Source organism: Streptomyces sp. TRM49041 (genome assembly GCF_008271805.1).
GTDB lineage: Bacteria > Actinomycetota > Actinomycetes > Streptomycetales > Streptomycetaceae > Streptomyces.
Genome location: NZ_VSRY01000016.1, coordinates 1 through 56743 on the forward strand (window position 1 = coordinate 1; position 56743 = coordinate 56743).

50 protein-coding genes (1 of these 50 cut by a window edge) are annotated in these 56743 nt (G+C 71.6%); 22 read left to right on the forward strand and 28 right to left on the reverse strand.

Annotated features, from left to right (window positions below):
* Positions 1–124: 124 nt before the first annotated feature.
* Complete coding sequence (locus tag FVS66_RS01175; RefSeq protein ID WP_149179064.1) at positions 125–1207, reverse strand: NDP-sugar synthase; 1083 nt, start codon at positions 1205–1207, stop codon at positions 125–127.
* A 155-nt stretch (positions 1208–1362) separates the two neighbouring features.
* Positions 1363–2994, reverse strand: coding sequence for an N-acetylmuramoyl-L-alanine amidase (locus FVS66_RS01180; RefSeq protein WP_262386728.1), 1632 nt, complete (start codon positions 2992–2994; stop codon positions 1363–1365).
* A gap of 128 nt (positions 2995–3122) precedes the next feature.
* Here FVS66_RS01180 and FVS66_RS01185 point away from each other — a divergent pair, with 128 nt between their 5' ends.
* The 4 genes from FVS66_RS01185 to FVS66_RS01200 all read left to right on the forward strand — a co-directional run bounded on the left by FVS66_RS01185 (position 3123) and on the right by FVS66_RS01200 (position 9208).
* Positions 3123–3887, forward strand: a complete 765-nt coding sequence (locus FVS66_RS01185; RefSeq protein WP_149179065.1) for a TIGR03089 family protein — start codon at positions 3123–3125, stop codon at positions 3885–3887.
* Between the two features lie 178 nt (positions 3888–4065).
* On the forward strand, positions 4066–5247 hold the full coding sequence (locus FVS66_RS01190) for an LCP family protein (protein ID WP_149179066.1): 1182 nt from the start codon (positions 4066–4068) through the stop codon (positions 5245–5247).
* Positions 5248–5516: 269 nt separating this feature from the next.
* Complete coding sequence (locus FVS66_RS01195) at positions 5517–7337, forward strand: LCP family protein (protein ID WP_149179067.1); 1821 nt, start codon at positions 5517–5519, stop codon at positions 7335–7337.
* A gap of 29 nt (positions 7338–7366) precedes the next feature.
* Positions 7367–9208, forward strand: coding sequence for an LCP family protein (locus FVS66_RS01200; RefSeq protein WP_149179068.1), 1842 nt, complete (start codon positions 7367–7369; stop codon positions 9206–9208).
* A gap of 88 nt (positions 9209–9296) precedes the next feature.
* Here the strand turns inward: FVS66_RS01200 and FVS66_RS01205 are convergent, their stop codons facing one another.
* Complete coding sequence (locus FVS66_RS01205) at positions 9297–10307, reverse strand: glycosyltransferase family 2 protein (protein WP_149179069.1); 1011 nt, start codon at positions 10305–10307, stop codon at positions 9297–9299.
* A 323-nt stretch (positions 10308–10630) separates the two neighbouring features.
* On the opposite strand from FVS66_RS01205, the gene FVS66_RS01210 reads away from it, so the two are divergent.
* Positions 10631–12016 (forward strand): LCP family protein, encoded by a 1386-nt coding sequence (locus FVS66_RS01210; RefSeq protein WP_149179070.1) that lies wholly within the window; start codon positions 10631–10633, stop codon positions 12014–12016.
* A gap of 112 nt (positions 12017–12128) precedes the next feature.
* Here the strand turns inward: FVS66_RS01210 and FVS66_RS01220 are convergent, their stop codons facing one another.
* Positions 12129–12662: an acyl-CoA thioesterase gene (locus FVS66_RS01220; protein WP_262386729.1), complete on the reverse strand. Its 534-nt coding sequence runs from the start codon at positions 12660–12662 to the stop codon at positions 12129–12131.
* 119 nt (positions 12663–12781) lie between these two features.
* Here FVS66_RS01220 and FVS66_RS01225 point away from each other — a divergent pair, with 119 nt between their 5' ends.
* Positions 12782–14080 (forward strand): LCP family protein, encoded by a 1299-nt coding sequence (locus FVS66_RS01225; protein ID WP_187645328.1) that lies wholly within the window; start codon positions 12782–12784, stop codon positions 14078–14080.
* 47 nt (positions 14081–14127) lie between these two features.
* Here FVS66_RS01225 and FVS66_RS01230 read toward each other — a convergent pair whose 3' ends face one another.
* From FVS66_RS01230 to FVS66_RS01245, 4 genes are all read right to left on the reverse strand, one after another.
* Positions 14128–14775 carry a hypothetical protein gene (locus tag FVS66_RS01230; RefSeq protein ID WP_149179072.1) on the reverse strand — a complete coding sequence of 216 codons (648 nt, stop codon included), beginning with the start codon at positions 14773–14775 and terminating at the stop codon, positions 14128–14130.
* 152 nt (positions 14776–14927) lie between these two features.
* Positions 14928–15776, reverse strand: coding sequence for a helix-turn-helix transcriptional regulator (locus FVS66_RS01235; RefSeq protein ID WP_149179073.1), 849 nt, complete (start codon positions 15774–15776; stop codon positions 14928–14930).
* A 14-nt stretch (positions 15777–15790) separates the two neighbouring features.
* Entirely contained in the window at positions 15791–16306 is a 516-nt protein-coding gene (locus FVS66_RS01240) for a DUF6879 family protein (protein ID WP_149179074.1), read from the reverse strand.
* Positions 16278–16532: a hypothetical protein gene (locus tag FVS66_RS01245; protein ID WP_149179075.1), complete on the reverse strand. Its 255-nt coding sequence runs from the start codon at positions 16530–16532 to the stop codon at positions 16278–16280. Before FVS66_RS01245 ends, FVS66_RS01240 begins: the two co-directional genes overlap by 29 nt.
* A 369-nt stretch (positions 16533–16901) precedes the next feature.
* Here FVS66_RS01245 and FVS66_RS01250 point away from each other — a divergent pair, with 369 nt between their 5' ends.
* Together FVS66_RS01250 and FVS66_RS01255 are read left to right on the forward strand one after the other, a co-directional pair.
* On the forward strand, positions 16902–17402 hold the full coding sequence (locus FVS66_RS01250) for a hypothetical protein (RefSeq protein WP_149179076.1): 501 nt from the start codon (positions 16902–16904) through the stop codon (positions 17400–17402).
* 86 nt (positions 17403–17488) lie between these two features.
* The gene (locus FVS66_RS01255) at positions 17489–18157 is read left to right on the forward strand and encodes a class I SAM-dependent methyltransferase (protein ID WP_149179077.1); all 669 of its coding nucleotides are present in this window, start codon (positions 17489–17491) and stop codon (positions 18155–18157) included.
* Between the two features lie 86 nt (positions 18158–18243).
* On the opposite strand, the gene FVS66_RS01260 is transcribed toward FVS66_RS01255, so the two are convergent.
* Positions 18244–18534: a winged helix-turn-helix domain-containing protein gene (locus tag FVS66_RS01260; protein WP_149179078.1), complete on the reverse strand. Its 291-nt coding sequence runs from the start codon at positions 18532–18534 to the stop codon at positions 18244–18246.
* Positions 18535–18651: 117 nt separating this feature from the next.
* Between FVS66_RS01260 and FVS66_RS01265 the strand changes: the two genes are divergently transcribed.
* Entirely contained in the window at positions 18652–18942 is a 291-nt protein-coding gene (locus FVS66_RS01265) for a hypothetical protein (protein ID WP_187645329.1), read from the forward strand.
* Here the strand turns inward: FVS66_RS01265 and fxsT are convergent.
* Positions 18911–21313, reverse strand: coding sequence for an FxSxx-COOH system tetratricopeptide repeat protein (fxsT, locus tag FVS66_RS01270; protein ID WP_262386741.1), 2403 nt, complete (start codon positions 21311–21313; stop codon positions 18911–18913). The two genes, FVS66_RS01265 and fxsT, sit on opposite strands and share 32 nt — an antisense overlap.
* A gap of 351 nt (positions 21314–21664) precedes the next feature.
* Between fxsT and FVS66_RS35630 the strand changes: the two genes are divergently transcribed.
* Together FVS66_RS35630 and FVS66_RS01275 are read left to right on the forward strand one after the other, a co-directional pair.
* Positions 21665–21790, forward strand: a complete 126-nt coding sequence (locus FVS66_RS35630) for a hypothetical protein (RefSeq protein WP_262386730.1) — start codon at positions 21665–21667, stop codon at positions 21788–21790.
* 608 nt (positions 21791–22398) lie between these two features.
* Positions 22399–23331, forward strand: a complete 933-nt coding sequence (locus FVS66_RS01275) for a site-specific integrase (protein WP_262386731.1) — start codon at positions 22399–22401, stop codon at positions 23329–23331.
* Positions 23332–23366: 35 nt separating this feature from the next.
* On the opposite strand, the gene FVS66_RS01280 is transcribed toward FVS66_RS01275, so the two are convergent.
* Positions 23367–24515 (reverse strand): acyl-CoA dehydrogenase family protein, encoded by a 1149-nt coding sequence (locus FVS66_RS01280; RefSeq protein ID WP_262386732.1) that lies wholly within the window; start codon positions 24513–24515, stop codon positions 23367–23369.
* Positions 24516–24734: 219 nt separating this feature from the next.
* Between FVS66_RS01280 and FVS66_RS01285 the strand changes: the two genes are divergently transcribed.
* Entirely contained in the window at positions 24735–26078 is a 1344-nt protein-coding gene (locus tag FVS66_RS01285; protein WP_149179079.1) for a UDP-glucose/GDP-mannose dehydrogenase family protein, read from the forward strand.
* A 74-nt stretch (positions 26079–26152) separates the two neighbouring features.
* On the opposite strand, the gene FVS66_RS01290 is transcribed toward FVS66_RS01285, so the two are convergent.
* From FVS66_RS01290 to FVS66_RS01300, 3 genes are read right to left on the reverse strand one after another with little or no spacing between them, the layout of a single operon-like run.
* Positions 26153–27361, reverse strand: coding sequence for a dipeptidase (locus tag FVS66_RS01290; protein WP_149179080.1), 1209 nt, complete (start codon positions 27359–27361; stop codon positions 26153–26155).
* Entirely contained in the window at positions 27358–27855 is a 498-nt protein-coding gene (gene purE, locus FVS66_RS01295) for a 5-(carboxyamino)imidazole ribonucleotide mutase (RefSeq protein WP_149179121.1), read from the reverse strand. The genes FVS66_RS01290 and purE overlap by 4 nt, the downstream gene beginning before the upstream one ends.
* A gap of 28 nt (positions 27856–27883) precedes the next feature.
* Positions 27884–29074 (reverse strand): 5-(carboxyamino)imidazole ribonucleotide synthase, encoded by a 1191-nt coding sequence (locus FVS66_RS01300; protein WP_149179081.1) that lies wholly within the window; start codon positions 29072–29074, stop codon positions 27884–27886.
* 160 nt (positions 29075–29234) lie between these two features.
* Here FVS66_RS01300 and FVS66_RS01305 point away from each other — a divergent pair, with 160 nt between their 5' ends.
* Positions 29235–29768, forward strand: coding sequence for a GtrA family protein (locus FVS66_RS01305; protein WP_149179082.1), 534 nt, complete (start codon positions 29235–29237; stop codon positions 29766–29768).
* 45 nt (positions 29769–29813) lie between these two features.
* Here the strand turns inward: FVS66_RS01305 and FVS66_RS01310 are convergent, their stop codons facing one another.
* Complete coding sequence (locus FVS66_RS01310) at positions 29814–31085, reverse strand: ATP-binding protein (RefSeq protein WP_149179083.1); 1272 nt, start codon at positions 31083–31085, stop codon at positions 29814–29816.
* A 12-nt stretch (positions 31086–31097) separates the two neighbouring features.
* Positions 31098–31775 carry a response regulator transcription factor gene (locus tag FVS66_RS01315; protein WP_187645330.1) on the reverse strand — a complete coding sequence of 226 codons (678 nt, stop codon included), beginning with the start codon at positions 31773–31775 and terminating at the stop codon, positions 31098–31100.
* A 336-nt stretch (positions 31776–32111) separates the two neighbouring features.
* On the opposite strand from FVS66_RS01315, the gene FVS66_RS01320 reads away from it, so the two are divergent.
* A complete protein-coding gene (locus FVS66_RS01320) occupies positions 32112–33620 on the forward strand; it encodes a peptide MFS transporter (RefSeq protein ID WP_149179085.1) in 1509 nt (502 codons plus the stop codon).
* A gap of 77 nt (positions 33621–33697) precedes the next feature.
* On the opposite strand, the gene FVS66_RS01325 is transcribed toward FVS66_RS01320, so the two are convergent.
* The 4 genes from FVS66_RS01325 to FVS66_RS01340 form a co-directional block, all read right to left on the reverse strand.
* A complete protein-coding gene (locus FVS66_RS01325; protein WP_149179086.1) occupies positions 33698–35128 on the reverse strand; it encodes a hypothetical protein in 1431 nt (476 codons plus the stop codon).
* A 14-nt stretch (positions 35129–35142) separates the two neighbouring features.
* Entirely contained in the window at positions 35143–36090 is a 948-nt protein-coding gene (locus FVS66_RS01330; protein ID WP_262386733.1) for a hypothetical protein, read from the reverse strand.
* A gap of 248 nt (positions 36091–36338) precedes the next feature.
* A complete protein-coding gene (locus tag FVS66_RS01335) occupies positions 36339–37265 on the reverse strand; it encodes a hypothetical protein (RefSeq protein ID WP_149179088.1) in 927 nt (308 codons plus the stop codon).
* A gap of 4 nt (positions 37266–37269) precedes the next feature.
* The gene (locus tag FVS66_RS01340) at positions 37270–37920 is read right to left on the reverse strand and encodes a peptidase (RefSeq protein WP_149179089.1); all 651 of its coding nucleotides are present in this window, start codon (positions 37918–37920) and stop codon (positions 37270–37272) included.
* 191 nt (positions 37921–38111) lie between these two features.
* Between FVS66_RS01340 and FVS66_RS01345 the strand changes: the two genes are divergently transcribed.
* Positions 38112–39248, forward strand: a complete 1137-nt coding sequence (locus tag FVS66_RS01345) for an LCP family protein (protein ID WP_149179090.1) — start codon at positions 38112–38114, stop codon at positions 39246–39248.
* Positions 39249–39310: 62 nt separating this feature from the next.
* Positions 39311–40033 (forward strand): CDP-alcohol phosphatidyltransferase family protein, encoded by a 723-nt coding sequence (locus FVS66_RS01350; RefSeq protein ID WP_149179091.1) that lies wholly within the window; start codon positions 39311–39313, stop codon positions 40031–40033.
* Here FVS66_RS01350 and FVS66_RS01355 read toward each other — a convergent pair.
* Positions 40011–40481, reverse strand: coding sequence for an adenylyltransferase/cytidyltransferase family protein (locus tag FVS66_RS01355; RefSeq protein WP_149179092.1), 471 nt, complete (start codon positions 40479–40481; stop codon positions 40011–40013). The genes FVS66_RS01350 and FVS66_RS01355 overlap by 23 nt on opposite strands.
* Before the next feature lie 130 nt (positions 40482–40611).
* Between FVS66_RS01355 and FVS66_RS01360 the strand changes: the two genes are divergently transcribed.
* From FVS66_RS01360 to FVS66_RS01370, 3 genes are read left to right on the forward strand one after another with little or no spacing between them, the layout of a single operon-like run.
* Positions 40612–41898 (forward strand): glycosyltransferase family 4 protein, encoded by a 1287-nt coding sequence (locus tag FVS66_RS01360; protein ID WP_262386734.1) that lies wholly within the window; start codon positions 40612–40614, stop codon positions 41896–41898.
* Complete coding sequence (locus tag FVS66_RS01365; RefSeq protein ID WP_187645331.1) at positions 41895–43754, forward strand: lipopolysaccharide biosynthesis protein; 1860 nt, start codon at positions 41895–41897, stop codon at positions 43752–43754. The genes FVS66_RS01360 and FVS66_RS01365 overlap by 4 nt, the downstream gene beginning before the upstream one ends.
* 17 nt (positions 43755–43771) lie before the next feature.
* Entirely contained in the window at positions 43772–45010 is a 1239-nt protein-coding gene (locus FVS66_RS01370; protein WP_149179124.1) for a hypothetical protein, read from the forward strand.
* A gap of 7 nt (positions 45011–45017) precedes the next feature.
* Here FVS66_RS01370 and FVS66_RS01375 read toward each other — a convergent pair whose 3' ends face one another.
* Positions 45018–46523, reverse strand: a complete 1506-nt coding sequence (locus tag FVS66_RS01375; RefSeq protein ID WP_262386742.1) for a hypothetical protein — start codon at positions 46521–46523, stop codon at positions 45018–45020.
* Between the two features lie 235 nt (positions 46524–46758).
* On the opposite strand from FVS66_RS01375, the gene FVS66_RS01380 reads away from it, so the two are divergent.
* Positions 46759–47298 carry a WcaF family extracellular polysaccharide biosynthesis acetyltransferase gene (locus FVS66_RS01380; RefSeq protein WP_149179093.1) on the forward strand — a complete coding sequence of 180 codons (540 nt, stop codon included), beginning with the start codon at positions 46759–46761 and terminating at the stop codon, positions 47296–47298.
* Positions 47299–47321: 23 nt separating this feature from the next.
* Positions 47322–48452 carry a glycosyltransferase gene (locus tag FVS66_RS01385; RefSeq protein ID WP_149179126.1) on the forward strand — a complete coding sequence of 377 codons (1131 nt, stop codon included), beginning with the start codon at positions 47322–47324 and terminating at the stop codon, positions 48450–48452.
* Here FVS66_RS01385 and FVS66_RS01390 read toward each other — a convergent pair.
* From FVS66_RS01390 to gmd, 3 genes are all read right to left on the reverse strand, one after another.
* Positions 48431–49132 carry a hypothetical protein gene (locus FVS66_RS01390; RefSeq protein WP_149179094.1) on the reverse strand — a complete coding sequence of 234 codons (702 nt, stop codon included), beginning with the start codon at positions 49130–49132 and terminating at the stop codon, positions 48431–48433. The two genes, FVS66_RS01385 and FVS66_RS01390, sit on opposite strands and share 22 nt — an antisense overlap.
* Before the next feature lie 70 nt (positions 49133–49202).
* Positions 49203–51929 (reverse strand): DNRLRE domain-containing protein, encoded by a 2727-nt coding sequence (locus tag FVS66_RS01395; protein ID WP_149179095.1) that lies wholly within the window; start codon positions 51927–51929, stop codon positions 49203–49205.
* A 217-nt stretch (positions 51930–52146) separates the two neighbouring features.
* Positions 52147–53160 (reverse strand): GDP-mannose 4,6-dehydratase, encoded by a 1014-nt coding sequence (gene gmd / locus FVS66_RS01400; protein ID WP_149179096.1) that lies wholly within the window; start codon positions 53158–53160, stop codon positions 52147–52149.
* A 119-nt stretch (positions 53161–53279) separates the two neighbouring features.
* Here gmd and FVS66_RS01405 point away from each other — a divergent pair, with 119 nt between their 5' ends.
* Positions 53280–54311 carry a GDP-L-fucose synthase family protein gene (locus FVS66_RS01405; protein WP_399224634.1) on the forward strand — a complete coding sequence of 344 codons (1032 nt, stop codon included), beginning with the start codon at positions 53280–53282 and terminating at the stop codon, positions 54309–54311.
* Between the two features lie 16 nt (positions 54312–54327).
* Here the strand turns inward: FVS66_RS01405 and FVS66_RS01410 are convergent, their stop codons facing one another.
* From FVS66_RS01410 to FVS66_RS01420, 3 genes are all read right to left on the reverse strand, one after another.
* The gene (locus tag FVS66_RS01410) at positions 54328–55833 is read right to left on the reverse strand and encodes a sugar transferase (protein ID WP_262386735.1); all 1506 of its coding nucleotides are present in this window, start codon (positions 55831–55833) and stop codon (positions 54328–54330) included.
* A 180-nt stretch (positions 55834–56013) separates the two neighbouring features.
* The gene (locus tag FVS66_RS01415; protein WP_149179098.1) at positions 56014–56541 is read right to left on the reverse strand and encodes an ATP-binding protein; all 528 of its coding nucleotides are present in this window, start codon (positions 56539–56541) and stop codon (positions 56014–56016) included.
* Positions 56542–56716: 175 nt separating this feature from the next.
* A protein-coding gene (locus FVS66_RS01420; protein ID WP_149179099.1) for an STAS domain-containing protein crosses the window boundary here: on the reverse strand, positions 56717–56743 show its end. It continues 342 nt past the right edge of the window; only the last 27 of its 369 coding nucleotides appear in the window; its start codon lies beyond the right edge, outside the window; its stop codon occupies positions 56717–56719.

Here is a 56743-nt window from a genome sequence, read left to right on the forward strand (position 1 = left end):
CGGGGCGGACGGCCGTGGCGCCCGGCGCCCCGGCTCCCGGCGCGTGCCCCGGCCGCGGTCAGGCTCCGGCACCGGAACCGGCACCGGTGCCCGCGCCGGTACGGGCCCCGCCGCGCGCCTTCGGCTACTGGTCGGACGAGAAGCGGACGGAGCCGTCCGGGAGGCGGGTCTCGCACCAGACGCGGACGCCGGAGCGGAGTTCGTTGTCCGTGCCCACGTCGGCGCCGTCGCCTATCACCGCGCCGTGCAGGATCGTGCGGGCGCCGATGCGGGCGCCCTCGCCGATGAGGGAGTCGGTCACCACCGCGCCCGGTTCCACGACGGCGCCCGCCATGACGTTGCTGCCGTCGATCCGGGCGCCCTCGCCGACCACCGCGCCCGCGCCGATGACCGTGCCGCCCGTGAGCTTGGCGTCCGGGGCGACCGTCGCGCCGTCGATGACGAGGCGGTCGCCGCAGCGGCCGGGGACCGCCGGGGACGGGGCGCGGCCGAGGACGAGGTCGGCGGAGCCGCGTACGAACGCCTGCGGGGTGCCGAGGTCGAGCCAGTACGTGGAGTCGACCATGCCCTGGAGGTGGGCGCCGTCGGCCAGGAGGCCCGGGAACGTCTCGCGTTCGACCGAGACGGGCCGGCCGGCCGGGATGGTGTCGATGACGGACCGGCGGAAGACATACGCGCCGGCGTTGATCTGGTCCGTGACGATCTCCTCGGGCGTCTGCGGCTTCTCCAGGAATGCCGTGACGCGCCCGGTGGAGTCCGTCGGTACGAGGCCGAACGCTCTCGGGTCCTCGACGCGGGTCAGGTGGAGTGAGACGTCGGCGCCCGAGGTCTCGTGGGTCTCCACCAGGGCGCGGATGTCGAGGCCGGTGAGGATGTCCCCGTTGAAGATGAGGACCGGCTCGTCCGGCCCCGACCGCAGCCGCGAGGCGACGTTGCGTATCGCGCCGCCGGTGCCGAGCGGCTCCACCTCGGTGACGTACTCGAGGTGGAGGCCGAGTGACGAACCGTCGCCGAAGTACGGCTCGAACACCTCGGCCAGGTACGAGGTCGCCAGCACGATGTGCTCGACGCCGGCCGCGCGGGCCCGGGCGAGCTGGTGCGTGAGGAACGGGACACCCGCCGCGGGCACCATCGGCTTCGGTGTGTTCACCGTCGTCGGTCGCAGCCTGGTTCCCTTGCCACCGACCAGGAGGATCGCTTCTGTCACCTGTCGTCTCTGCTTCCTGCTGGGGCCGGTCGTTGGGGGTGGGGCCGATCCGGCGCGCTGATCTCGGTCGGAGATCGGTCATATGATCGGCACGACCAGGCAGTGTAGGCAGATCCTAGGCAGACCTGGGCAGACGGTTCGACACAGCGTTTCGGTCAGGGTCTGCCCTGGTATTCCGCCGCCGCGGTACGGGCCGTGCCGAGCTTCGAGTAGAGCTTGGTTCCCGGGCATTCGGTGGCGTAGCCGTCACGGTGCCCGGAAATGACGTTGAGGCTGACCTTCGTGCCTTTCTTGTACAGGTTTCCGCCACCCGATGTCAGGGTGCTCCTGCCGCGCGGGTCCTTTCCGTACAGACCGAGTTTCCACGCCGTCAGTTTCGCCACCGCTGTGACGGTTGCGGCGGGCGGGGTGTCCGAGCCGAACGAACCGAGCACCGCGATACCTGTGGTGCTGGTGTTGAAGCCGAGCGTGTGGGCGCCCTGCACCGGTTTGGCGACGCCGCCGGCCCGGCCTTCGTAGATGTTTCCGCATTTGTCGATGGCGAAGTTGTAGCCGAGGTCCCGCCACCCCATGCTCTCGACGTGGTAGCGGTAAATACTGCGGAGCAGTGAGGGGGCCTGGGCGCAGGTGTAGTTGTTGCCGGTGGCGCTGTGGTGGACGAAGGCCGCCTGGACGGAATCGGTGTAGAGGAAGTCCGGTTCGCGCAGCTTCTCGTCGGCGCCCCAGCCCTTGCGGGTGACGATGCGCGGCTGCGGCCCGATGTACTGCGCAGCGGCGACCGGCACGGTGGCCTCGGTCTCGGCCTTGGACAGTTCGGGGATCTCGGTGGCGCCCAGCCCTGCGATGTCGGCGTTGACGGCCGACGCGGCCGACTCCTCGGCGGTGAGGCCGGATACGGCGCTCTGGTCCGCGCCGGCGGGTGGGGCTGCTTGGCCCTGCCCTTGCCCGACGCTGCCGGCCGGGGTGTCGATGCCGACCGAGGTGTTGATACCGACCGACGTGTCGACACCGATCGACGTGTCGACGCGGCCGACCGACGTGTCGACACCGATCGACGTCTCGATGCCGCCGACCGAGGTGTCGATGCCGACCGAGGTGTCGACGCCGACCGAGGTGTCGCTCGTCGCCGGTTCGCCGCTGTCGGCCGGGGCATCGCTATCGGCCGGGGCATCGCTGTCGGCCGGGTCGTCGCCGGGATCGACCAGCTCGACACGCAGGCCCGGCGGCACCGCCGGGGCGCCGGCGCTGCGCGACACGCCCGCCTCCGGCCGTACCCGGACCTCGATGCCGTCCGAATCGCCCACCCACAGGGGCGCGGTCGCGCCGCGCACCCCGTCCGCCCGGGCCTCCGCCGTGCCGGGGTCGGCGGCGTGGTCGAGGTGGTGGGCCTCCAGGTCCTGCCACTGCGACCAGACGCCGGTCCCGGTGGCGCGCGTACGCACCTGGACCGTGCCGTGCAGTTCGGAGCGCGGGTCGTCCCACACGACGCCGACGAGCGAGAACGGTTCGACATCCCGGCGCGGCAGCCCATGGGGGGCCCGGCCGTCGGGGGCCGCGCTCCGCTCTGTGGTGAGCAGGGGCGCGAGCGGCAGGGACTGCGTCGATCCGGCCACCGACACATCGTCCGCCGCGGGCGCGGAGGAGACCGCGGCGGACCGAGGCGAGATCTGCGCCGCGGACAGCGGCCCGGGCAGCGGCATCGCGAGAGCGGAGGCGGAGGCGGTGGACGCGGCCGCTGTGGCGACCGCGATCGCTACGCCGATCAAGGGAATACGAATGTAACTCATAGCTAGATACTGGACATTTCACCCCAGTTGCGCTTGTCGGGTTTCCTGACGGCCGATCGCTCCGTACGGAGGAGGGCGTCACCCGCTCGGCCCTGTCGCGGCCGCCCGGCCCGCGTACCCTTGCCCGCGTGAACGCCAGCGACCTCACCCCTGCCGACCTGCTGCGATCCGCGCTCGCCGCGGACCCGGCCCGCCCCTTGGTCACGTACTACGACGACGCCACCGGTGAGCGCGTCGAACTGTCGGTGGCCACCTTCGCCAACTGGGTGGCCAAGACGGCGAACCTGCTCCAGGACGGGCTCTCCGCCGAGCCCGGTGAGCGGGTCTCGCTGCTGCTGCCCGCGCACTGGCAGACCGCCGTCTGGCTGCTCGCCTGCGCGTCCGTGGGAGTGGTGGCCGACCTCGACGGCGACCCGGCCGACGCGGATCACGTGGTGGCCGGGCCCGAACGGCTCGACGACGGCCTGACCTGCGGCGGCAGCCGCCTCGCCCTGTCGCTCGCCCCGCTGGGCCGCCGCTTCCCCACGCCGCCGGCGGGCTACGACGACTACGCGGTCGAGGTGCCGAGCCAGGGCGACCGGTTCGTACCGTACGTCCCGGTCGACCCGGACGAGCCCGCGCTCGCCCTGCGCGACGCGGCCGGCGCCCGTAAGGAGCTGACCGGCGCCGAGCTCGTCGAGCGCGCCCGCGCGGACGCGGCGCGGCGGGGGCTCGAGCCGGGGGCGCGGCTGCTGTCGGGGCTGGCCTGGGACACATGGGAGGGCGTGTCGGCCGGGCTGTACGCGCCGCTTGCCGCGGGCGCGTCCGTCGTCCTCTGCCGCCACCTCGACCGGCTGTCGCCGGAGGCGCTCGCCCAGCGGATCGACAGCGAACGCGTCACCGACCGCGTCTGACGGCCACCCGTCCGGCGGACCGCCTGCCGAGTCCGCCGGGTTCCGGAGTCCTTCCCGGTACATCATCGGCGGTGCGCACCACTGTGCACACAACCCTGTGCGGGGCCCGGCCGTCTCACCGTGCGACGGCCGCCCCGGGACCTGGGTGCCGCCGACGCCATGAAGGACGGACTCTGACGTGACGGACACCGCCGGCACTCCCCCGGACCCGGACGCCTCGGCCCGACACCGGCCGACGTGGCTGCGCTGGGCGGCGCTCGGCTCGTCGGTCGTCGTGCTGCTCGCGGCGGGCACCGGCTGGTGGCTGTACCGGAAGCTCGACGGCAACATCACCACCGACAGGAACGCGGTGGCCGAACTCAAGCGGTACGAGCGGGAGCGCCCCGCCCCCGTCCCGCGCGGCGGCAAGAACATCCTGCTCATCGGCTCCGACACCCGGGCCGGCAACGGGAACACGAAGTACGGCCAGGACAAGGGCAGCCAGCGGTCCGACACCACGATCCTGCTGCATCTGTCGGCGCGTGGGCACGGCGTGACGGCCATGTCGATCCCGCGCGACCTGATGGTGGACATCCCGGACTGCCGTACGGGCGGCGGCAGGCGCGCCACTCCCGGCGCCGCCCCGTTCAATGGGGCGTTCGAGCTGGGCGGAACGGCCTGCACGATCCGTACGGTCGAGAAGCTGACCGGAATCCGCGTGGACCATCACATGGTGATCGACTTCCGGGGCTTCAAGGACATGGTGGACGCCGTCGGCGGCGTACGGGTCTGCGTCCGGGAGCCGATCGACGACCCGGACGCGCAGCTGAAGCTGGAGGCCGGAGCGCAGACGCTCGACGGCGAGCAGGCCCTCGGCTACGTACGGGCCCGCAAGTCGCTGGGCGACGGCAGCGACACCGAACGCATGAACCGCCAGCAGCAGTTCCTCGGCGCGCTGGTCACCAAGGTGCAGAGCAACGGCGTCCTGCTCAACCCGGCGCGGCTCTACCCGGTCCTGGACGCGGCCACCAAGTCGCTCACCACGGACCCGGGGATGGACTCGCTGAAGGACCTGTACGACCTGGCGCGGCGGCTGCGCAGCGTACCGCCCGAGGAGGTGCGGTTCCTGACCGTGCCGAGGAAGCCGTACCGCGCGGACCCGAACCGCGACGAGCTGGTGCAGCCGGACGCCGGCCGGCTCTTCAGACGACTGCGGGCCGACGCCCCGGTGGCCGTCGTCCCCACCACCGAGCGGGACGGCCCTTCCCCGGAGGCTCCAGAGGCTCCAGAGGCGCCGGAGGCTTCGCCGAACGGCCCGGGGAGCCCGTCCGCCGTGCCGACCTTCAGCGGGACCAACGCCGCGGTGAGCACCTGCCCGTAGGGACGCATCCAGGGGAGGGCGTAGTGATGTGAAGAGGGAGGTGTGAGGAAACAGGGTGACAGAGGTGGCGGTGTATGAAGATTGAGCGGATTGTCCCTTTGTAAGGGGCGTGGAATTTGTCACGCACGTCGCCCCGCGCTGAACTGGGCGGATAGTGTGACGCGATCCGGTACGACCGACCGCACAGGTCGCGCACCCAAGGATCGAGAAACCGAGCGCCTGCAAGGGGGAGGCGCCTCGCGTGGCACCGACGGAGGACTCAGGTAACCGTGGACGCGCACAGCCGTGGAGGGGCGGAGAACATCGACCCCGCCGACCAGTGGGTACTGAACCCGCAGACCGGTAACTACGAACTGCGACTGGACCATTCCGCAGGGCAGTCACCCGTCTCCGCGCAACGTGCCGCGACCGCCCCGAAGCCACCGCCCCAGGCGAGTCGCGCCTCGCGGACCTCCTCCGCGTCCCCGGCCGCGTCCGCCCCGACGGCGGCGGAGTCGGAGTCGGCCGCGGGGCACCGGCGCCGTACGACCGAGGTCCCCGAGCAGCGCAGGCGCCGGCCCGCGGAGCCCGCGCAGGGCGGCGGCCGCCGGGGTGCGGCGCAGGGCCCGACGAGCCGGCGCCGTCAGAAGCCGAAGAAGTCCCGCAAGAAGAAGATTCTCCTGTGGACGGGCGGCGTGATGGCCTTTCTGCTGGTGGGCACCGGCACCTTCGTCTATTACCTCTACGAACGGCTCGAGGGGAACATCAACACGATCGACGTCGGGGGTGCGGGCGGCAGTTCGGGCTTCAAGAAGGACCAGGCGATCAACCTGCTGGTGATCGGCACGGACAAGCGGACCGGTGACGGCAATTCCGGCTATGGCGACAAGAACAGCCCCGGCCACGCCGACACCACGATCCTCTTCCATGTCTCCAAGGACCGGACGAACGCCACGGCGCTGTCCATCCCCCGGGACCTGATCACCGACATCCCGGACTGCGAGACGAAGCTGGAGGACGGCAGCACCAAGACGATCCCCGGCCAGCGGGGGGTGCGGTTCAACACCAGCCTCGGACAGATGGACCGGAATCCGGGCTGCACCATGGCCACGGTCAAGGAGCTCACCGGTGTCCCGATCGACCACTTCATGATGGTCGACTTCAACGCCGTGAAGACGCTGTCGTCCGCCGTCGGCGGTGTCGAGGTGTGTGTCGAGAAGCCGGTCGACGACAAGAAGTCCGGCCTGAAACTGCCCGAGGGCACGAGCGTCATCGAGGGCGAGCAGGCGCTGGCTTTCGTCCGGACCCGGCAGGCGTTCGGGCAGAAGAGCGACCTGTCCCGCATCCAGACGCAGCAGTTGTTCATGAGCTCGATGATCCGCAAGATGAAGTCGAGCGACACACTCACCAGCCCGTCCAAGCTTTACGCCCTCGCCGACGCGGCCACCAAGGCCCTCACCGTCGACAGGGGCATAGGGAAAGTCGACCTACTCCGTGACCTCGCCGCGGAGATCGCCAAGGTCGACCCCAAGAACGTCACCTTCACGACGCTGCCGGTGCTCGACAACCCGGCCGAGACGGTGAAGGCGACCGTCGTCCTCAACGAGGTGAAGGCCGAGCCGCTCTTCTCGATCATCCAGAACGACATCTCGCTCACCGAGGTGCAGCAGAAGGAGAGGGACGCCAAGAACGCCCAGCAGGCGGCCCAGGCCGCACTCCTCAAGGGCCCCCGCGCCGAGCCCTCCGCGGTTCGGGTGGACGTGTACAACGGCAGCGGCGTACGCGGCGGTGCCCAGTCGACGATCAACTGGCTGCAGAACGACATGGGCGTGCTGAAGTCGACGAACAAGGCGAACGCCCCGGCGGACATAGCGAAGACGACGCTGGAGTACGCGCCGAACCAGGCCGATCAGGCCCGCAAGCTCGCGGACATGATGGGACTGCCCGCGACGGCCCTGAAGCAGGGGACGGCGGACGCCGGGGAGCGTGAGCCGATGGTGCTCACCCTCGGCAAGGACTTCACGGCCGCGGGCGTGCCGATCACCGGTCCGGCGAAGGCGCCGGAGGGTGTGCAGAGAGTAGAGGCGGACAAACAGGTGTGCGCGAAGTGACGCGCACCTGAGTCACAGGGGAGACGTGGGTGGGACACAGCAGCGTGCGTGGGGAGGGGACGCGGGAGAGCGTCCCGCACGCCCGGAACGCCCGTGACCTGGGCTGGGACGACAGCCTCGACGACCGGGCCGAAAGCCCGGGCGACGGTGGCGACTCGACCGGTACGGGCGGGAGCGCAGGAACGGGGCCGGGATCGGGATCGGGCGGCGGGCGTAGGGGCGCCCGGAGTTCGGACGCCGACGGCCCGGAGGCCGAGGAGGACGACGGGCCGGACACCGGCGGACGGTCGGGCTCCCGGGGCGCGGGAAGCCCCCGACGGGCGGGCAGACGACCGCGGCAGCGCGCCAGGAGCAGCAAACGGCGGGTGTTCCGCTGGGTGGCCTCGGTGCTGTCGCTGCTGATACTCGGCACCGCGGGCGCGGGGTACGTCTATATCCAGCATCTGAACGGCAACATCCGCAGTAGCGGCCGCAGCGGCGGCGACAGCGGAGTGAAGAAGGCGTCGCCCAACGCGGCCGGTAGGACCCCGCTGAACATCCTGCTGATCGGCGCCGACGGCCGGAACTCCAAGGAGAACCTGGCGCTCGGCGGCGCGAAGGACACGGTGGGCGACAAGCCGCGGGCCGATGTGCAGATGCTCCTGCACGTCTCCGCGGACCGCAAGAGCGCCGCCGTGGTGAGTATTCCGCGCGACACCCGCGTCGACATACCCGAGTGCAAGGACCCCGAGACCGGTGAGCCGTACCCGGCGACCAACCGGATCATCACCGAGTCGCTGCAGCGTGGCGGTCCCGGCTGCACCCTGACGACCTGGGAGAAGATGACCGGCGTCTACATCGACCACTGGATGATGGTCGACTTCGCCGGTGTGGTGAAGATGGCGGACGCGGTCGGCGGTGTCCCCGTCTGCGTACAGCACAACGTGTGGGACCGGCCGACCCCGCAGGTCCCGGGCGGCTCCGGCCTCAAGCTGGAGAAGGGCGAGACGTACGTCCAGGGTGAGCAGGCGCTTCAGTGGCTGCGTACCCGGCACGCGTTCTTCAACGACCAGGGCCGTGCCAAGGCGCAGCACATGTACATGAACTCGATGCTGCGTCAGCTCAAGAGCCAGAACGCGTTCACGGACACCGGCCGCGTCATGGACCTCGCGGAGGCCGGTACCAAGGCGCTCCAGGTGTCCGAGGAACTCGGCTCGGTGAAGAAGCTCTTCGACCTGGCCATGGAGCTGAAGGACGTACCGACCAACCGCATCACCATGACGACGGTGCCGACGGCCGAGGACCACCAGAACAGCGCGCACCTGCTCGCGGTGGAGAGTGCGGCGCAGAAGATGTGGAAGATGCTCCGCGAGGACATCCCCTTCGACGACAACGGCGGTCCGGCGGCCAAGGCGTCCACCGCCCCGAGGGAGACGGGCCCGCCCGCCGCGGCACCGGCCGACCTCGCCGTCACGGTCGTCAACGGCACGGGGGCCGACGGGAAGTACCCGGTGCAGGGCCGGGCGCACGGGATCTCCGAGATCCTGCGGGGCAAGGGCTTCACGCAGGCCGCGACCTCGCGGACCGCCGCGCCCACGAAGGAGACGCTCCTCACGTACCCCGAGTCCGCCGGCGCGCAGGGCAAGGCGGACGCTCTGTCCGTGGCGAATGCCGTCGGTCTGCCGACCGACGCGGTGCGGGCGGCCGACGGTGAAGGCGACGGCGAAGGCGACGGCGGGCTGACGCTTACGGTCGGCGCCGACTGGCGCGAGGGGGACACGTATCCCAAGCAGGAGGCGCCCAAGGCCGGTGACCTGCCGACGGACGCGGAGAACTCCAACGGCGCCGACGACAAGGCATGCATGGACGTGTACAAGCCGTATCGCTGGTAGCGGTACGGGAGTGACGAGGAGAGGGGCCGGTCGCCACGGATCCGTGGCGACCGGCCCCTCTCCTTCCGCACGTCAGTTCTTCTGTGCGTCAGTTCTTCGCGAGGACCGCCGGGCGGCGGCTGGCGATGACCCTCTTCGCGAGTGAGCGCGGGCTCGTCAGGAAGCCGAAGCCCCACGACATGTGCATCGTCGCGAGCGCCACCGGGATCTGCGCACGGGCCTTCAGCGACAGCCCCTTGCCGGCCGGGATCGAGCCGAGCGTGATGGCCGCGAGGTAGCCGCCGGGGATCACGAAGCCGAGCGGGGTGAGTGTCGCGCCCACGACGAGTCCGGCCGCGATGGCGCAGACGGCCGTCGGCGGCGCCAGATAGCGGAGGTTGATCGAACCCTGGTGGTAGCGGGCGACGACATGGCGCCAGCGGCCGTAGTCCTTGTACTGCTTCGCCAGGGCGCGCACGGACGGCCGCGGCCGGTACTGCACGCGCAACTCCGGCGAGAACCAGATCAGTCCGCCCGCCTCGCGGATACGGAAGTTCAGCTCCCAGTCCTGGGCGCGAATAAACTCCTCGTTGTAGCCGCCCTGTCGTTCGAGGGCCTCGCGCCGGAACACGCCCAGATACACGGTCTCGGCCGGGCCCGCCTCGCCGCCCGTGTGGAACGCCGCGTTGCCCACGCCGATCCTGGACGTCATCGCGGCCGCGACGGCGTCCTCCCAGGCGTTCTCGCCCTCGGCGTGCATGATGCCGCCCACGTTCTGCGCGCCCGTCTCCTCCAGGAGCCGGACGGCCGTCGCGATGTAGTTCGGCGAGAGCATGCCGTGCCCGTCGACGCGCACCACGATCGGGTGACGGGACGCCTTGATCGCGGCGTTCAGCGCGGCGGGTGTACGGCCCGTGGGGTTCGGCACGGTGTGGACGCGGGAGTCCTCGCGTACCAGCTCGGCGGCGATCTCGTCGGTACGGTCCGTGGACGGGCCGAGCGCGATCACCACCTCCATCTCGCCGTCGTACTCCTGCTCGAGGATGTGACGGACCGCGTCGCGGAGGTGCCGCTCTTCGTCGAGAACCGGCATGATCACGGAAACCGGGGGCAGGGGCATGGCTCCTCGGGGGTACGGGGCTCGTCCCCCGGCGGACAACAGCCTCGGGGGTCCGGGGATCGCCCCCGGCGGACAGCAGTTTCGCCCGCCACGTTACCGCGAATGGGGGACACCGGTGCGCGCCGCCCGGCCGGTAAGGCCGGTCGCTGATCGTATGGGCCTACTGTGCCAACGGTTCCCTCCCATTCGCCCGCGAGGTGTCCCACGTGCCCACGCCGCCCCGCCGCCGCCCAGCCCGCCCGGTCCCCCGGCCGCCCGCCCACGGTGCGCGGAGGCAGGCGGCGGCGCCGAGGCCGCGGCGGCGGCAGCGGCCCCGGTGGGCGATGCGGATGGTGACGACCCTGTCGGTGCTGGTGCTGGGCGCGGGCGGGATCGGGCACGCGGTGGTGACCAGCCTGGACACCGGGATCAGCCGGGTCGACGCGTTCAAGGACATGAAGAACCGCCCCAAGGCGGGCCACGGCACGAACATCCTGCTCGTCGGCACCGACGGCCGCGAAAGGATCACGGCGGCGGAGAAGGCGCGGTACCGGCTCGGCGGGGCGCCCTGTCGCTGCACCGACACGATCATTCTGGTGCACATCTCCGAGGACCGGCGGCGGGCGAGCCTGGTGTCGCTGCCCCGGGACTCGTACGCCGAGCTGACCGAGCACACCGACGCGACGACCGGAAAGCGGCACGGCCCGCACCCCGTCAAGCTGAACGCCGCGTACGCGGAGGGCGGGCCGAACCTGACCGTACGGACCGTGGAGCGGATGACCGGGGTGAAGATCGACCACTATCTGGAGGTCGACTTCACCAGCTTCATGCGGACCGTGGACGCCGTGGGCGGGGTGCGGATCTGCACGGCCCGGCCGATGAAGGACCCCTACACGGGCCTCGACCTGCCGGCCGGGACGCACACGCTGGACGGCGGGAAGGCGCTGCAGTACGTGCGGTCGCGCCATGTCGACGGGGCGTCCGACCTGGGCCGGATGCAGCGGCAGCAGCGGTTCGTGGCCGCCCTGATCGACCGGGCGACCAGCGACGGGGCGCTGCTGCACCCGGTGCGGTTCCGGAAGGTCATGGGCGCCGTGGCCGGGTCGGTCCGGGCCGACGAGGGGTTCGGTACGGAAGAGATGGTCGCCCTGGGGAAGGCGATGCGCGGCTTCACGACGGCGTCGTCCGAGTTCACGTCCGTGCCGGTCGGGGCGGTGGGCGTGCACGTCAAGGGCCTCGGGTCGACGGTGAAGTGGGACCCGGTGCGGTCCAGGAAGCTGTTCGACTCGATCCGCGAGGACCGGCCGCTCACCACGCGCCCGGCCACCCCGGCGCCGCGCAGGAAGCTCGTCGAGGTGGCCCCGAAGGAGGTGCGGGTGCAGGTCTACAACGGCACCCGGCTGGACGGTCTGGGCGCCAAGGTCGACGCGGCGCTGCGGGCGACCGGCTTCAACACGACGCGCACCCCGTACAACGCGGACCGGCGGGACGTGGTGCGCACGGTCGTCTCGTACGACCCGCGCTGGGACCGCTCGGCGAAGTCCCTGGCGGCGGCGCTGCCGGGGAGCGAGCTGCGGGCCGTGCCGAGGCAGGGGGCTGTGCTGAAGGTCACGGCCGGTACGGACTTCAAGGCGGTCCAGCCGGTCCGCTCCGAGACGCCGCCGACTGCGATGGCGAAGCCGGCCGGGGGCTACACGGCGGTGACCGGGGACCAGGTGGTCTGCCCCTGAGCTTCGGGCCCTGGAGCTTCGGGCCCTGGCACTTCAGGCCCTGGAGCTTCGCGCCCTGGCACTTCGGGCCCTGGAGCTTCGGCGCTCGGACGGCGCGCCCCGCCCCTGTCGCTCAGTCCTCGATGCCCTCCGCCGTGCGCCGCTCGCGCAGTTCGCGGATGGCACGGCGGCGGGCCAGCCGGTGGGTGCGGCGGATCTGCGCCTCCTGGTAGCGGCGCTTGTCCCGCTCGGTCTCCGGGACGACCGGCGGCACGGGCCGCGGCTTGCCGTCCGCGTCGACGGCGGCGAACACCAGGTACGCGGAGCCGACCTGCGTGGCCGGAGTCGACTCGTTCCAGCGCTCGGCCAGCACCCGCACGCCGACCTCCATCGAGGACCGGCCGGTCCAGTTGACCTGCGCCTTCACATGGACGAGGTCCCCGACGCGCACCGGCTCCAGGAAGACCATCTCGTCCATCGAGGCGGTGACCGCGGGCCCGCCGGAGTGACGTCCCGCGACGGCGCCCGCCGCGTCGTCCACCAACTTCATGATCACGCCGCCGTGCACCGTACCGAGCAGGTTGGTGTCACTGCCGGTCATGATGTGGCTGAGCGTGGTGCGGGACGCCGAGGTGGGCTTGCCCTCGAGCATGGCCTGATCTGTCATGCCCTCCACCATATGCCCGGAGTCGGGCAGGTCCGCATTGCATCAGCTTCGCTACAGCGCCGCCCCGATTTCCCACCCACCCTGTAAGAGCCGCCGAGGTGGGCGGCACACTGTTCGGCATGAATGACTGGCCTGAAGGATGGTCCGACGAACGCGACGCGCGTCACGGCCGTGGCAGCGCCGGCGCCCAGCCCGAGGGCGCCCGCGTGATGCGCCATGTGCGGCCCGGGGCGGTCCCGCCGCAGCAGCGGCAGGGGTACGACGACGCCGTCGGCCAGGCCCCGGCATCGGCCCCGGGGTATGCGAGCGACTACAACACGGGCCAGGTCTACGGCATCCCGCGCGGCGCCGGCCAGGGCGGGGGCCCCGGTGGCCCCGGCGGGCACGGGCCCGGCGTGCCGCCCATGCCGTCGCACGGCCCCGGCGCCCGTCCGGCGCCGAACTGGGGGCGCCGGATCAAGATCGGCTCAATCACGCTGGCGACCGTCCTCCTGGTGACCACCGTCGGCACCTACTTCTGGGCCGACGGCAGGATGCGCCGCGAGGTGGACCTCTCCAAGGTCATCGAGCGCCCGGCGGAGGGCGACTGCACCACATATCTGATCGTCGGCTCCGACAGCCGTGAGGGCTTGACCTCCGAGGACAAGAAACGGCTGCACACCGGCTCCGCCGACGGCAAGCGCACGGACTCGATGATGATCCTCGCCGCGTGCGGCAGCGGGAACACGATGATCTCCCTGCCGCGTGACTCGGATGTGGAGATCCCCACGTTCGTCGGCTCGGAGTCCGGCAAGACGTTCAAGGGCACGGGCCGCCGTGTGAAGCTGAACGCGGCGTACGCGGAGGACGGCCCCGAGCTGCTCGTCCGCACCGTGGAGCACAACACCGGACTGCGCATCGACCACTACGCGGAGATCGGCTTCGCGGGCTTCGCGAACATCGTGGACGCGCTCGGCGGTGTCGAGCTGAACATCGAGAAGGGCTTCAAGGACAAGAGGTCCGGGGCCGACTTCCAGGCGGGCAAGCAGACCCTGGACGGCGAGCAGGCGCTGGCGTTCGTACGGACCCGGTACGCCTTCGCGGAGTCCGACCTGGCGCGGACGAAGAACCAGCAGAAGTTCCTGGCCGCGCTGGCCAACCAGGCGGCGACGCCGGGCACGGTCCTCAACCCGTTCAAGCTGTACCCGACGCTGGGCGCCGGCCTGGACACGCTGATCGTCGACAAGGACATGTCGCTGTTCGATCTGGCCGAGATGTTCTTCGCGATGAAGAGCGTCAACGGCGGCGACGGGAAGTCCATGAACATGCCCATCTCGGGCAGCCGCGGCGGCAACCTGGTCTGGGACAAGGCGAGGGTCAAGCAGCTGGTGCAGCAGATCCAGAACGACGAGAAGGTCACGGTCACGTCGGACCGGTGACGCGTGGGGGCGCGGCCGCCCGGCCGCGCCCCGCGCGTCACTTCAGCTCACCCGGCGAACGGGTTCGCGTGGCCCGGGAGTTGCCGTCCCGGCCGCAGGAAGCGCTGGATACCGTGCTCGTCCCGCACTGCGACGAGCCCGGCCGCCTGGAGCCGCTGCGCGAGCTTCTGGCGGCGGGCCTCGCCCAGCTTGAAGAAGCCCAGGAGGAGACCGCCCAGGAAGACGCCGGCGCCGAGGGCCACGAGGTACTTCCCCGCGATCAGGATGACCACCACGGCCACGCCGAGCATGGCCCACGCCACGGTCTTCTGCCGCGGCTCGGCGGCCTGCCCCATGACGTCGAAGGCGATCCGGTCCTTGGCCAGGGCGACGGCCGCCTCCGCCTCCGGGAGCGGCTTGAGCGTGCCGGGCAGCAGCCCGGGCGCGGCTCCGCCGTTGCCGGCCTGCGGGTACGCGGCGATGGTGGCGGCCTCGCGGGCGCGCGCCTCGGGGTTGGCGTCGCGGTACAGGAACACGGTCAGGAGCTGCTTGTTGTGACCGTGCCGCCGGGCCTCGCCGTACTCGAAGCCGTACTGCTCGACGAGGTGGACCTGCGCGGCGACCCGGCCGGTGGCGGTGGCGCTGTCCGTGATCTCCACGACGTCCTGGGTGGCGATCTGCTGGAGAATCCTCGAGACCGTGCGATCCGTGCTCATGTTCCTCATCCTGCAAGGCGTGATACCGACGGCTGGATTCCGGCGGCAGCGCAGCTTAGCCGACCATACGGACGCTGGTCAGGCCCGCGCCAAGAGCCGCGGCGCGGTGACACCGACGGCAGGGCCCGCGTCCTGACCGAGCAGCGCCCCGCTCAGTCCAGGGATGCCAGCGCGTCCGCTATCAGTGAGCGCGCTACAGCTCCCCGCGCAGCCCCCCGCGAGAGCCGTTCGAAGGCTCGGGCGTACAGCTGCACCTGGCTGGGCTGTGCAAGTGTGGAAGCGGCGTCCAACGTGTCCGCGTGGACCCTGGTGTCGTCGAAGATCGTGAAGGTCGGCATGGGCCATACCGTTCGCCGCGATGAGAACGGAATGATCCCCACAGCGACGTTCTGGAGATCCATGATCCCGAGCAGGTGACCGAGCTGAGCGGCCATGGTCTCGGCGCTGCACAGCCGGTACCGCAACACCGACTCCTCCAGCACGAACGAGAACCGGCGTGCGCCGTTGCTCAGCACTTCGTTGCGCTTGATGCGGGCCGCCACTGCGTCGCTCACGTCGTCCGGGGCTCCCCGGAAGTCTGCGATGGACGACAGCAGAGCGGCCGCGTATCCGGGCGTCTGGAGGAATCCAGGGATCACGTCGGATACGTAGACCCGGAACACCTTTGTTCGTTGGTACAGGTCCCCTGTGGACTCCTGCAAGCGTCGGAGACCGGTCCGCTGCAGGTGCCTCCACTGCACATGAGCATCGGCGGACTGCCGGTTCGCTGCGATCAGGTCCGGTACGTCGTCATCAGCGGCGCAGGCTCGGCACCATGCCCTGATGTCCCGGTCGGAGGGAGGCGTCTTGGCGTTCTCGATCCGGGACGACTTCGACTCCGACCAGCCGCATCTGGCGGCCAACTCCCGCCCGGTGATCCCCGCGTCCTTCCGGATCTCGCGCAGACGGCCGGCGATTTCCTCACGGGACCTCTGAACGCGTGAAGAGGCGTGTAGGGGCATGGAGCCGGCCTTCGTCAGATCTTGTACAGGTGGTGCGGGACCGCCCGCTCCCAGACTGCTTCGAAGGCAGCGGAGCACAGCTGCACGGCCTCCGGGTCGGCCGTTATCTCGTCCTCGACCACCACTCCGTCGCCGGAGAAGTGGTGCACCCGGAGCAGCGCGCCGTCGAACAACCAGAAGTCATTTCCGGGCAGGGGGACAACTGTGGCCCGTCGCCGCGGCAGCCACCGAACCTCTTCGCCCGCCGTGACGTTGGCGTGCGTGACGTAGTGCTCCCATCGGATGTACTCCGAGACGGGCTCGGAAACGACACGGGCGCGGCGGATCACCACACCTCGGGCCACCGAGTCCGAAATCAACTGATCGTAGGGATGCCACCAGGAATCCCGGTCCTCCCAGTCGATCCGCTCACCCCGCTTCCATGCCTCGAACCGGTCCGTCGGAGCATAGGAGTCACGCAGCTCCAGGTGGACGGCAGACCGCTCGCACTGCCGCAGCAGCTCAGCGAAGCTGGGCACGCTCGACGGCATCACAGGCCTCCCTGATCATCGGAATCATCCGGGCCGGAATCCTGACGATGGCTTCGCTGTCGGGCACCGGACCGTTTGCGGGGCTGCTCGCCTCGCACTCCACCTGAGTCTCGGGGCTCGGCCTCCACCCCTGCAACAAGATCTCTTGGGCTGCCGCGTCCGCCCACACCGTCGGGCAGTGGTCCCGGTCGGTGTTGGGGTCGATCCCGACGAACTCTACGGCCATGGCCGGCTCCCTGGTCTAGGTGCTTGCTCGGGCTTGCACGACCCTTGCTGAGCAGCAGAGACATCGTCAATAGCACTATTGGCCAAGCTAATTGGCGTGCAAGCTCATGCAAGTTCATGGAGTTCTCCGCCCGCCGCCTTCTACGTTCGCTCCATCGACCTCGGAAGTGATGGGGAGGGCGCGGCATGATGACCACGGAACCCGCGCGGTGGCCGGCGGCACCAGTGGGGCTGCCACTGAGGATCGAGCGGGAGCCCGTGCTGGTGCCATGGCTGCGCCGCGGAGCTTGCGGACGCGAGACCGCACGGCGGCCGCCTTGGCCGTGTCCCGGGCCGGAAAACCGAACCGACCGAGAGGAGCACCACTCGCATGACTGTCACCGTCGACAAGCCGACCGCCACGCGTACGCGTGACCCGAAGGAACTCCTCAACGCCGTCACACCTCACGTCAAGCACCTGAGCATCAACGTGTTCGACAGCGGCATGACCGTATGGGACCGCGAGGTCGCGCTGCTGCTGCGCGACGAGGTCATGGTGCGGGACCTGGCGGAGCGCGTCCTCGGCAACGCCGTGATGTACATGATCGCCTCGATGGAGCACCCCGAGGTGCACCTCGGGGTCGGCAAGGTCGTGGACATCGGCGTGCACCAGGTCGTGCTGGACACGCCCGTGTACTTCGCGCTGTGCGATGTGTACAACGGCGGGGCATACAAGCACCACGCGCCGTTCATCCAGCGCCGCAACGACGGCACGGTCCTCCGCACAGCCGACTTCCTGCGCTCCGTCGGCTTCGCCCCGGACGAGGAGCTGTGGGCCAGGGACGGGGCGGAGTGCTCCCCGTGCGACAGCAAGGTCCCGGACAGCCACTGACCGCCGTACCACGGCACCAGGCTGGGGCAACGCCATCCTGGCGGGGCCCCGGCCCGCGTCCCGACCCGCCCGACAGGACTGTGACCATGAGCGCACCGCACAACTACGACCACGAACGCCAGCTGTGGGACACCTACGCCAAGAGTGCCTGGAAGGACGACGCCAACGGCGAACCGGCGTTCCGGTGGACCCAGTACAAGGACCACCCCCATGACCCCGGCCCGGATCTCCTGCACGACCCGGGCAGTGTCCTGGAGATCGGCTGTGGCACCGGCCGGGGGCTCGCCCATCTCGCCCGGCGCGGCGTGAAGGCCACAGGCGTGGACCTGTCCCCCGTGATGGTGGAGAACGCCACCGAACGCTTCGGCCGCCTCGGAGCGCGGTTCGTATGCGCCGAAGTCCTGGACTACCTCACGCGCACCGCTACCACCCATGACGCCGTCTACTCCGTATTCGGCGCCGCCTGGTTCACCGCTCCCGAGTGCCTCTTCCCTCTCGTCTTCGAGCACCTCAACCCCGGCGGCGTGTTCGCCTTCTCCCAGGCTCCCGCCATCCCTGGCGCCTACGGCCCACAAGGCATGTACAAGGGCGGCTTCGCCGGACCCGCCATGTACACCTACCGCTACAGCTACACACCCGAGGTCTGGAAGCACTTTCTGCACGAAGCCGGGTTCACCGAGGTCACCGTGAGGGAACTCGACGCACCCACCCCCGGCCACATCGGCACGCTCATCGCCGGCGCCATGCGCCCGTGACAGCAGGGCACGGACGCTCGGCGGGTCGGTGTGGTCGAGTGCGCGGCGCCGTACGGCGGCGGAGCCGTCGGCGGTGCGCTGGGTGATCAGTCGGCGGAGTCGTCGCCCTGGGTCTCGGCAGCGGGCGGCAGCGGATCGGCGACGAACGTCCCCAACCCGACTTCGCCCCGCGTCCACCCCTGTTCCCGCACATGGCGCATCGCCTTCGCCGCTGTCGCGTTCACCACGCCGAACTCCTGGGCGATTTCCAGAGTGGACGGCACACGGCTCCCCGGCGGATAGGAGCCGCCCTCGATACGCCGGATGATCTCCGCTGCGATGGCCGTGGGTTCTGGTTCTCCGAAGGGGTCTCGAAGCCGAACCGACGGGTGGTGCAGCCATAACCGTCCCCGGACGGGCCCGGGTTTGCCCGGCCCGTCGAACTGAAGGTGTCAGCCGACGCCGTCGATGCAAGGTCCCCCGGGGCAGGCCGACGTTATGAAGGTTGTAGGGCCATGGGAATTCGCCCGGAGCAACATTCGACTGGCCGCCGCCGCGAGCCATACCAGGTGCTGGACCCGTTCGGACGACCGATCGAGCCTGTCGCGACGTACCTCAGAGATCTGATGGCAGCGGACAGTTCGCCGTTGACGCCGCGTTCGTACGGGATGGATCTGCTGCGCTGGTGGCGCTACCTGTGGGCATGTGGAATCGAGTGGGACCGCGCGGTTCGTGAAGATGCCCGGGACTTCATGCTCGGCCTGTTGGGCCGCTTCACTGGCCGCTGGTTCGGCGCACTGCGGTGAGGGCGGCGCGGATTGCCGTCGTCATAGGGTGCCCCGCTCCCAGCAGCCGTACCGCGTCGGTGAGGGCACGCTCGTACAGGGGGACTGCGAGGTCCGGGCGCCCCGTCGCCTCGTACGCGGCGGCGAGGTCGAGGCGTACCGCCCCGGTGTCCGGATGGTCCTCCCCGACACTGCGTACAGTGGCGTCGAGGGTCTGCTCGAGCAGTGGAACGGCCAGGTCCACGCGGCCCCTGCGCGCGTGTGTGGCGGCGAGGTTGTGGCGCACAGTACGCGTCAGCTCATGGGTGTCCCCCAGGTTGCGCGCCGCGTCGCGAAGGGCCCGCTCGTACACCGGAAGGGCACCGTCGGGGCGGCCCGCCGCCACGAGCGCGCCTGCGAGGTCATTGCCGGAGCCAACGGTGAGGGGAGAGCCGGCTCCGAGGACACGCTCCCGGTCGGCCAAGGTCTGCTCGTATAGCGGGATGGCCCGTTCCAGGTCCCCCGCCGCCTCATATGCATCGGCGAGGCCACCACGCGTCGCGAGGGTGTGCGGGTGGTCGGCTCCGAGGAGCCGCTCACGGTCGCCGAGGACCCGCTCGTACAGGGGGACGGCGCGGCCGAGGTCACCCACGGCCGCGTAGGCGCCGGCGAGGTTGTTGCGCATGATCAGGGTGTGCAGGTGGTGCTCGCCGAGGATCCGCACCGCGTCCTCGGCGATCTCGCGGTGCAGCGGAAGGGCGCGCGCGGGGTCTCCCGCCGCCGCGTAGGCGAAGGCCAGGTTGTTTCGCGCGATCAGGGTGTCCGGGTGGTCCGGGCCAGCGGTGCGGATCCGGTCGTGCAGGGTCTGCTCGTACAGCGGCAGCGCCCTGGCGAGATTCCCGGCCGTCTGGTGAGCCTGGGCGAGGTTGTTGCGCGTGGACAGGGTATGCGGATGGTCTGTGCCCAGAACCCGCTCCCGGTCCCTGAGGGTGTCCTCCAGGAGGGAGAGGGCCCGGGCCGCGTCACCTTTGAACTCGTAAGCCCGTGCAAGGTTGTTGCGTACTGTGAGGGTGACGGGATCTGTGTCGCCCAGTTCCCGTGCGGCGGCGGTGAGGGCGCGTTCGTAGTAGGTGATCGCGCGGCTCGTGTCGCCCTGGTGGGTGAGAAAGAGGCCGGCCTCGTTGAGCACTCTTCCGATGTCTTCGGAGGTGTCCGTCTCGGGGGGCGAGCGGCCGATGACGGCGTCGATGTGCGGCGTCAGAGCCCGCCAGGCGGGCCAGGCGGCGGGGTCCAGCGATGTGGCGGGCAGCGCCGCCTGCAGGTGGGCGGCCGCCGCCCGGCGGGCCCGGTCGACGAGGTCCGGCGCGCGGTGGGGGTCACGGAGGTCGGGGGTGCGGGCCAGGGCCTGCACGAGGGGGTGCACGGCGAGGGTGCCGGTGCCGGGGTCGGCGGTCACCATGCTGTAGGCGGTGAGCAAGCCGAGGGCGCCGGTGGCCTCCGGGGTGCCCGGCTCCCCGCCGAGGAGGCCGACGGGGATGCGGTCGGGGGCGTACCAGGCCAGGAGACGCAGCAGGTCGGTGGCCAGGGGCTGGGTCCGCCGGATTCGGTCCAGCGTCAGATTCCAGACACGGGCGACAGTGCGTTCGCTGTCGGCGCCGGGGACGCCGCCGGCCCCGTAGAGGTCCGCCGGGTACCGGGCCAGGAGGCCGAGGTAGCCACGGGGCGTCAGCAGCGGGGCCTGGGCGAGATAGGCGGCGGCCTGCTCGACGGCAAGGGGCAGGTGACCGAGCTCGGCGCACAGTTCGGCGGCGCCGTCCATGTCGCGCGGGTCGGCGCCGGCCGTGGCGATACGGGTGAGCAGCGCCAGTGACGCGTTCTCGTCCAGGACGTCCAGGCGGACCACGGTGGCTGCGCCGTGCCACACGGTCGCGAGCCTGCTGGTGATCAGGAAGCGGCCGCCGCGGGCCCGGTCGAGCAGCGGGGCGATATCCCGGGGATCATTGACGTTGTCCAGCACCAGCAGCCAACCGTCGTGGGTGGCCAGCCACTGCAGGGCGCGCTCGGTCAGGTCGGCGGCGCGCAGCACCTCGGCCAGGGCGGGTTGCAGCGCGCTGGCCAGGTCGGCGAGGCCCCGCTGGACGGAGGCGGCGCTGTCGGCGGTGATCCAGCGGATGGGTGCGCAGCCCGCCGCGTGGGCGCGGGTGACCGCCCAGTGGGCGGCCAGGGCGCTCTTGCCGATACCACCGAGCCCGTGCACCGCCTGCACCACCACCTCGCCAGGGTGGGAAAGGACCTTGTCCAGCCGGTCGAGTTCGGCAGTGCGTCCCACGAAGGCACCCCGCCGGGGGACGTTATCCAGCCCGGGTGGGGCGTCCACATCAGCGGGCGGCAGCAGAGCCTGGGGTGGCAGCATCAGGGCACGGGCGCCGTCCCCGGTCTGCGCGACCCCGTAGAAGCCGCCGGGCGCCGCGATGGCAATGGAGCGCGGGCCCGACGCGTCGGCGTGGACAGGAGTAGGCGGACCCTGGGCACGCCGCTGATCACGCGTCGGCCGCTCACGTCGGCGCTTGCGGAACAGAGGCGTCACTGCGGTGCCCCGCCGGAGGTTTCACCGGTGGCGAGGCGGCCGTGGTTGTCGCCAGCGATGGCGATGGACTGGTCACCGGACGCGGTTGCAGTGGCCGCAGACGGCGGAGGGCCGGAAGGGGGCGGTGTCGGAGGATCCGGAGAGGGCGGCGACAAGAGCCCGGGAGATGCCGCACTGGTGGAGATGTCACCCCTGTTGCAGCCACCGATGGCCACCGAGCCCGCTCCCGAGGCGGTCGCCGACGCCTGGTCCGCGCCGGGCCGACCTGTGGCCGGTGGGGTGCCGCAGGTGGCGAACCCGTGACCCCACATGGCCGCCAGGGCGGACAGAGCCGCCCCCACCCCGCAGGCCACGGCCCACCGCACGGCCGGGTCCGCCATCACGGAGCGCAGCAACGCCCCACAGACCCAGGTGCCACTGGCGAACGCGGCCACCGTCGCCACGGCCGCGACCGCCCATCTGCCCAACGACCCCATAAGCCCCCCGCGATCACTCTCGGCTCTTCCACCATGCCACTAAGGGCCCGAACTCGTACCCCTTTCGATGATGCTTGTCCGGCCAGCCGTTGGGGCGGCGCGGCCAGGCGCAGCAGTCCGTGCCCAGCCCCGCCAGCAGCCTGTCCGGACAACACAACTAGGACGGCCTCTCTCCCAGTAGTTCGGAGAAGGCATCTGAGGCAAGTACCGACTTCCCGTACGTACCTCACGAGTATTCGTGGGGTGTAGGCATGTAGGTGCCGGTGAGAACTGTGTCACCGGCACTCCATGTAAGGCGCCCTCCACGCACATCTCCCGCTGGCTACTTGCTTGGCTGCCAGCAGCGACCCTCAAGACCGCGTTCGAGACCGGAAGCTCTCCGCCCGGACGCCTCGTCAGCGGTTCTCGTTGTTCTCGGGGATGATGGACTGGGCTGTGGTCAACGAGATCATCGGTCGGAATCCCTGCAAGAGGGTCAAAGGCGCTGGCAGTCGTGCCAAGGAGATTCTCGAGCACAAGAGCAAGGCTCGACGGCTGACGACGCGGGAAGTCCTCGCCATGCTCGGCGCTTCCCCTCCTCGCTACCGCGCGATGCTTTGGCTGATGGCCGGGTGTGGACTGCGGCTCGGTGAGGCCATGGCTGTCTCACGCGGCCAGATCGACTTCAAGGGCGAGACGCTTCGGGTGGACTTCCAGATCACCGAGGACGGCGAGACCGAGTCGGGCAAGAACAGCGCCCTTCAGCGTCGGCACATCAAGGCTCGGGACGAGGAGGAGCCGGGGCGTGTCATCCCCCTGCCGCCCAACGTCGCCTTCGAGCTGCGGCGGCACATCCAGAATCACGGCGTTTGGGGACCAGAGCGGCTCCTCTTTCCCCACGTGACGCGGACCGGGTTCCTGTACGCGTCGTACTTCTACCCGAAGACTTGGACAATCGCGCTGGACAAGGGCGGAGTGACCTACTGCAAGGCGCACTCGCTCCGGCACTACTACGGGTCCCGGCTCCTGTACGCCGGGGTCCCCGAGAACGACGTAGCCGACTGGATGGGCCACAGCAGCACGGACGTGCTCAGGGAGCACTACCACTACATCTTCGAAGGCGCCGAGCAGCGCGGTCGGGGCAGCCATCGCAACCATGCTGACTCCCGGCGCGGACGACCCCACAGAGGCGGAGGCGGAGGCGGAGGCGCCAGAAGTCGCCAAGATCCACACACGACACAGCCCCCGGCATCACGCCGGGGGCTGTGCTGTTTATGCTGGTCAGCAGCCGTTCTCAGGCCCTCAGCTCCCCAGGATTTCCCCAGCATGACGCCCGCGAACGGCCTTGATGGGGCCGCAACGGGCGGAAAGCCGAGTGCGCTCCTGTAGAGCCGGGAAACCGGCTCTGACCTGCGAAAACCCTGCTACGGCAGGTTCCTCGCCATGACGATGCGCTGCACCTGGTTCGTGCCTTCATAAATCTGCGTGATCTTGGCGTCGCGCATCATGCGCTCGACCGGGTAGTCACGGGTGTAGCCGTAGCCGCCGAGCAGCTGGACGGCGTCCGTGGTGATCTCCATGGCGGCGTCGGAGGCGTAGCACTTGGCCGCCGCGCCGAAGAAGGTCAGGTCGCCGTCGACGCGCTCGGACTTGGCCGCCGCCGCGTAGGTGAGCTGGCGGGCCGCCTCCAGCTTCATGGCCATGTCGGCGAGCATGAACTGGACGCCCTGGAAGTCGGCGATGGGCTTGCCGAACTGCTTGCGCTCCTGGACGTAGCCCTTGGCGTAGTCGAGGGCGCCCTGCGCGATGCCGAGGGCCTGGGCCGCGATGGTGATGCGGGTGTGGTCCAGGGTCTTCATCGCGGTGGCGAAGCCGGTGCCCTCCGCGCCGATCATGCGGTCGGCGGGGATGCGGACGTTGTCGAGGTAGACCTCGCGGGTCGGGGAGCCCTTGATGCCGAGCTTCTTCTCCGGGGCGCCGAAGGAGACACCCTCGTCGGACCTCTCGACCACGAAGGCGCTGATGCCCTTGGAGCGCTTCTCGGGGTCCGTGACCGCCATGACGGTGTAGTACTCGCTCACACCGGCGTTGGTGATCCAGCGCTTCACGCCGTTGAGGATGTAGTGGTCGCCGTCGCGGACCGCCTTGGTCTTCATGCCGGCGGCGTCGGAGCCGGCGTCCGGCTCGGAGAGGCAGTACGAGAACATCGCGTCGCCCTTGGCGAGCGGGCCCAGGTACTTCTTCTTCAGGTCCTCGCCGCCGGAGAGGATCACCGGGAGGGAGCCCAGCTTGTTCACGGCCGGGATCAGGGAGGAGGACGCGCAGACCCTCGCCACCTCTTCGATGACGATGACCGTCGCCAGCGCGTCGGCACCGGCACCGCCGTAGGTCTCGGGTACGTGCACCGCGTGCAGGTCCGAGGAGACCAGGGCGTCCAGCGCCTCCTGCGGGAAGCGCGCCTCCTCGTCCACAGCGGCGGCGTACGGCGCGATCTTGGCCTCGGCGAGCGAGCGGACGGTGTCCCGGAGCATGTCGTGCTCCTCGGACGGGCGGTACAGATCGAAGTCAGGCACGGTGCTTGTCTCCCTTTGGCGCCATCTGTCACTCACTCCCCTGAGCTGTGCTAACTACCGTTAAGTAACTCTAATTTTAGTGTGCACCCACCGGTCCGGCATATGTGAGGATCAAGTGAGCTTGCTGACAGCGGCGGGGGCGCCCGATCCATGCCCTCCGGACGGCCCGACTATGCTCAGCCTCGCATTCCCGGCCCGTACAGCACTGGAGCAGCACACATGGCCCTGAAGATCACCGTGATCGGCACCGGATACCTCGGCGCCACCCACGCAGCGGCCATGGCGGAGCTCGGCTTCGAGGTGCTCGGCCTCGATGTCGTACCCGAGAAGATCGAGATGCTCTCCGAGGGGCGCGTCCCGATGTACGAGCCGGGTCTGGAGGAGCTGCTGGGCAAGCACGTCGCCGGGCTCGACGGCTCCACCGGGCGGCTGCGGTTCACGACCTCCTGGGAGGAGGTCGGCGCGTTCGGCGACGTCCACTTCGTCTGTGTGAACACGCCGCAGAAGCACGGCGAGTACGGCTGCGACATGAGCTTCGTCGACGCCGCGTTCGGCGCGCTCGCCCCGCACCTGAAGAAGCCCGCGCTGGTCGTCGGCAAGTCGACCGTGCCGGTCGGCAGCGCGGAGCGGCTCTCCCGGCTGCTCGCCGACCAGGCCCCCGCGGGCTCGGACGTGGAGCTGGCCTGGAACCCCGAGTTCCTGCGCGAGGGCTTCGCCGTGCGGGACACGCTGCATCCGGACCGGATCGTCGTCGGCGTCGAGAGCGAGCGGGCCGAGAAGCTGCTGCGCGAGGTGTACGAGGTGCCGGTCGGCGAGGGCTCGCCGTTCGTCGTGACGGACTTCCCGACCGCCGAGCTGGTGAAGACCGCCGCGAACTCCTTCCTCGCCACGAAGATCTCCTTCATCAACGCGATGGCCGAGGTGTGCGAGGCGGCCGGCGGCGATGTCGCGAAGCTCGCGGAGGCCATCGGCCACGACGACCGGATCGGCGCCAAGTTCCTGCGCGCCGGAATCGGCTTCGGCGGCGGCTGCCTGCCCAAGGACATCCGGGCGTTCATGGCCCGGGCCGGGGAGCTGGGCGCGGACCAGGCGCTCACCTTCCTCCGCGAGATCGACTCCATCAACATGCGCCGCCGCGGCCAGATGGTCGGCATGGCCCGCGAGGCCCTCGGCGACGGCACGTTCCTCGGCAAGCGGGTCGCGGTGCTCGGCGCCGCCTTCAAGCCCGACTCGGACGACGTCCGCGACTCGCCGGCCCTGAACGTCGCCGGACAGATCCACCTCCAGGGCGGCCAGGTCACCGTGTACGACCCGAAGGGCATGGACAACGCCCGCCGCCTCTTCCCGACCCTCGGCTACGCCGACAGCGCCCTGGAGGCCGTGCGCGGCGCGGACGTGGTGCTGCACCTCACCGAGTGGCGGGAGTTCCGGGAGGTCGACCCGGAGAAGCTGGGCGAGGTCGTGAACGACCGCGTCATCCTGGACGGCCGCAACGCCCTGGACGCGGACCTCTGGCGCTCGGCGGGCTGGACGTTCCGCGCGATGGGGCGCCCTCGCGCGTAGCACCGCCCCCGTGCACGTACCGCGGGCCCCCGGCGTGCATCGCCGGGGGCCCGCGGTATGTCGTCGGTGCAGCGTCAGCCGTCCAGGGAGGCGAGTGTCGCCGTCGAAGGGCCCCGGCGGGACGACGCCTCGCGGGCCACCGCCTCCGCGTCGCGCAGTACGCGGACCGCGTTCCGCCAGGTCACCTTGGCCACGTCGGTGTGGGCCCAGCCCCGGGACAGCAGCTCCGCGACGAGGTTCGGGTAGCCCGCCACGTCGTCCAGCCCGGCGGGCGTGAACGCCGTGCCGTCGAAGTCCCCGCCGATGCCGATGTGGTCGACGCCGGCGGCCTCGCGCATATGGTCCAGGTGGTCGGCGACCGTCGCGGCCGTGGCGACCGGGCGCGGATTCGCCTCCTCGAACGCCGCGTGCAGACGCATGGCCTCCGGCGTGGTGTCCAGGTGGTGGAAGCCGTGCGCCCGCAGGTTCTCGTCCGCCCTGGCCGTCCACTCCACCGCGGCGGGCAGGATGAACTTCGGGACGAACGTGGCCATGGCGACGCCGCCGTTGGCGGGGAGCCGCTCCAGGACGTCGTCCGGGATGTTGCGGGGGTGGTCGCAGACCGCCCGCGAGGACGAGTGCGAGAAGATCACCGGGGCTTCGGTGGTCTCCAGTGCGTCCCGCATCGTCGTCGCCGCGACGTGCGAGAGATCCACGAGCATGCCCAGACGGTTCATCTCCCGGACGACCTCGCGGCCGAACGCCGACAGGCCGCCGACACCGGGCTCGTCCGTCGCCGAGTCGGCCCACGCGATGTTGTCGTTGTGCGTGAGCGTCATATAGCGCACGCCGAGCGCGTACAGGGCGCGCAGGGTGGCGAGGGAGTCGTTGATGGAGTGGCCGCCCTCGGCGCCCTTCAGGGACGCGATACGGCCTTCGGCGCGGGCCGTCTCCATGTCGTCGGCCGTCAGGGCGGGGGCCAGGTCCGCCGCGTGCCGGGCCAGCAGCCGGTCCACGCAGTCGATCTGCTCCAGCGTGGCGCTGACCGCGTCGTCACCGGCCATGTCGCTGCGTACGTACACCGACCAGAACTGGGCGCCGACGCCGCCCGCGCGGAGCCGGGGCAGGTCGGTGTGGAGGTGGCCGGTCTGGTCGGCGGCGATGTCGAGGCGGTCCAGGTCGTAGCCGGCCTTCACGCGCAGCGCCCAGGGCAGGTCGTTGTGGCCGTCGGCGACGGGGAACTCGGCGAGGAGGTCCAGGGCCTCGCCGAGTCTCCCCACGCCGGGGCCGGGCTCGCCGCTCACCTGGCGAAGCCGAAGGACGTCGATCCCTCGACCTTCGCGCGCAGCCGCTTGCCCTTCTCCGTGGCCTGGTCGTTCAGCTCCTGCTGGAAGTCCTTCATACGGGCCAGCAGGTCGGCGTCGTGTGCGGCGAGCATCCGGGCCGCCAGCAGACCGGCGTTGCGGGCGCCGGCCACGGACACGGTCGCGACCGGGACGCCGGCGGGCATCTGCACGATGGAGAGCAGCGAGTCCATGCCGTCGAGGTACTTCAGCGGGACCGGGACGCCGATGACCGGCAGCGGGGTGACCGATGCGAGCATGCCCGGCAGGTGCGCGGCGCCGCCCGCACCCGCGACGATCGCCTTCAGCCCGCGGCCGGCGGCCTCCTCGCCGTACGCCACCATCTCGTGCGGCATCCGGTGCGCGGAGACGACATCGACCTCGTACGGGATCTCGAACTCGTCGAGGGCCTGCGCGGCGGCCTCCATGACCGGCCAGTCGGAGTCCGAGCCCATGACGATGCCCACGAGGGGGCCGGGTGCGCTACTCAACGATCGTTCCTCGCAGATAGCCGGCGGCGTGGCGGGCGCGCTCCAGCACGTCGTCCAGGTCGTCGCCGTAGGTGTTGACGTGGCCCACCTTGCGGCCGGGCTTCACGTCCTTGCCGTACATGTGGATCTTGAGCTGCGGGTCGCGGGCCATGCAGTGCAGATACGCCTGGTACATGTCCGGGTAGTCGCCGCCGAGGACGTTCGCCATGACCGTCCACTTCGCGCGCGGGCGGGGGTCGCCCAGCGGGAGGTCGAGCACGGCCCGGACGTGGTTGGCGAACTGGGAGGTGATCGCGCCGTCCTGTGTCCAGTGGCCGGAATTGTGCGGGCGCATCGCCAGCTCGTTGACGAGGATCCGCCCGTCGCGGGTCTCGAACAGCTCGACGGCGAGGTGGCCTATGACGCCCAGCTCCCGGGCGATCCGCAGCGCGAGCTGCTGGGCCTCCAGGGCGCGGTCCTCCGGGAGGCCGGGCGCCGGGGCGATCACGGTGTCGCACACGCCGTCGACCTGCCGCGACTCCACGACCGGGTACGCCACGGCCTGGCCGTGCGGGGAGCGGACGACGTTCGCCGCCAGCTCCCGTACGAAGTCGACCTTCTCCTCGGCGAGGACCGGCACGCCGGCCAGGAACGGGTCGCGGGCCTCGTCCTCGGACCGTACGAACCACACGCCCTTGCCGTCGTAGCCGCCGCGCACCGTCTTGAGGATGACGGGGAAGCCGCCCGCGCGTCGCGCACCACTCTCGTCCGAGGGCCCTTCGTGCCCGTCCCTCTCGATCTCGGCGGCGAACGCGGCCACGTCGGCCGGGTCGGCCACGATGCGGTGGCGCGGGCAGGGCACGCCGATCGCGTCGAGCCTCGCGCGCATCACGCCCTTGTCCTGGGCGTGCACCAACGCGTCGGGCCCCGGGCGGACGGGGATGCCGTCCGCCTCCAGGGCCCTCAGGTGCTCGGTCGGGACGTGCTCGTGATCGAAGGTGATCACGTCGCAGCCCCGCGCGAAGTCACGCAGCGTGTCCAGGTCGCGGTAGTCGCCGATGACGACATCGCTCACGACCTGGGCCGCGGAGTCCTGGGGAGTGTCACTGAGGAGCTTGAATCTGATGCCGAGGGGGATGCCCGCCTCGTGGGTCATACGGGCGAGCTGACCGCCACCGACCATGCCGACTACCGGGAACGTCACTCTCCTAGGGTATCCGCCGCCCGTCGGAGCCCCGCACGGTGCCCGCGCAAGAGGATTCTCGGCTTCTTCTCGTCCTTCTCGCCCGCGCGTGTCATCCGGGTGATGGTTAGCATGGCCGGGTTGACGCGTGTGACCGGCGGACGGGACTGAAACGATCATTATGAGTGAACAGAGCGCCCTCCGGGTGCGACTGGCACAGCTCGTCCGGGAGATAGCCAAATTCGGCCTCGTCGGCGGATTCGGCCTGCTGGTGAACATGGCGGCCTTCAATCTGCTGCGGCAGACCACGGACCTGCCGGTGGTGCGGGCGAGTCTCCTGGCCACGGTCATCGCGATCGCCTGCAACTACGTGGGTTTCCGCTATTTCACCTACCGGGACCGGGACAAGACCCGGCGGACCCGGGAGGCGACGCTGTTCTTCGCGTTCAGCCTGGCCGGCATGGTGATCGAGAACGGAATCCTGTACACGACGACGTACGGGTTCGGCTGGGACAGCCCGCTGCAGAACAACTTCTTCAAGTTCTTCGGGATCGGTATCGGGACACTGTTCCGGTTCTGGTCGTACCGCACCTGGGTCTTCCGGGCGATTCCCGCCGTACCCGAGGCCGTGCCGACGGGGGCGGCGGCGTCCGCGAGGATGCTGGAGCAGCGGAGGACCGAGGACGCCCCGGCCCCGGTGGGCCCCGCCCGCTGACCCGCCCGTTGACCCGCCCACTGCCCCCGCTGACCCGCGCCGGCCTCAGCGGACGAGCCGTGAGGACGAGCCGTCGTCACGGCTCCCCACCTCGCGGCTCAGGAACAGCGAGAACACCGGCGGCTTCAGCTGTGCCAGCTCCAGCCGGCCGCCGTCCGCCTCGGCGAGGTCGCGGGCCACGGCCAGGCCGATGCCCGTCGAGTTTCGGCCGCTGATGGTCCGCTCGAAGATCCGCGCCCCGAGTTCGGCGGGGACGCCGGGCCCCTCGTCGGTGACCTCGATGACGGCCTGGTTGCCGGTGACGCGGGTGCGCAGGGCGACCGTGCCGCGGCCGTGCATCAGCGAGTTCTCGATCAGCGCGGCCAGCACCTGGGCGACCGCGCCCGGGGTGCCGACGGCCCGCATGCCGGTCTTGCCGGACCGTACGATCGCCCGGCCCGCGCTGCGGTAGGCCGGCCGCCACTCCTCGACCTGCTGCTTGACGACCTCGTCGAGGTCGAAGGCGACGGCGGAGCCCGTGCGCGGGTCGCGGGAGTTCGTGAGCAGCCGCTGCACGACGTCGGTGAGCCGCTCCACCTGCGCGAGGGCGATCGTCGCCTCCTCCTTCACCGTCGTCAGGTCGTCGGTGCCGGAGATCTCCTCCAGCCGCATGGAGAGCGCGGTCAGCGGTGTGCGGAGCTGGTGGGAGGCGTCGGCGGCGAGCCTCCGCTCGGCGGTGAGCATCCGCCCGATCCGCTCGGCGGACGCGTCCAGGACGTCCGCGACCCGGTCCAGCTCGGGCACGCCGTACCGGCGGTGGCGGGGCCGGGGGTCGCCGGAGCCGAGCCGTTCGGCGGTCTCGGCGAGGTCGGTGAGCGGGGTCGCCAGCCGGTTCCCCTGCCGTACGGCGAGGAGGACGGCGGCCACGACGGCGAGGAGTGCGACGGCGCCGATGATCAGCAGCGTACGGCCGACCTCGCGGGTCACGGAGGAGCGGGACTCCTCGACGGTGACCTTCTCGCCGCGCTCCCCCACGGCCGTGCCCCGGATGACGCTGCCCTCGGGGCGGGCGCCCACCTCGATGGGGGCCTGGCCGGGGATCTCGATACGGGCGTACCGCTCGGCGCCGCTGTGGTCGGAGAGGATGCCCGGATTGACGGGCTCGCCGCCGATCAGCCGGCTGTCGACGATGCTGGCGAGCCGGACCGCCTCGGAGTCGACGCTCTCCTGGGCGCTGCTGCTGATGGTGCGGGTCTCGACGATGACGAGGGAGACCCCGAAGACGGCGATGACGACCAGCACCACGGCGAGTGTGGAGTTGATCAGACGGCGGCGCACGGAGGTCTCGCCTCAGCTCTTCTCGAAGCGGAAGCCGACACCGCGGACGGTGGCGATGTAGCGGGGGTTCGCCGCGTCGTCGCCGAGCTTCTTGCGGAGCCAGGAGATGTGCATGTCGAGGGTCTTGGTGGACGACCACCACGTGGTGTCCCAGACCTCACGCATCAGCTGGTCCCGGGTGACGACCCGGCCGGCGTCCCGGACGAGGACACGCAGCAGGTCGAACTCCTTCGCGGTGAGCTGGAGCTCCTCGTCGCCCATCCAGGCGCGGTGGGACTCGACGTCGATGCGCACGCCGTGCGTGGCGGGCTGCGGTGCGGGCTCGGCGGCGCCGCGGCGCAGCAGGGCCCGCACCCGGGCGAGCAGTTCGGCGAGCCGGAACGGCTTGGTGACGTAGTCGTCCGCGCCCGCGTCGAGCCCGACCACGGTGTCGACCTCGTCGGCGCGGGCGGTCAGTACGAGGATCGGCACCGCGTGCCCCTCGGACCGCAGCCGCCGGGCGACCTCCAGGCCGTCCATGCCGGGCAGGCCCAGGTCGAGCACGACCAGGTCGACGCCGCCCTTCAGTCCCGTGTCGAGCGCGCTGGGTCCGTCCTCCCGGACCTCCACCTCGTACCCCTCGCGCCGCAGCGCGCGGGCCAGCGGTTCCGAGATGGATGAGTCGTCCTCGGCGAGCAGTACACGCGTCATGGAGTGATGGTAGTCCGCACCGTGTGGGCGTCGTGAGGAGATCACGTCAAGATCATCAACCATCCGGGCGTGAGGGAGGCCATCCTGGCAGTGACCTTGAAATGTGCGCTTACGGTTCCGCCTTGACCTGTGATTCACCTCTCAAGCCCCTTCCATATGACGGAGTGTCATGGCGTATGGTGGCAAGACGCTTGTAGCAGGCAATCAGGGACCTTTGACGGAATCACTCGTTGACACGTCAGAGGTCTCTTTTCTGCGCGGCTGAGGAATGACGTGTCGGAGCGGGCGCGGATCGCTCACGAGGCGGCGCGCGTCCCGAACGAACAAGGATCGACCATGGCGTCCAGCCTGACGAAGGACTCGCCCGGCAACCCCCCTGGCAGCGAGAAGACCTTCTTCGGCCACCCCCGCGGTATGGCCACGCTCTTCATGACCGAGATGTGGGAGCGTTTCTCCTGGTACGGAATGCGCGCCATTCTCGTGCTGTACCTGGTGGCCGGCGTTCTCGACGGCCCGCTGGAGGACAGGGAGGCGCTCGCCGCCTCGATCTACGGTGTGTACAACGCCGTCGTCTACATGGCCGCCATGCCCGGCGGCTGGATCGCCGACCGCCTGTGGGGTGCCCGCAAGGCCGTCCTCGTCGGCGGCATCGTCATCGCCCTGGGCCACTACACGCTGGCCGTCCCGAGCGACATCGCGTTCTTCATCGGCCTCGGCCTCATCGCCCTCGGTACGGGCCTGCTGAAGCCGAACATCTCCGCGATGGTCGGTGGTCTCTACGAGGGCCGGCCGGGCGCCCGCCGCGACGCCGGCTTCACGCTCTTCTACATGGCGATCAACCTCGGCGCCATGGTCGCGCCGCTGCTCGTCGGCTACCTCGGCGAGCACATCAGCTGGCACCTCGGCTTCGGTGTCGCCGGTGTCGGTATGACGCTGGCCGTCGTCCAGTACGTGCTGGGCGGCCGCCACCTCGGTGACGTCGGCAAGGAGCCCGGCACCCCGGCCACGCCGGAGGAGAGGCGCGCCGTGCTGCGCAAGGCCGGCCTGTGGGCGGGCGTCGCCGTCGCCGCGCTGCTGGCTGACGTCGTGCTCGGTACGTTCGACGTCGAGCACATCGTCAACGTGCTGGCGATCATGGGTCTCGTGGTGCCGGTCGTCTACTTCGTGGCGATCTTCCGGAACCCGGCGCTGAAGAGCGAGGACCGCCCGAAGATCAAGGCGTTCGTCTGGTTCTTCACCACCGCCGTGCTGTTCTGGCTCATCTACGACCAGTCCGGCTCGCTGCTGACGCTTTTCGCCGACAACAAGACGGACCGCGTCATCGGCGGCTGGGAGTTCCCGGCCTCCTGGTACCAGTCCGTCAACCCGGCCATGGTCATCGTCCTGGCGCCGATCTTCGCCACGGTCTGGGTGAGGCTGGCCCAGCGGAACCGCGAGCCGAGCACCCCGATGAAGTTCGCCCTGGCGATGCTGCTCATCGGCGGCTCGTTCGCCATCATGGGCCTGGCGGGCGCCGCGGCGGCCAACAGCGAGACCGGCAGGGTCACCGTCTTCTGGCTGCTGAGCGTCTACCTGGTCCAGACCCTCGGTGAGATGTGTCTGTCCCCGGTGGGCCTGTCGCTCTCCACGAAGCTGGCGCCGAAGGTGTTCGTCGGCCAGATCATGGGCCTTTGGTTCCTCGCCTCGGCGACGGGCAACGCACTGAACGGCTGGGTGACCAAGCTGAACGGGGTGCTGGGCGACTCGGTCTACTACACGATGTGGGCCGTCATCGCCGGGACGGCGGGGCTGTCCTTCATGCTCGCCGGGAAGAGGATCCGCGCGTTGATGGGCAATGTGAAGTAGGTCTTCCGCCCGCCGCGGCGGGAGCGACGGTGAACGGGTCGGCACGGAGTCTTCCGTGCCGACCCGTTCGCGTGCGGTCAGCGCCTCAGCAGCCGCCAGGGCGTGAAGGTGAACACCGCGCCGCCCAGCAGGACCGCGGTCCCGGCGACGAGGGCGAGGGCGCGGAGGGCGTCGCCGTCCTCGGAGCCGGTGGCGGCGAGGCCGCCGGGGGTGCCACCGCCGGCGCCGGTGGTGCCTGTCGTGCCCGTCGTGCCGGTGGTGCCGGTCGCACCGGTGGTGCCGGTGGTCGTACCTCCTGTGCTGGTGCCGCCGGATGTGCCGCCCGGCTGGGCGGAGGTGTCGAGCTCCAGGGACACCGCCGCCTCGCCCCGGACCTCGCACGGGATGGTGATCTCCTGGCCGCCGAGGGTGACGTCGATGGTGAGCGTGCCGGGGCTGAGCGTCGACTTACCGGTCGCCCCCGGCTTGTACGTACCCGTCATGTCGGGCAGGTCGACCGGCTTGCCCTGCTCCAAGGGGTCCTTGTTGGCCGGGCCCGTGACGGTGACGGTGCCCTTGTCGGCGCCGCCGACGGTGACCGCCATGGACGGCTTGAGCGCCCCGGCCGGGAGGGCGGCGGGGCTGTTCATGACACCCTTGGCGGTACGGACGGTGAGGCCGAAGGCGCCGCCGCTCTTCTCGGCGTCGATGGTGACCTTGGTGTCGATGCTCGTCGGGCCGGGCGACTCGCAGGCGAAGGTCACGGCGACCTCCTTGCCGGGGAAGTCGCTTCCGCCGCCGTCGCCGCCGCCGGAGGTGGTTCCGCCGGAGGTGGTTCCGCCGGAGGTGGTTCCGCCGGTGGTGGTTCCGCCGGAGGTGGTTCCGCCGCTCGTCGTCGTGCCTCCGGATGTGGTTCCGCCGCTCGTGGTGGTTCCGCCGCTCGTCGTCGTACCGCCGCTGTCCGTGCCTCCGCTCGTGGTCGTACCGCCCGAACTCCCCCCTTCCTCCGTCACCTTGATCGTCGCGCCTGCCGCGACCTCCTCCGTCGGCGTGCACTTGGTGTCCGTCGAGATGGGCCTGGAGACGTTGATGGTGTACGCGCCCGGCGTGAGCGTGATCTCGCCGGCCTGCTCCAGCTTGAGAGTGCCCTTCATGTCGGGCAGGACCATGGGGCTGTTCTTGGGGATCGGCGGGTTCTGCCGAGGGCCCTCCACGGCCAGCTCACCGGTTGCCGCGCCGCCCAGCGTGATGGTGCCGCTCGGTTTGACGGTGTCCTTCGCCAGGTCGAGCACGTCGGGGTTCTTGGACGCGGCCGCGACCGTCTTCCAGACCACCTCGACCTCGTCCCCGACCTTCGCCTCGGCCGGTGCGGTGATCTCCACCTTCGTGGTGCCCTGCACCGGCGGCAGACCGGAGATGGGCGGGGGCACGCACTTGGTCGCGTACGCCACCTCCGCCGCGCCGGCCGGGGCCGCGGTCAGCAGGATGCCCGCGCCGCCGAGCATCAGCGCGACGCCGGCCGCGCTCATTCGCCGTTGGGTGTTCACGGCTGTCCCTTCGTCGTCGTTGCGTTCTCTGACGGTGCGGAGTCGGGGGTGAACCAGGGCATCGGGCCCCGCTGTCCGGGCGCGGCGGTGGCCGGACGCCGGGGCCGTACGCGGTTCACGGCGGCCATACCGGCCCGGTACAGCGCGGTCGGTACGACGACGGCCAGCAGGACCCAGAAGAGCGTCACGCCCCAGGGCCGGCGCACGCGCCAGGGGTGCTCGGCCAGGACTGTGCCGCCATACCGTACGGACACCTGGTAGTCGCCGTGGGCGCCCGCCGGAAGCTGTACGGGCAGCTCCACCTCGGCCCGGCCGCCCGGCGGGACGGTGCCGCGCCACTGGCGCTCCTCCCACTGGGGTGCGTAGACGCCGTGCGCGGTGCCCACCTCGAAGACGGGGTCCTTGAGGGGTGCCGACCCGGTGTTGCCGACGGCGAGCACGATCCGCCGCGAGGGCGGTGCGCCGAACCGCACGAGGAGCCCGTCGGCCCCGTCGAGCCGTGCCGTGTCGAGCACGGCGAGCCGCCCGTCGCCCACCCCGTCGGGCAGGGGCTCGACCGGGTGGCCTGTGACGCGCAGCGCGGCGTCGGCCGTGGCGGCCTCGCCGGTCACCGTCGCCACATGCACGGCACATGGGCAGGGGCCGGGCGGCGCGACGACCGGCAGCTTCTTGCCGAAGGTGCCCTGAGGGTCGGTCGTGACGGCGCGCCCCTGGGCGTTGGCACAGGCGTTGGTCCCGCCGACGAGGCCCCGCCCTGGCGCGGCCCGGCCGCAGAGCAGCACCATGACCAGCGTCCGGCTCGGCCAGCCGGTCCCGGTGACGGTGAGCTCACCGCCCTTCGCCGCCTCCGTACGGGAGAGCGTCACGCTGGGCCCGTCGGCGGCGGCCCCGGTCGCCGCCGACACGGGCAGCAGCACGAGCAGACACCCCACCAGGGCGGCCACCAAGGCGCGCGTACCGCCCGTCCACCGCTCGGGCGTCCGCCGGCCGCCGCCGCCGTCGCCGCCGGCGCGGACACACCGCCGAGGCCGCAGAAGCCCGGGGCGCCACCGGTGGCCGCGGCCCCGACCACGCGGGAAACCCGCCGCCGAGACGAGGCCCGTGACGCGGTTCGTCCGACGTCGGAGCCCACTGCTCGTCACGAACGCCACGGATGAGAGCGGGCGGGGCGTCGCCATGGACCTGGCGGCGCTCACCGGGGCGCTTCCCTGTCTTGTCGGCGGCGGCGTAGTGCCGTGCCCGCGGCAGCCGCCACCGCTGCCGTGGCGAGCGTGCCCGTCGTCCAGACCGCCGCCACCGCGCCCGGGGGTGTGTACGTCGCCTCGGCCCGAGCCCGGCGGGTGCCGGCCGCCGTGGCGGTCACGTGGACGGTCACCCGGTCCAGCCCGGGGCGGTCGTCGGATGGCCAGGGTGTGATGACGGGGCGACGGGCGGCCGGGGGGAGGGCGCGGCCCGTGGAGTGTTCGGGGCGGTGCAGGAGCGTGGTGCCCCGGGTGCCCTTCGCATGGAGCGTGACGTGGGCGTCGAGGGGCGTGTTGCCGCGGTTGACGAGGGTGTAGTGGATGGCGTCCGAGTCGATCCGGAGGTTCTCGACCGTCAGTGCCGGCAGGCGCGGGCCCGTGACGCGGAGGCGCAGCGGGACCGTGGCCTCGCGGGCGCGGGGCGGTGCCGTGGTGGCGGTGAGCGTGCCGGTGTGGTCGCCGGGCGGGGTGGTGGTCGGGACGGTGACGGTGAACGGGACGTCGGCGCGGGTGCGGGGCGGCACCGTGACGCGGTCCGTCGCGAACCGGACCCAGCCCGCCCAGGCCGCGCCCGTACCCGAGTCTCTACCCGCATCCGCGCCCGAGCCCGCGCCAGCGCCCGTACCCGCGCCAGCGTCCGCGTCCGCGCCCAGCCGCAGCGTCAGCGGGCGGTCGCCGCGGTTGGTCAGGGACAGCGCGTCTTCCAGGACCGTGCCCGGTGGCCCCTCCAGGTACAGCGACGGTCTCCCGCCGCCCGAGGCCGGTGTCACCGTCCAGTCCGGCCCACCCCCCTCGGTGGCAGTCGCGGCAGTCGCGGCCGGGGCGTACAGCGACAGCAGCACGCAGGCCATGAGCGCGGGCACCGGTGCGCGGCGCACGGGTCTACGTCCCGGCCGGCCGGCGGGTCAGCCACAGCACCCCGCCCACCCCGGCCAGCAGCACCGTCCCCCCGAGCGTGCCCAGCGCCACCGCCGCGTCCACCGGCCCGGTCCTGGGCAGCTCCGCCGGGCCGCCGCCGCCCGCCGCCGTCACGTCCAGTTCCAGCGACGGCTTCGGGGCGTTCTTCGGGGTGCATGTGGTGGTCGTACCGAGGGCCTTGATGGTCAGCACCCCGGCCGTGAAGGTCACCTTGCCGCTCTTCCGCGGGGTGTACGTACCCGACAAGTCGCCGATCCTGATGGGCGTGTCGGCGGGGACTGCCTCGGCGTTGGCCGGCCCGGACACCTTGACCGTGCCCTGTTCGGCGCCGCCGAGCCGGATGACGGCGCTCGGGTTCATCGCCCCCTTGCCGAGCTCGACCGGGCTGGACGAGACGCCCTTGCGGAACGACATGGTGAGCCGGTACCCCGTGCCGCTGCGCACGCTCGTGATGTCGATCGGCGATACGGCGCCCTTCGGCCCGATCGGCGTCCGGCACGCGTAGTCGACGTCCACGACGGCGGCGTGCGCGGCGGTCGAGCCGGTGAGGACCGTGGCGGCCGCGCCCGCCACTGTCAGGGTCGTGAGGAGCGCGGTCCGCTTCCGGTACGGCATGTGGGGATCACCTCATGGCGGTACGCCGGTCTTCTGACGGCACATCAGATTGGCGTCAAGGTACGCCCGAGCCCCTCGGGAGGGAAGACAGAAGGCGCGGCTCGCGCCTCCCCCGTGGGAGCGGGGGACGTTTATAGTTCACCGACCCGGTCAGGCAGGGGGGCCTGCCCAGCAGCGAGGGGGAGGCAGCGATGCCGGACACCGTTCAGTCGGTCGACGGGAGAGACGAGGACACGCGCGGAGAGGCGAGCGGAGAGGCGAGCGGCGAAGAGGGCGGGGCAGGCTCGCGGACCCGCCCCCGCAGACCCACCCGCCGAAGGGGCCAGCGGGCCGTCGGCATCGGATGCGCCGTCGTCCTCCTCGGCACGGCGGCCGCGGGCTGGTGGGCGTACCGCGGCCTGGACGGGAACATCAAGGCGGTGGACATCGGCCGCGCCCTCGGCGACGACCGCCCGCAGAAGGCTCCCGGCGCGCTCCGCGCGACGAACCTGCTGGTCCTGGGCTCCGACTCCCGCGCCGGTGCCAACGCGGCGCTCGACGGCGGCGACGTCGGCGGTGCGCGGTCCGACACGGCGCTGATGGTGCACGTGTCCGCGGACCGGACGAAGGCGGTCGCGGTCAGCATCCCCCGTGACACCCTCGTCGACCGTCCCTCCTGCACGACGCCGGACGGCCGGGAGACCGGGCCCGCCACCCGCGTGATGTTCAACTCCGTCTACTCCACGGCCGGCTCCGCCTGTGTCGTGAAGACGGTCGAGAAGATGTCCGGCGTACGCGTCGACCACCTCCTGGAGGTCGACTTCGCCGGCTTCAAGGAGCTCGTCGACGAGCTGGGCGGGGTGACCGTCGACGTCCGCGAGCCCATCCGCGACACCAAGGGCGGCTTCACCCTGGAACCCGGCACGCACCGGCTGAACGGCACCGAGTCGCTGAAGTTCGTCCGCACCCGGTACGGCTACCGCGACGGCAGCGACCTGGGACGGATAGGGCTGCAGCAGCAGTTCCTTACGGCGCTGCTCCGCGAGGTCCGGCGACAGGACCTGCTCGGCAGCCCGGCCAAGTCGTACCGGATCGCCTCGTCCCTGACCAAGTCGCTGACCACCGACTCCGAACTGGCCTCGCTCACCGCGCTCGTCGACTTCGGCCGCAGTATGCGCGGAATCGATCCTGCGGGCATGGACACGATCATGCTGCCGGTCGTGTACGACCGGGCGGACCCCAACCGTGTAGTGCCGTCGGAGCCCCAGGCCGGTGAGCTGTGGCGGGCGATCCGCGAGGACACCCCCGTACCCGCGTCGGCCAGGAAGTCCCCGGCGACCGCGGGCTGACCGCCTGCCATCATGAACGCTCGTGCGTGTGACCGACGCTGGGGGTACCGATGGTGGCGGAGATGTCGTTCGGAGAGTCGCTGGGGCGGCTGAGGGGGGCTCAGAAGACGGCGAAGGGGGTGTCGCTGTACTCGCGGTACGTCAACCGGCCCGCGGGCCGCGTTCTCGCGGCGGGGTCGTATTCGGCCGGGCTCACACCCAACCAAGTGACCCTCGTCAGCGCGGTCTTCAGCTTCAGCGGGGTGGCGGCCCTCGCGCTGGTACCACCTTCCTGGTGGACCGGGGCGCTGGTGTGGCTGGCGCTGGCCGTCGGGTTCGCGTTCGACTCCGCCGACGGACAGCTGGCGCGGCTGCGCGGCGGCGGGAGCCCGGCGGGCGAGTGGCTGGACCATGTGGTCGACTGCGCGAAGATCACCGCTCTCCACACCGCCGTGCTGATCGCCTTCGAGCGTCACGCCGGGCACTTCGGCACGGAGTCCCGCGCGTGGCTGCTGCTGCCCCTGGCCTTCCTGTTCGCCGCCGTCGTCACGTTCTTCGGCGGTGTTCTCACCGAACAGCTCAAGCCGAAGGCCGCCCCGGGCAGCGCGCCCGCCGCCCCGTCGGCCCTGCGGGCGGTGGCGCTGCTGCCGGTGGACCACGGCGTGTTCTGCCTGGTCTTCCTGCTGCTCGGCGGTGGGCCGCTGTTCCTGTGGGGGTACGGGCTGCTGGGCGCCGCCGCCCTGCTCTATCTGCCGCTGTTCCTCGCCAAGTGGTTCCGCGAGGTCAGCCGCCCTCAGGCGCGGTAGGCAGCTGCTGCGTCCGCTCCGTCAGGGCGTCGAGCGCCCGGCGCAGCTGGGTGCTCGACGTGTGCACCGTGTACGGGAAGTAGACGATGTCGACGCCGACGGAGGCGAAGTCCCGCTCCAGCCGGTCGCCCCTGGGGGTGCCGCGCCAGTCGTCGCCCTTGAACAGGACGTCGAAGCGGACCTGTTGCCAGGTCTCCAGCTTGTCGGGAACGGTCTCGACGAAGGCCGCGTCCACATACTTGACGTTGCGGACGATCTCCAGCCGCTCGATGAGCGGGATCACCGGCCGGTGGCCCTTGGCCAGCTCCGCCATCTCGTCCGACACCACACCGGCGACCAGGTAGTCGCAGTGCTGCCGGGCATGGCGAAGGATGTTCAAGTGACCTATGTGGAAAAGGTCGTAGGCCCCCGGCGCGTATCCCACCCGGTATGGCTTGCGCTCGGACATGACTCGCTTGCCCCCCTCTGAAACGGTCCGCCCCCGTGCGTACCGGCTGACAGTACCGTGCACACTTCGCGTGGGACAGGTGAACGATTAGGGTGCACGAGCGATCGTTCGTCACGAGGGGGACAATTCGATGGGGGACGCGGCACAGATGGATGAGGGCGGCACAGGACGGCGACGGCGGCTGCTGCTGGTGTCCACGAACTACGCTCCCGAGCACACCGGAATAGGTCCGTACGCCACTCAGATCGCCGAACACTGGGCGGCGTCGGGCCACGAGACCCATGTGCTGGCGGGCATGCCGCACTACCCGGCGTGGTCGGTGGACCCGGCGTACCGGGGCGTCTGGCGGCGGACGGAACTCCGCGCGGGGGTGACCGTGCACCGCAGGCGGCACACCGTCCCCCGCCGGCAGACGGCGGTGCGGCGCGCGCTGTTCGAGGGCTCGGTCCTCGCCCACCAGCTCGCGGCCCCGCCGCGGATCGGCCGCCCGGACGCCGTGGTGGCCCAACTGCCCAGCCTCGCCGGTGGCGTGGCGGGGGCCCGGCTCGCGGCGCGCTGGCGGGTGCCCTACATACCTGTGGTCCAGGACCTGATGGGCGCCGCGGCCGCGCAGAGCGGCATCGAGGGCGGGGACCGCGCGGCGGCGGTGGCGGCACGCGTCGAGTCGTACGTGCTGCGGCGGGCCACGCTCGTCGGCGTCATCCATGACACGTTCACGGCCCGCGTCACCGCCCTCGGCGTGCCGCCGGAGCGGATCCGCACCGTGCCGAACTGGTCGCATGTGACGGCCCCCGAGCGGCCACGGGCGGAGACCAGACGGCGCCTCGGCTGGGCGCCCTCGGACACCGTCGTCCTGCACTCCGGGAACATGGGCCTCAAGCAGGGGCTGGAGGTGCTGGTGGCGACGGCCCGCCTCGACTCCGCGGTGCGGGTGGTGCTGATGGGTGACGGCAACCAGCGCCGGACCCTGGAACAGCTCGCCGACGGCGTCCCCAACCTCGAGTTCCTGCCGCCGGTCGACGACGGCGACTTCCCGGACGTGCTGGCCGCCGCCGACGTGCTGGCCGTGACCCAGCGGGCGTCGGTGCTCGACATGAGCGTGCCGTCCAAGCTGACGTCGTACTTCGCCGCCGGGCGGCCGGTCGTCGCCTCGGTGGCGGACGGCGGGGGCACCGCCCATGAGGTGCGGCGCTCGGGTGCGGGCGTGCTGGTGCCGCCGGAGGACCCCGAGGCTCTGCTGGCGGCCGTACGCGGGCTGGCGGCGGACCCGGAGGCGGCCCGGGAACTGGGGGCGGCCGGCCCCCGTCATGTCGAGGCGCACCTGAGCCGGGCGGCGGGACTGGCCCGCTACGACGCCCTCCTCGACGAGGTGCTGTCGGCGGCGGAGCGCGAGGCGACGGGAGGGACGGACAGGTGACACACGCACACGGCGGACCGGCGGCGGCGGTGCCCGCGACGATCGCGGAGGACGAGCCGGATCTGCTCCGGGACCAGTTCCGGCAGCTGCTGCGCTATCCCCGGCTCATCGCCGGCGGTGTGCTGCTGGGGCTCCTCGGCGGTGCCTGGCTCGGCTACAGCACGTCCGACACATATGTGGCCACCAGTGACGTGGTGCTGCGCGTCCCGACCGAGGACCCGTTCAATCCGAGCATCGCGGTCGAGAAGACCCTCGACATGAACACGGAACGGCAGGCCGCCACGAGCCACCGGACCGCCGAACGCGCCTCCGGCACACTCCGTTTCGACGGCGACCCGGCGGATCTGGTGTCGGGACTGCAGGTCACCAACCCGCCGAAGTCGCAGGTCCTCCGGTTCAGTTACACCCACGCCGACCCCGAGGTGTCGGCGCGGCGCGCCAACGCGCTGGTGGCGGCGTACCTCTCGGATCGCAGGGCGCAGACGGAGAACACCCGCGACACCATGATCAAGGGGCTGCAGGCCCAGCTCGACCCGATCGCCAAGCAGCACGACGAGCTCGCCTCGAAGCTCGACGACAGGTCCGGGGCCGACGCCGAGTCCGACTACGCCGTCAAGGCCAACCTGCTCAACCGCATCACCGAGCTCAGCAACCGGATCAGCAAGCTCAAGGCGCTCGACATGACGCCCGGCAAGGTGATCAGGACCGCGACGCCGCCCGCCTCGTCCGACGGCCCCGGCTGGGCCCTGTCCCTGGGGCTCGGCGGCGCCGTCGGTGTCGCGCTGGGGCTGCTCCTCGCCTGGGTGCGGCTGGTGTTCGACCCGGCGGCCCGCTCGGAGGGCGACGTGGCGCGTGCGCTGCGCGCGCCCGTCCTCGGGTCCCTGCCCCGTACGCACGACACCGGTCCCCTGCTCACCGAGGACCGCGAGGACTCCCCACTGGCCGAGGAGTACCGGTCGATCGCCTACCGGCTCGCCTACGACCAGCGCTTCGCCGACCGGCGGCGACTGCTCGTGGCCGCGCCGCGCGGTTCCAGCCGTACGGCGGCGGCCGTGGCCGTCAACCTGGCCGCCTCGTTCGCCGAGACCGGCAAGCGGGTGCTGATCGTCGAGGCCGAGCTGCGCAGGCCGTCGCTGGAGAAGCACGTGCGGGCCCGCGAGATCAGCAGCCCGTCCTGGACGTACGAGGGTGAGGCGGACGGCTGGCCGAGCGGGCGGCGGCTCACCGTGGACGCGGGCGAGTCGGGGAGCTTCGAGCTGGTGCCCGGCACGCGCGTCCGCAACGTGGCGCGCGCACTGACCTCGCCGGAGATGTCCCGGCTGGTGGAGGAGGCCGACGACCCGCAGGTGACGGTCATCGTGCTGACCCCTCCGGTCTTCGCGTACGCCGACGCACTCGCGCTGGTGGACCGGGTCGACGGCGTGCTCGTGGTGTGCGACCCACGGGGTGTGCACCGCTCCCAGCTGGCCCGCCTGCGGGACCTGATCACCGGCGCGGGCGGGACCGTGCTCGGCACCGTCATGCACCGCGGCCAGCGGGGCAGGGGCGGGCGAGCGGGCAAGAGGCGAGCGGGCAAGAACGGCGCGCCCGGACGGCGGAACGGGGCGGCGCGGGTGCCCGCGGGTGCGGAGGCCGGTGGGCGGCGCGGTGCCGACGGCGACGACGGCGGAGGCCCGGTCCGCGACGACGGCGGCCGGTACGACGGCGGCCGGTACGGCGACGGCCGGTACGGCGACGGCGACGGCCGGGAGGGACGCCCGGACGGCCGGGACGACGACCGGGCCGGTGGGGCGGCGCTCGGCGACGGGACGTCCACGATGGCGCTGCGGGCCGTCGTACCCCCCGACCGCTCGTGACCGGCACGGGCGGCATGCTGCGCGGACGTACCGCCGCCCTCGTCTCGGTGCTCGACCAGGGCGCCGCCGGGCTGACCAACATCCTGGTGCTCGTGCTGGCGGCGCGGCTGTCGACGGCGTCCGGGTTCGCGGAGTTCTCCATGGTGTACCTGGTGTTCACCGTGACCCTCGGGCTCTTCATGGCGTACGTGGGACAGGAGCTGGTGCTGGTGCGCGGCGGCGCGGACACCGTCGCCACGGCCTGCCGCTCCGCGCTCGCCTTCACCGGGACGGCGGCGCTCGCCACGGGGGCGGTGCTGGCCGCCTCCGGTGGCGTGGTTCCGCCCGCAGGACGGGCGCTCATGGCGCTCGGCGCGGTCCTGCCCGTCGTCCTGCTCCAGGACGCCGCCCGGTACTGCTTCTCCGTCCTGGGGCGCCCGCACCACGCGCTGTTGGCGGACGGGCTGCGGCTGGTGTCGACCGTGAGCGTGCTGGCCCTCCAGCCCGCCGGGGCGTCCCCCGCCCGGCTGGTGACGGCGTGGGGGCTGGCCGCCCTGCCGGGGCTCGCGGCGGCGGTGCTGCTGCTGCGGCGGCCGCTGGCGGTGGGACGTACGGATCTGCGGCGGTACGGACGCCGGGGTCATCTGGGACAGCGGTTCGTCGTCGAGTTCGCCGTCGGGAACGGTTCCAGTCAGCTGGCGGTGCTGGCACTCGGCCTGCTGGGCAGCCCCCTCGCGGTCGGGGCGCTACGGGGTGCCTCGGCGCTCTTCGGGCCGCTGAACGTCTTCTTCGGCGCGGCCAACGGATTCGGCCCGCCGCTGCTCAACCGGCTCGGCGGCCGGGCCGTGGTGCGGGCGACGCTCCTGCTGGGCGGGGCACTGGCGGTGGCCGGGGCGGCGTGGGGCGGGGTGTGGTGGCTCCTCCCGGACGGCTGGGGCCGCCGGGTGCTGGGCGACACCTGGCCCGCCGTCGCGGCGCTGCTGCCGGCCTCCACCGCGCAGTACACGCTGATGGGTCTTGGGGTGAGCGCCCTGCTCACGCTGCGGGTGCTCAGCCCCCGCGAGACCCTCCCTGTCCAGGTGGTCTTCTCGCTGCTGTCCGTGGCCCTGCTGTCCGCGGGTTACGTCCTGGCGGGCGCCGTGGGCGCGGCATGGGGTCTGGCGGGCGGCTCGGCGGCGAAGGCGCTGGCCGCCTGGGTGCGCGTGGTCCTGGTACGGCGCCGTGCGGCGGCGCCCACCGCTTCCGGCGACGGCGCCCCCGCGCCGGCGCGGCACTGACCGCGCCTCAGTCGAGGAGCGTTCCCCTGTCCCGGCGGTACGTGGCGATCAGCGCGAGACACAGCGCGGCGATCGCCACTCGGCCGGTGGCCTGGAGGAGTGGGCCGCGGACGAGGATGAAGGAGTAGCCCGCGAGCAGCGGGGCGGTGATCAGCAGCAGACTGCCGGGGGGCGAGCCGCGGACGGCGCGGCGGGCGACCCGGCGGTCGACGCGGGCGGCGGCGTACCCGACGGCCGCCATGCCCATGGTCATGCCGACCGGCCCGAAGTCGATCCACAGTTCGGCCCACACCGGCGACGACAGGTTGGTGTTGACGGCGCCCATCCACTCGCCCACCGTCACACCCGTGTCCGAGGGCTTGTCGGGCCAGACCGAGCGCGGTACGGCGAACAGCAGCGAACCGGCCAGCTGGTAGCCGTAGGAGTGTCCCTGCCCGGACTCCACGTAGGTGATCGTGTTGGCGAACATGCCGACCTGGTCGTAGTCCTTGAGCGCCAGCGGCTCCAGGAACGACGTGGTCTCGATCTGCCGGGTGTTGTTCTCGTCGTACCGGAACCGGTCCGCGAACGGGAAGACGAGCAGCGCGACGACCACCCCGACGGTCAGCGACATCCGGTACATGGCTGCACTCACCGGGAACGCCGTGAACAGCAGGGCGAACAGCACCGTGAGGAACCAGTAACGCGGATTGGAGACGGGGTTGTTCACGATGGCGTTCAGGACGAGGAGGGCGCCGAACACCGCCACGACCGACCAGGTGCGGCGGGCCCGCCGCGAGGTGACGAGCCACCGGGTGTAGACGAGCAGTGCGATCAGCGGCGGCACGGTGCCGAAGCCGCGCAGGAACGCCTGTCCCGCCTGGGAGCCGTCGCCGGAGACACCCGCCTCCTCGATACCGGCGATGATCTCCTGACGGCTGCTGAAGAAGACTGCGGGGCCGCCCAGTTTGACGATGAGGAGGCCGCCGCAGGCGAAGGCGGCCACGGCCAGCAGCAGAAGGCGCCCGCGGTGGATCAGCAGCGGCCGCATGGCGGGCCCGGCCCCGGCGGGCCCGCGCTCGCCCGCCCCGGACCCGCCCGTCGGGCGGGGCGCCTCCCCGCGGGTGCGGCGGTGCAGGAGCGGCCGGTAGCGGGCGAGCAGCGCCCCCACGTCGAAGGCGAAGCAGCCGAGGAGCACGAGGGAGACGGCCTGGACGAGGTCTTCCCGGGGGCCCACGACCGGGGTCGGCACCCGGCCGATGACCGCCTGGGCGAGCGGGGCGACGCCCATCGCCATGTAGCAGAACATCCAGAACGTCGCCTGCAGCAGCTTGCGGCGGGTGGTGAGGACCATCGCCGAGAGCCGTACGCCGCAGTACACGGTGAGGACGACCTGCAGCCAGAACGCCGCGTCCCTCGGCCCCTCACCCGGCTGGGAGATCACCACGAGCGGCAGGAAGCACGACAGTCCGAGCACCAGCGGGACGGCCAGCGCCCGGGAGAGCAGGGTGCGCGGCGCGAACGGCGGCGGCAGCTGGACGGCGACGCCGGACTTGCCGGGGCTGCCGGACCTGCCGGGCGTCCCGGACGCAGTCCCGGACGTACGTATGCCGGGCGTGGTGTCGGCCGTCACTCTGAAACCCCCCGTCGCCCCGCTTCCGGGCAGTGTAGCGAGCACGGCGCGATGTGACCTGTGATGTCGGCGTGACGCGGGTTAGCCTGGGGCGCGTTCCGCATTACGGGCACAGGCACAGGGGGGAGTCCGGCGCATGCGCGACCTGTCCGCATTCACGCTGGCCGGGTACGACAAGGGCCGCGGCAGGCTGACGCAGGCGCTGTGGTTCGCCGTGCTCAACCTGGTGTTCATGGCCTGGTGGTGCCCGGCCCGGCTCCGGGTGGCGCTGCTGCGCGCGTTCGGCGCGACGATCGGCGAGAACGTGCTGATACGGCACCGGGTCCGCGTCCTGTGGCCGTGGAAGCTGACGATCGGCGACCACTCCTGGATCGGCGAGGGCGCCTGGCTGCTCAATCTGGAGCCGGTCACGATCGGCGCCCAGGTGTGCGTCTCGCAGGAGGCCCTGCTGTGCACGGGCAGCCACGACCACCGCGCGGCCGACTTCCGTTACCGCAACGCGCCCATCGCGGTGGAGGACGGCGCCTGGATCGCCACCCGCGCAACCGTGCTCGCGGGCACGCGCGTGGGACGCCACGCGGTCGTCGCCGCCGGCGCCGTCCTCCACCGGGACCTCCCCGAACTGACCCTGCACACGGCGGACGGCACGCGCCGCCCGGTCAAGGAGCCGATGTGAGCGCCCCCATGAGTGCCGCGCCCCTGCGCGTCCTGCACGCCGTCACCCTGCACTCCCCCACCGGCGCCTTCGGCGGCCCGGTCCGGGTCGCCCTCAACCTCGCGCACGGGCTGCGCGAACGGGGCCACATGCCCCGGCTGCTCGCCCTGGCCGACGGCTTCGGCGCCACATTGCCCACCGATGTCGAGGGCGTCCCCGCCCGGCTCCATCCCGCCCGGCGGCTGCTGCCGCTCGGCTTCAGCGGCATCACGTCCCCCGCCCTGCTGGCCGAGGCGGGGCGGCTCGTGCGCGGCGCGGACGTCGTCCACGTGCACCTCGCCCGCGATCTGGTGACACTGCCCGTGGCCCTCGCCGCGCTGCGCGCCCGGGTTCCGCTGGTGCTCCAGACGCACGGCATGGTCGACCCCAGCGAGAAGCTCCTCGCGAAGGTGCTCGACGCGCTGGCCGTGCGGCGGGTCCTGCGCGGCGCCTCGGCGGTCCTGCACCTGACCGCCCACGAGCGGCGCGGCCTGGACGCCGTCCTCGGTGCTCCGTCGGCCAACGCCGTGCCCCTCGTCAACGGGGTGCCGCGGCAGAGCGCGCGCCCGGCGCCGGACGGCCCGCCGAGGATCCTGTACGCGGCCCGGCTGCAGGCCCGCAAACGACCGTGCGACTTCGTGGCGGCCGCTCCGGAGATCCTGCGCCGCCACCCCGACGCCCGCTTCGTGCTCGCGGGCCCCGACGAGGGCGAACTGGCCTCCGTGCAGAGCCTGATCGACGAACTCGGGCTGCGGGACCGGTTCAGCTGCCCCGGCGCGCTGAGCGCGGCGGAGGTGCTCGCCGAGCTGCGGCGGGCGCACGTCTACGTACTGCCGTCGGTGGACGAGCCGTTCCCCATGTCGGTGCTGGAGTCGCTGTCCGTGGGCACTCCGGCCGTCGTGACCGTCTCCAACGGGCTGGCCGCCGCCGTACGGGACGCCGGCGCCGGACGGGTCGTCGAGAACGCGGCCGGTCTCCCGGCCGCCGTCTGCGAGCTGCTGGAGCCGGAGACGGCGGAGAAGGCGTCGGCGGCGGCGCACGCGCTGGCCTGCTCCGCCTTCTCCATGGAGGCGGTGGTGGACGACCTGCTCAAGGTCTACGGCGAGGCGGTGGGTCAGGCCCGCGCCCAGGCGTAGCAGCCGGAGGACACGAACCGGGCGGCGCCGGACGGGATCGTCAGGGTGTGCCGGTCGGCTCCGCCGGGGGCGGGTCCGGCGGCCAGTTCCCCGCCCTTGGCGTCGGTGACCTGCCATGTGCAGTCGGGGCCGGCCGACAGGGTCCGGTAGCGGCCGGGGGCCGGGGTGCTGTGGGTGCCGTCCGGATAGCCGCCCTTGGCCGCGTCGAGCACCGGCCGCTGTTCGGGGCAGAGATGGGCGACGGCGTCGGCGGCGTCGCGGATCTGCCCGGCGATGATCGCGGCGACGGCCGCGTCCTTGTCGTGCTTGGCGGTGCGTGCGATCCGCTGGCAGGACTCCTTGCCGACGTCCAGCACGGCGGCGGGTTCGACGGACTCGGGCACCCGCCCGCTCAGGTACTTCTTCTCCTGCTCGGTGAAGGAGCCCGTCGCGGGCTTGAGGTCGGAGTCCGGCCGTACGGGTCCGGCCGGCGTGCTCTTCGACGGCGCCGGGCCGTCGTCGGCGGTGGCCTTCTCCTGTTCCTCGGCGAGCCGCTCGGCCGCCGAGAGGGTGGGGGCGGAGGCCGACGGGGCGGCGGCCCCGGTCGCTTCGCCCGTGTCGCCCGAGGAGCAGCCCGTCATGGTGAGCACCGCCGCCAGCAGCAGCGAGGCCGCGGCGGGACGCCGGAGGTGGGTACGCATCTGTTGCTCCTGATCCATGGTTCCCGCAGTGGTGGGGGCGGCGCCGTGGCACCGCCCCCACCACCACGGCCTACTTCGGCGAGAACGTGAGGATGAGCCTGGGCGTTTCGCCCGACGCGGCCGCCTCGCTGGACCACAGCCACAGCGAGTCCGTGCCGTCGGCCGTCAGCGCGAGGCTGTACTCACCGCCCAGGGCCGCGCCGACGGCGGCCTTGTCCAGCTGCACCGAGGCGTTCGTGCTCGCGCCCGTCGGCGGGGTGAGCGTGCCGAGCGACTGGTCGCCGAGGGACGGCTTGGTCGCGTACGTGACCTCGCTCTCCGACCAGGCGCCGGTGACCGGACGGATCCGCACCGGGTCGGCCGAGCCCGCGTACGACGACGAGTCGGTCCGCACCTCCAGGGCCGCGCCGACGAGCTGTGTCCCGGCGGGCGCGGCGGGCAGCGAGAAGCGGAGGTACGTCTCGTACGCGGACGTGCCGCGCACCGCGAGGGAGGTGGAGGAGCCGTAGTTGCTCCCCGCCGCTCCCGCGTTGACGTAGGTGTCTCCGGTGGGCTGCACCGTGGTGACGGTGTCGCCCTGCTGGGACGCGAGCGCGTAGTGGGTGGCCACCTGGTCGCCGGTGAGCGCGGTCGGGTAGACGGCGGTCTCGTCGAGCTGCCCGGCGAAGTAGTTGCTCGACGGGCGGGACGGCCAGCTGCCGATGTTGTCGCCGCCGATGTGCCAGTAGCCCGCGTACTTCTCGTGTCCGGAGTAGGTGTTGCCACCGATCCGCCGGCCGTCGACGTAGAGGGTCATGCCGCCGGGGCCCTGGGTGCCGACGACGTGGTGCCACTTGCCGTCGTTGTAGGAGGACCAGGTGGAGAGGTAGCGTGCCCGGCCGTCGTAGGCACCGAAGTACAACTGCCCCCAGTTGTTCATGTAGATGTGCTTGTCGTACCGACTGCTGTTGCGGGTGGTGTTGTTCCCGAAGCCGATCAGCTTGCCGCCGCGGTTCGTGGTGGTCTTGAACCAGGTCTCGACGGTGTACGCGTCGCCGACCGTGACACGGCGGTCGCCGTACACCTTGTCGTTGGAGCCGTCGAAGCCGAACGCCTTGCTGCCGCCCGCGACCGCTGCCGGGGCCTGGTCGTGCGCGGGGCCGCCGGACTCGAGACCGCTCAGGTCGCCCGTGGACGAGTCGGCCACATAGGGGCCGGCCGTGTCGTCGTAGCGCAGGTACATGCCCGCGCCGTCGGCGATGACCGCCGAGGCGTACGGCTCCGGGGACACCGCCACCGTGGCGGTGGCCGTGGCGGAGAGCCCGCTGACGTTGCCCGCGCCGTCCGTGGCGGTCACGCGGTAGGAGTGGGTGGTGCCGGGGGTCAGCCCGGTGTCGGTGAACGACGCCTGCGGGCGGTGCCACGGCAGCGACTCGGCGTTCAGCGTGGCGACCGGGGTGCCCGCACCGTCCCGGTAGACCCGGTAGGTCAGCCGGCTGTCGTCCAGGTCGAGGCTGGTGCGCCAGCGTACGTGCACCTCGCCCGACCGGACGCTCGCCGCGCTCGCCACCGGTGTGGTGGGCCGGCCGGTGTCACCGGTCGAGGCGAAGCGCGTCAGCCCCTGGGCGGGGGCGCCGTTGACCGTGGTGAACTCGCCGCCGGACCAGAGGTACTCGACGCCGTCCTTGGCCGCGACGGTCAGCACGCGCGGGCCGATGCCCTCGCCGATCCCGTCGTTGGTGTCGGGGAACCAGCCGAGCTTGCCCGTGGACGTGGTGGGCTGGGCCAGGAAGTGGTAGCGGCGCCCGTCGGCGAACTCGTTCTCGCTGGAGCAGTTGTGCGCGTGGGAGGCGCTGTACAGCACGCCCTTGTGGGACTCGACCGCCTGGGTCGCGCCGAGGCAGCTGTCCCGCCAGCGCTGTTCGAAGCCGTCCAGCTCCAGGGCGATGCGGCCGTCGAAGCCGCCGGTGCCCTCGTTGGCGGTGTAGAAGCCGGTGGCGTCGGTCTCGATGTCCTTGACCACCGAGCTGTTCATGATGAAGCCGGGATACGTCTTGGCCAGGGCGCCTGTCGTGGCGTCCACCACCGCGAGGGCGTGCGAACTGGCCCCGTTGACCCGGAAGAAGTCACCGCCGAGCAGGGCGTGCCGCCCGTCGGGCGTGAGCTCGATGGCGCGGCCGGGCTCGTCGGCGTCGGCCTTGAAGGGCCGTAGCGCCCCGCTCACGGCGTCGACCGCGGCGAACCGCTGCCGGGTCTCGCCGTTGACCTGGCCGAAGTCGCCTCCCGCGTACACGGTGTCGTCGGTGACGGCGAGCGCGCGGACCGTCGCCGGGAAGGCGGCGTGGAAGCCGTCCTTGGGCGTGCAGGTGGCGACGTCGATGGCGGCCGCACTGGACACCGGCTTCCCGTTGACCGCGCCGAAGTAGCCGCCGACGTACAGGGTCCGCTTGTCCGGGGAGACGGCCAGGGCCCGGACGGTGGCGGTGCCCGAGGAGACCGTGAAGGACAGTTCGCAGTCCGTGGGAGCGCCGGTCGCGGCGTCCAGCGCCACGAAGTTCAGCGCCTGCTGTGCGGTACCGGACGCGCCGTCCGGGGGCCGTACGGCGGAGAACGTACCACCGGCGAAGACCACGCCGTCGACCTGGGCGAGTGCCCAGACGATGCCGTTGGTCTGCCAGGTGGGAAGGTCGTCCGCGGTGAAGGCCACCGGCTCGGTGAGCGCGGCCGCGGGCGGGGCGGCGGCCGCCCCGATTCCGGCCGTCAGTCCGGCCGCCAGTGACAGGACGAGGGCAGCGTGCAGCCCTCTGGATCTCTTCATGTACCCCCCAAGACCGGAAACGTCTTGCGCTGTGGGCGCCCGTTCGGCGCGGTTCCGGGCGCCTGGTCTGGTCACCCGATCATATGAATGAGCCGTAGAGTAACGGCTGTCCGGCCATTTCTGGCCAACTACGCGAAAAATTCCGGTCCTTCTCTGTCCCCGGTTCTCAGCGGTCTCGGCGGCCTCGGCGGTCTCCGACCGCGGCGTTCTCCGGTCCTCAGCGGTCCACGCGGACCGCTGTGCCCGCCAGTTCGTCCCGCACCTGGCGGATGTCGGCGTCGACCATGATCCGGGCGAGGTCGTCCACCCGCACCTCGGGCTTCCAGCCCAGCAGCCGCTCGGCCTTGCTCGCGTCGCCGATCAGGGCGTCGACCTCGCTGGGGCGCTCGTACTTGGCGTCGTACCTGACGTGCTCCCGCCAGTCGAGGTCCGCGTGGCCGAAGGCCGTCTCCAGGAACTGCCGGACGGTGGCCGCTACGCCGGTGGCGACGACGTAGTCGGTCGGCTCGTCCTGCTGGAGCATCCGCCACATCGCGTCGACGTACTCGGGGGCGTACCCCCAGTCCCGCACCGCGTCCAGATTGCCGAGGTAGAGCTCGCTCTGCAGCCCCGCCTTGATCCGGGCCACCGCTCGGGTGATCTTGCGAGTGACGAAGGTCTCGCCGCGGCGCGGCGACTCATGGTTGAAGAGGATGCCGTTCACCGCGTACATCCCGTACGCCTCGCGGTAGTTGACGGTCGCCCAGTATCCGTAGACCTTGGCGACGCCGTACGGGCTGCGCGGGTGGAAGGGCGTCATCTCGTTCTGCGGGGGCGGGGTCGCGCCGAACATCTCCGACGACGACGCCTGGTAGACGCGGGTGTCGATACCGGAGGCGCGCACCGCCTCCAGGAGCCGCAGCGCACCGAGCCCGGTGACGTCACCCGTGTAGAGGGGCGCGTCGAAGGAGACCCGGACATGGGACTGGGCGCCCAGGTTGTAGACCTCGTCGGGGCGTATGTCGCGCAGCAGGTTCACCAGCGCCACGCCGTCGGACAGGTCGGCGTGGTGCAGCACGAACGACCTGCCGCTCTCCTGCGGCCCCTGGTAGATGTGGTCGATGCGCTCGGTGTTGAAGGTGGAGGACCTGCGCACAAGGCCGTGCACCGTGTACCCCTTGGACAGCAGCAGCTCCGACAGGTACGAGCCGTCCTGCCCGGTGACCCCCGTGATCAACGCGGTCCTGCTCATGTGTGGCATCTCCTCCCGGACGAGCCGGGCACCGGCCCCGTCCGCAGCGTTTCCGGCGTTCTCTTGCGATATGTACTGAAGTTTCGGCCAGGGGCGGGGGCCACGCCCCCGCTCCTGGCATGATCCGGCTCATGACCGACTCGCAGGCGGCGCCGCCGCCCTTCACCCAGTCGTCGCCGCTTCTGCCGCGGCGGGCCCGGATATTCGTCGCCGGCCACCGTGGCCTCGTGGGCTCCGCGATGGTCCGGCGGCTGACCGCCGACGGCCACGAGGTGATCACTCGGGACCGCTCGGCACTCGACCTCCGCGATGCCGACGGCACCGCCGCGTTCCTGGCTGACGCGCGGCCCGACGCCGTGGTCCTGGCCGCGGCCAAGGTCGGCGGCATCCTCGCCAACAGCACCCGGCCCGTCGAGTTCCTCGAGGACAATCTGCGGATCCAGCTCAGCGTGATCGCGGGAGCGCACGCCGCCGGTGTCCGGCGGCTGCTGTTCCTCGGCTCCTCCTGCATCTACCCCAAGCACGCGCCGCAGCCCATCCGCGAGGACGCGCTGCTGACCGGCCCGCTGGAGCCCACCAACGAGCCCTACGCGCTGGCGAAGATCGCCGGGATCTGCCAGGTCCAGTCGTACCGGCGGCAGTTCGGCGCCGCGTACATCTCGGCCATGCCGACCAATCTGTACGGGCCCGGCGACAACTTCGACCTGGAGACCTCCCATGTCCTCCCGGCGCTGGTCCGCCGCTTCCACGAGGCGCGCGAGACCGGCCGGGACGAGGTGACGCTGTGGGGCTCGGGCACTCCGCGACGTGAGTTCCTGCACGTCGACGACCTGGCGGACGCCTGCGTGACGCTGCTGGCCGGATACGACGGTGACGCGCCGGTCAACGTGGGCTGCGGGCAGGACCTGACCATCAGGGAACTCGCCGAGACCGTCGCCCAGGTGACGGGGTTCACCGGCCGGATCACCTGGGACACCACGAAGCCGGACGGGACGCCCCGCAAGCTCCTGGACGTGTCCCGCCTGACGTCGCTCGGCTGGAAGCCCCGCATCGCGCTGCGGGACGGCATCGCGTCGACATACGCCTGGTGGCTGGCCCAGCGGGCAGGCGGAGGCCCGGTGGACGGCCCGGGGGCGGTCACGCGTTACTGACCCCGCCATTCGAGCCTCAGTACGCTCCGCGGCCGTCGACGACGGCGCGGAGCGTACGGCTCATCACATCGAGATCGCTGCTGAACGACCAGTTGTCGACGTAGTGCAGATCAAGCTGAATCGTTTCATCCCAGGAGAGGTCCGACCGCCCGCTGACCTGCCACAGGCCCGTCATACCGGGCCTCACCCGGAGCCTGCGCAGCGCCGTGGCGTCGTACGAGGCGACCTCCTCGGGCAGCGGGGGACGCGGACCTACCAGGGACATGTCACCTCGTAGCACATTGAACAACTGGGGCAGTTCGTCGAGGGACGTGCGGCGCAGGAACCGGCCCACCCGGGTGACCCGGGGGTCGCGGCGCATCTTGAACATCAGACCGTCGTTCTCGTTCCACGCGGCGAGGTCGTTCTTGCGCCGGTCCGCGTCGGTGACCATGGTGCGGAACTTCCACATGGTGAAGGTCTCCTGATCCTGCCCCACCCGCCGCTGCCGGTACAGCGCCGGGCCGCGCGAGTCGAGCCGTATCAGCACGGCGAGGATCAGCAGCAGCGGGGAGAGCAGCAGCAGCCCGGCGGCCGCCCCGCACCGGTCGACCGCGGTCTTCAGCGCGGCCTGGGCGCCATGGCTCAACGGCGGCTCGACCCGCAGCACGGTGAGTCCGGCGACCGAGGCGGCCCGCAGCCGCTTGACCGAGGTCTCGACCAGACCCGGGGTGAGGGCCACCTCCAGGCCGGCGTCGTGGAGCAGCCAGCACAGCTCCCGCAGCCGGTCGCCGGTGAGGCCCGCGCCGGGGGCCACCAGCACCAGCTCGGCGCGGTACCGCCGGGCGGCGTCGACAAGGCGGTGTCCGGCGGCCCTGCCGTCCAGGGCGGGGTCCAGCCGGTCCCGGTCACCGGCCGTGGCGCCGTCGCCTGCCGTGGCGCTGTCGCCGTCGCCGACGAGCACGGTGCCGACCACGGCGTACGGATGATCGGTACGGGACGCCAGCCGCTGGACCGCGCTGTCGAGTGTTCCCGGGCCACCCACCACCAGCACCCGGTCCACGGCCTGGGCGGAGCGCCGGGCCGCGGTCAGATGGCGGTGGATCCCGCGCCTGCAGACCAGCGTGCTCACCAGCGTGGGCGCCAGGGCGGCCAGCGCGGGGTACGGCTCGGGGGTCTGCGCGGTGGCGACGCCCAGCACCGCGAGCGCGGCGATCAGGATCAGCCAGTCGTGCAGCACGGGCAGGGCCCCGCGCGACTCCCCGAGCTCGTCGCGCCGGTACCGGTGGCGGAACGCCTGGATCGCGGCCCAGGCGACGGTGGCGACGGCGGCGGACCGCACGGGGTGCGGCTGGCCGGTCTTCGCGAAGACCAGCGCGACGGACGTGGCGGTGACGGCGACGTCGACGGCGAGCACGGCCGGCAGATACCAGCGCGGCTTCTCGCGACGGCCCTGTGCCGCCGCGCACCCCCGTCCTCGCCGGTCCTCCCGCACGCCGGTCAGCCGCGCGGTACGAACGCCGTAGGTTCCGGTGTCTCCCAAGATTTGCAGCCCCCCCAGGCTTGGAAAACCGCGTTCCCCGCAAGGTCAGTTCAGCGGTTCACACATTTCCTTCACGCGACGGCACACTACGGCACGCGGAGGTTCTACAGAACACGTTCTTCCGTAAGCTCGCGTATACGTACTGTTTCCGGACAGAGACGCGAGCCCGCGCCCGACGGGCTACGCCGGTGCCGCCAGCTCCGCCCACACGGTCTTGCCCGGCGCGCCCTGTGCTCTCTGAACGCCCCAGTCCAGGCAGAGCCGTTGCACGATAAACATGCCGTGACCCCCGGGCCGCCCCGCCCGGTGCGGGGTGCGGGGCGCGGGCTGGCCGGCGCCCCGGTCCTCGACCTCCAGGCGCAGGGTCTTCGCGTGCAGGGAGACCCGCAGCTCCTCGGGGCCCTCGGCGTGGAGACAGGCGTTGGTGACGAGCTCGGAGACGACGAGCAGGACGTCCTCGGCGGCCGCGCGGCGGTCGGCGGTGGCGGCCGGGAGCCAGCCCCAGTCGTACAGCGCCTGGCGGGTGAAGTCGCGGGCGAGCGGGACGATACCGCTGGCGCCGTCCAGCGAGAGCCGACGGGTCTCGCGGCGGCGGCCGCGCGCCCCCTCCGGCGTACCGGAAGGTGCCACGCTCCGCGTGGACGAAGCGCCGGAGCCGCCCGGCTCGGGGCCGAGACCGCTAGGCGGTTGCTGCTGGGTGGCACCCATCAGCGCGTCACCTCACCGATTCACCAGGTCGTCTTTACGTCGACGTCGACATCGTTTACAGAGAGTGTGGCCCCTCGACATCCCATCGCGGGGTCTTCTGGCGTTCTTCTGCCCGGCCGTTTCCGGGCGACACCCACCAGATCGGCCGACGAGGCCGACCGTACGGTGGCGGTCGTCACAGCCTCAGCGCGGCTTCCAGAGA

Excerpts from the sequence above, each read along its gene's own strand:
- FVS66_RS01230 (WP_149179072.1), bottom strand. The coding sequence starts at position 14,775 with ATGAGCACGGATCGCACGGTCTCGAGGATTCTCCAGCAGATCGCCACC.
- FVS66_RS01390 (WP_149179094.1), bottom strand. The coding sequence starts at position 49,132 with ATGCGTACCCACCTCCGGCGTCCCGCCGCGGCCTCGCTGCTGCTGGCG.
- FVS66_RS01320 (WP_149179085.1), top strand. The coding sequence starts at position 32,112 with ATGGCGTCCAGCCTGACGAAGGACTCGCCCGGCAACCCCCCTGGCAGC.
- FVS66_RS01250 (WP_149179076.1), top strand. The coding sequence starts at position 16,902 with ATGACTGTCACCGTCGACAAGCCGACCGCCACGCGTACGCGTGACCCG.
- FVS66_RS01255 (WP_149179077.1), top strand. The coding sequence starts at position 17,489 with ATGAGCGCACCGCACAACTACGACCACGAACGCCAGCTGTGGGACACC.
- FVS66_RS01210 (WP_149179070.1), top strand. The coding sequence starts at position 10,631 with ATGCGGATGGTGACGACCCTGTCGGTGCTGGTGCTGGGCGCGGGCGGG.
- FVS66_RS01315 (WP_187645330.1), bottom strand. The coding sequence starts at position 31,775 with ATGACGCGTGTACTGCTCGCCGAGGACGACTCATCCATCTCGGAACCG.
- FVS66_RS01235 (WP_149179073.1), bottom strand. The coding sequence starts at position 15,776 with ATGCCCCTACACGCCTCTTCACGCGTTCAGAGGTCCCGTGAGGAAATC.
- FVS66_RS01395 (WP_149179095.1), bottom strand. The coding sequence starts at position 51,929 with ATGAAGAGATCCAGAGGGCTGCACGCTGCCCTCGTCCTGTCACTGGCG.
- FVS66_RS01415 (WP_149179098.1), bottom strand. The coding sequence starts at position 56,541 with ATGGGTGCCACCCAGCAGCAACCGCCTAGCGGTCTCGGCCCCGAGCCG.
- FVS66_RS01325 (WP_149179086.1), bottom strand. The coding sequence starts at position 35,128 with ATGAGCGCGGCCGGCGTCGCGCTGATGCTCGGCGGCGCGGGCATCCTG.
- FVS66_RS01355 (WP_149179092.1), bottom strand. The coding sequence starts at position 40,481 with ATGTCCGAGCGCAAGCCATACCGGGTGGGATACGCGCCGGGGGCCTAC.
- FVS66_RS01180 (WP_262386728.1), bottom strand. The coding sequence starts at position 2,994 with ATGAGTTACATTCGTATTCCCTTGATCGGCGTAGCGATCGCGGTCGCC.
- FVS66_RS01240 (WP_149179074.1), bottom strand. The coding sequence starts at position 16,306 with ATGCCGTCGAGCGTGCCCAGCTTCGCTGAGCTGCTGCGGCAGTGCGAG.
- FVS66_RS01350 (WP_149179091.1), top strand. The coding sequence starts at position 39,311 with ATGTCGTTCGGAGAGTCGCTGGGGCGGCTGAGGGGGGCTCAGAAGACG.
- purE (WP_149179121.1), bottom strand. The coding sequence starts at position 27,855 with ATGGGCTCGGACTCCGACTGGCCGGTCATGGAGGCCGCCGCGCAGGCC.
- FVS66_RS01205 (WP_149179069.1), bottom strand. The coding sequence starts at position 10,307 with ATGCCCCTGCCCCCGGTTTCCGTGATCATGCCGGTTCTCGACGAAGAG.
- fxsT (WP_262386741.1), bottom strand. The coding sequence starts at position 21,313 with ATGCTGCCACCCCAGGCTCTGCTGCCGCCCGCTGATGTGGACGCCCCA.
- FVS66_RS01285 (WP_149179079.1), top strand. The coding sequence starts at position 24,735 with ATGGCCCTGAAGATCACCGTGATCGGCACCGGATACCTCGGCGCCACC.
- gmd (WP_149179096.1), bottom strand. The coding sequence starts at position 53,160 with ATGAGCAGGACCGCGTTGATCACGGGGGTCACCGGGCAGGACGGCTCG.
- FVS66_RS01265 (WP_187645329.1), top strand. The coding sequence starts at position 18,652 with ATGGGAATTCGCCCGGAGCAACATTCGACTGGCCGCCGCCGCGAGCCA.
- FVS66_RS01220 (WP_262386729.1), bottom strand. The coding sequence starts at position 12,662 with ATGACAGATCAGGCCATGCTCGAGGGCAAGCCCACCTCGGCGTCCCGC.
- FVS66_RS01305 (WP_149179082.1), top strand. The coding sequence starts at position 29,235 with ATGAGTGAACAGAGCGCCCTCCGGGTGCGACTGGCACAGCTCGTCCGG.
- FVS66_RS01225 (WP_187645328.1), top strand. The coding sequence starts at position 12,782 with ATGAATGACTGGCCTGAAGGATGGTCCGACGAACGCGACGCGCGTCAC.
- FVS66_RS01245 (WP_149179075.1), bottom strand. The coding sequence starts at position 16,532 with ATGGCCGTAGAGTTCGTCGGGATCGACCCCAACACCGACCGGGACCAC.
- FVS66_RS01340 (WP_149179089.1), bottom strand. The coding sequence starts at position 37,920 with ATGCCGTACCGGAAGCGGACCGCGCTCCTCACGACCCTGACAGTGGCG.
- FVS66_RS01380 (WP_149179093.1), top strand. The coding sequence starts at position 46,759 with ATGCGCGACCTGTCCGCATTCACGCTGGCCGGGTACGACAAGGGCCGC.
- FVS66_RS01345 (WP_149179090.1), top strand. The coding sequence starts at position 38,112 with ATGCCGGACACCGTTCAGTCGGTCGACGGGAGAGACGAGGACACGCGC.
- FVS66_RS01405 (WP_399224634.1), top strand. The coding sequence starts at position 53,280 with ATGATCCGGCTCATGACCGACTCGCAGGCGGCGCCGCCGCCCTTCACC.
- FVS66_RS01360 (WP_262386734.1), top strand. The coding sequence starts at position 40,612 with ATGGGGGACGCGGCACAGATGGATGAGGGCGGCACAGGACGGCGACGG.